At 36.6% G+C, this 54,829-nt stretch carries 44 protein-coding genes, 16 tRNA genes, 1 rRNA gene and 1 pseudogene (2 of these 62 running past the window's edge); 8 read left to right on the forward strand and 54 right to left on the reverse strand.

The genetic code is table 11. From position 1 onward, the window contains the following. From Ana3638_RS02905 to Ana3638_RS02920, 4 genes are all read right to left on the reverse strand, one after another. Positions 1 to 1,411: the 5' portion of an LTA synthase family protein gene (locus Ana3638_RS02905; protein ID WP_161836710.1), read on the reverse strand. The gene continues 464 nt to the left of window position 1, outside the view; the window shows 1,411 of its 1,875 coding nt (coding positions 1-1,411); its start codon is at positions 1,409 to 1,411; its stop codon lies beyond the left edge, outside the window. Positions 1,412 to 1,743: 332 nt separating this feature from the next. Further along, positions 1,744 to 2,691, reverse strand: a complete 948-nt coding sequence (locus tag Ana3638_RS02910; RefSeq protein ID WP_161836711.1) for an SPFH domain-containing protein — start codon at positions 2,689 to 2,691, stop codon at positions 1,744 to 1,746. Positions 2,692 to 2,693: 2 nt separating this feature from the next. Beyond that, positions 2,694 to 3,131: an NfeD family protein gene (locus Ana3638_RS02915; protein ID WP_161836712.1), complete on the reverse strand. Its 438-nt coding sequence runs from the start codon at positions 3,129 to 3,131 to the stop codon at positions 2,694 to 2,696. Positions 3,132 to 3,544: 413 nt separating this feature from the next. Further along, positions 3,545 to 4,354: a TrmH family RNA methyltransferase gene (locus tag Ana3638_RS02920; protein ID WP_161836713.1), complete on the reverse strand. Its 810-nt coding sequence runs from the start codon at positions 4,352 to 4,354 to the stop codon at positions 3,545 to 3,547. Positions 4,355 to 4,733: 379 nt separating this feature from the next. On the opposite strand from Ana3638_RS02920, the gene Ana3638_RS02925 reads away from it, so the two are divergent. Continuing rightward, a complete protein-coding gene (locus Ana3638_RS02925; protein WP_161836714.1) occupies positions 4,734 to 5,684 on the forward strand; it encodes a GlsB/YeaQ/YmgE family stress response membrane protein in 951 nt (316 codons plus the stop codon). Between the two features lie 82 nt (positions 5,685 to 5,766). On the opposite strand, the gene Ana3638_RS02930 is transcribed toward Ana3638_RS02925, so the two are convergent. The 10 genes and pseudogenes from Ana3638_RS02930 to rho all read right to left on the reverse strand — a co-directional run bounded on the left by Ana3638_RS02930 (position 5,767) and on the right by rho (position 15,322). Continuing rightward, a complete protein-coding gene (locus Ana3638_RS02930) occupies positions 5,767 to 6,831 on the reverse strand; it encodes an acyltransferase family protein (protein WP_161836715.1) in 1,065 nt (354 codons plus the stop codon). Between the two features lie 48 nt (positions 6,832 to 6,879). Beyond that, positions 6,880 to 7,116 (reverse strand): AbrB/MazE/SpoVT family DNA-binding domain-containing protein, encoded by a 237-nt coding sequence (locus Ana3638_RS02935; protein WP_161836716.1) that lies wholly within the window; start codon positions 7,114 to 7,116, stop codon positions 6,880 to 6,882. Between the two features lie 357 nt (positions 7,117 to 7,473). Beyond that, positions 7,474 to 8,341: pseudogene (locus tag Ana3638_RS02940) on the reverse strand (methionyl aminopeptidase). Between the two features lie 56 nt (positions 8,342 to 8,397). After that, positions 8,398 to 8,721, reverse strand: a complete 324-nt coding sequence (locus Ana3638_RS02945) for a helix-turn-helix domain-containing protein (RefSeq protein ID WP_161836717.1) — start codon at positions 8,719 to 8,721, stop codon at positions 8,398 to 8,400. Positions 8,722 to 8,816: 95 nt separating this feature from the next. Beyond that, entirely contained in the window at positions 8,817 to 9,281 is a 465-nt protein-coding gene (locus Ana3638_RS02950; RefSeq protein ID WP_161836718.1) for a GNAT family N-acetyltransferase, read from the reverse strand. A gap of 371 nt (positions 9,282 to 9,652) precedes the next feature. Continuing rightward, the gene (gene prfA, locus Ana3638_RS02955) at positions 9,653 to 10,726 is read right to left on the reverse strand and encodes a peptide chain release factor 1 (RefSeq protein WP_161836719.1); all 1,074 of its coding nucleotides are present in this window, start codon (positions 10,724 to 10,726) and stop codon (positions 9,653 to 9,655) included. Between the two features lie 142 nt (positions 10,727 to 10,868). Then, the gene (gene prmC, locus Ana3638_RS02960) at positions 10,869 to 11,717 is read right to left on the reverse strand and encodes a peptide chain release factor N(5)-glutamine methyltransferase (protein WP_408609515.1); all 849 of its coding nucleotides are present in this window, start codon (positions 11,715 to 11,717) and stop codon (positions 10,869 to 10,871) included. 101 nt (positions 11,718 to 11,818) lie between these two features. Then, positions 11,819 to 13,168: a DUF1385 domain-containing protein gene (locus Ana3638_RS02965; RefSeq protein WP_161836721.1), complete on the reverse strand. Its 1,350-nt coding sequence runs from the start codon at positions 13,166 to 13,168 to the stop codon at positions 11,819 to 11,821. Positions 13,169 to 13,356: 188 nt separating this feature from the next. Then, positions 13,357 to 13,566, reverse strand: a complete 210-nt coding sequence (gene rpmE, locus Ana3638_RS02970; protein ID WP_161836722.1) for a 50S ribosomal protein L31 — start codon at positions 13,564 to 13,566, stop codon at positions 13,357 to 13,359. A gap of 115 nt (positions 13,567 to 13,681) precedes the next feature. Beyond that, the gene (gene rho / locus Ana3638_RS02975; protein ID WP_161836723.1) at positions 13,682 to 15,322 is read right to left on the reverse strand and encodes a transcription termination factor Rho; all 1,641 of its coding nucleotides are present in this window, start codon (positions 15,320 to 15,322) and stop codon (positions 13,682 to 13,684) included. 278 nt (positions 15,323 to 15,600) lie between these two features. On the opposite strand from rho, the gene Ana3638_RS02980 reads away from it, so the two are divergent. The 3 genes from Ana3638_RS02980 to Ana3638_RS02990 all read left to right on the forward strand — a co-directional run bounded on the left by Ana3638_RS02980 (position 15,601) and on the right by Ana3638_RS02990 (position 18,395). Next, positions 15,601 to 16,752: an NAD(P)-dependent malic enzyme gene (locus tag Ana3638_RS02980; protein ID WP_161836724.1), complete on the forward strand. Its 1,152-nt coding sequence runs from the start codon at positions 15,601 to 15,603 to the stop codon at positions 16,750 to 16,752. A gap of 4 nt (positions 16,753 to 16,756) precedes the next feature. After that, positions 16,757 to 17,782, forward strand: a complete 1,026-nt coding sequence (locus Ana3638_RS02985; RefSeq protein ID WP_161836725.1) for a TIGR01212 family radical SAM protein — start codon at positions 16,757 to 16,759, stop codon at positions 17,780 to 17,782. An 85-nt stretch (positions 17,783 to 17,867) separates the two neighbouring features. Then, positions 17,868 to 18,395 carry a DUF4364 family protein gene (locus tag Ana3638_RS02990; protein WP_161836726.1) on the forward strand — a complete coding sequence of 176 codons (528 nt, stop codon included), beginning with the start codon at positions 17,868 to 17,870 and terminating at the stop codon, positions 18,393 to 18,395. Positions 18,396 to 18,727: 332 nt separating this feature from the next. Here Ana3638_RS02990 and yihA read toward each other — a convergent pair whose 3' ends face one another. The 7 genes from yihA to Ana3638_RS03025 form a co-directional block, all read right to left on the reverse strand. Beyond that, positions 18,728 to 19,357 (reverse strand): ribosome biogenesis GTP-binding protein YihA/YsxC, encoded by a 630-nt coding sequence (gene yihA / locus Ana3638_RS02995; RefSeq protein WP_161836727.1) that lies wholly within the window; start codon positions 19,355 to 19,357, stop codon positions 18,728 to 18,730. Positions 19,358 to 19,578: 221 nt separating this feature from the next. Next, a complete protein-coding gene (gene lon, locus Ana3638_RS03000) occupies positions 19,579 to 21,897 on the reverse strand; it encodes an endopeptidase La (protein WP_161836728.1) in 2,319 nt (772 codons plus the stop codon). Positions 21,898 to 22,069: 172 nt separating this feature from the next. After that, entirely contained in the window at positions 22,070 to 23,365 is a 1,296-nt protein-coding gene (gene clpX, locus Ana3638_RS03005) for an ATP-dependent Clp protease ATP-binding subunit ClpX (RefSeq protein WP_161840416.1), read from the reverse strand. 217 nt (positions 23,366 to 23,582) lie between these two features. After that, complete coding sequence (gene clpP, locus Ana3638_RS03010) at positions 23,583 to 24,164, reverse strand: ATP-dependent Clp endopeptidase proteolytic subunit ClpP (RefSeq protein ID WP_161836729.1); 582 nt, start codon at positions 24,162 to 24,164, stop codon at positions 23,583 to 23,585. A gap of 54 nt (positions 24,165 to 24,218) precedes the next feature. Next, positions 24,219 to 25,505, reverse strand: coding sequence for a trigger factor (gene tig / locus Ana3638_RS03015; protein ID WP_161836730.1), 1,287 nt, complete (start codon positions 25,503 to 25,505; stop codon positions 24,219 to 24,221). A gap of 281 nt (positions 25,506 to 25,786) precedes the next feature. Further along, complete coding sequence (gene glmM, locus Ana3638_RS03020; RefSeq protein WP_161836731.1) at positions 25,787 to 27,136, reverse strand: phosphoglucosamine mutase; 1,350 nt, start codon at positions 27,134 to 27,136, stop codon at positions 25,787 to 25,789. 464 nt (positions 27,137 to 27,600) lie between these two features. Continuing rightward, a complete protein-coding gene (locus Ana3638_RS03025) occupies positions 27,601 to 27,843 on the reverse strand; it encodes an alpha/beta-type small acid-soluble spore protein (protein ID WP_161836732.1) in 243 nt (80 codons plus the stop codon). Positions 27,844 to 28,202: 359 nt separating this feature from the next. Between Ana3638_RS03025 and Ana3638_RS03030 the strand changes: the two genes are divergently transcribed. Further along, positions 28,203 to 29,456, forward strand: a complete 1,254-nt coding sequence (locus tag Ana3638_RS03030; protein WP_246240741.1) for an alanine/glycine:cation symporter family protein — start codon at positions 28,203 to 28,205, stop codon at positions 29,454 to 29,456. Here the strand turns inward: Ana3638_RS03030 and Ana3638_RS03035 are convergent. Next, a complete protein-coding gene (locus Ana3638_RS03035; RefSeq protein WP_161836734.1) occupies positions 29,440 to 29,982 on the reverse strand; it encodes a DJ-1 family glyoxalase III in 543 nt (180 codons plus the stop codon). The genes Ana3638_RS03030 and Ana3638_RS03035 overlap by 17 nt on opposite strands. A gap of 391 nt (positions 29,983 to 30,373) precedes the next feature. Between Ana3638_RS03035 and Ana3638_RS03040 the strand changes: the two genes are divergently transcribed. Further along, on the forward strand, positions 30,374 to 31,417 hold the full coding sequence (locus Ana3638_RS03040; RefSeq protein WP_161836735.1) for a D-alanine--D-alanine ligase family protein: 1,044 nt from the start codon (positions 30,374 to 30,376) through the stop codon (positions 31,415 to 31,417). A 147-nt stretch (positions 31,418 to 31,564) separates the two neighbouring features. Here the strand turns inward: Ana3638_RS03040 and Ana3638_RS03045 are convergent, their stop codons facing one another. From Ana3638_RS03045 to Ana3638_RS03075, 7 genes are all read right to left on the reverse strand, one after another. After that, positions 31,565 to 33,352, reverse strand: coding sequence for a fibronectin type III domain-containing protein (locus Ana3638_RS03045; RefSeq protein ID WP_161836736.1), 1,788 nt, complete (start codon positions 33,350 to 33,352; stop codon positions 31,565 to 31,567). A 405-nt stretch (positions 33,353 to 33,757) separates the two neighbouring features. Beyond that, entirely contained in the window at positions 33,758 to 34,738 is a 981-nt protein-coding gene (locus Ana3638_RS03050) for an ABC transporter permease (RefSeq protein ID WP_161836737.1), read from the reverse strand. 1 nt (position 34,739) lies between these two features. Then, positions 34,740 to 35,846, reverse strand: a complete 1,107-nt coding sequence (locus Ana3638_RS03055; RefSeq protein WP_161836738.1) for an ABC transporter permease — start codon at positions 35,844 to 35,846, stop codon at positions 34,740 to 34,742. Continuing rightward, entirely contained in the window at positions 35,843 to 37,375 is a 1,533-nt protein-coding gene (locus tag Ana3638_RS03060; protein WP_161836739.1) for an ABC transporter ATP-binding protein, read from the reverse strand. The genes Ana3638_RS03055 and Ana3638_RS03060 overlap by 4 nt, the downstream gene beginning before the upstream one ends. Positions 37,376 to 37,480: 105 nt before the next feature. Then, positions 37,481 to 38,770: a BMP family ABC transporter substrate-binding protein gene (locus tag Ana3638_RS03065; protein ID WP_161836740.1), complete on the reverse strand. Its 1,290-nt coding sequence runs from the start codon at positions 38,768 to 38,770 to the stop codon at positions 37,481 to 37,483. A 548-nt stretch (positions 38,771 to 39,318) separates the two neighbouring features. Further along, positions 39,319 to 40,035 carry a M48 family metallopeptidase gene (locus Ana3638_RS03070; RefSeq protein ID WP_161836741.1) on the reverse strand — a complete coding sequence of 239 codons (717 nt, stop codon included), beginning with the start codon at positions 40,033 to 40,035 and terminating at the stop codon, positions 39,319 to 39,321. Between the two features lie 41 nt (positions 40,036 to 40,076). Continuing rightward, positions 40,077 to 40,418, reverse strand: a complete 342-nt coding sequence (locus Ana3638_RS03075) for a winged helix-turn-helix transcriptional regulator (RefSeq protein ID WP_161836742.1) — start codon at positions 40,416 to 40,418, stop codon at positions 40,077 to 40,079. A gap of 205 nt (positions 40,419 to 40,623) precedes the next feature. Here Ana3638_RS03075 and Ana3638_RS03080 point away from each other — a divergent pair, with 205 nt between their 5' ends. Further along, entirely contained in the window at positions 40,624 to 41,019 is a 396-nt protein-coding gene (locus Ana3638_RS03080) for a pyridoxamine 5'-phosphate oxidase family protein (RefSeq protein ID WP_161836743.1), read from the forward strand. Between the two features lie 122 nt (positions 41,020 to 41,141). Here Ana3638_RS03080 and Ana3638_RS03085 read toward each other — a convergent pair whose 3' ends face one another. The 11 genes from Ana3638_RS03085 to Ana3638_RS03135 form a co-directional block, all read right to left on the reverse strand. After that, the gene (locus Ana3638_RS03085; RefSeq protein ID WP_161836744.1) at positions 41,142 to 41,990 is read right to left on the reverse strand and encodes a DegV family protein; all 849 of its coding nucleotides are present in this window, start codon (positions 41,988 to 41,990) and stop codon (positions 41,142 to 41,144) included. Between the two features lie 336 nt (positions 41,991 to 42,326). Continuing rightward, positions 42,327 to 42,406: transfer RNA gene (locus Ana3638_RS03090), tRNA-Leu, on the reverse strand. A gap of 24 nt (positions 42,407 to 42,430) precedes the next feature. Continuing rightward, a tRNA-Lys gene (locus Ana3638_RS03095) sits at positions 42,431 to 42,503 on the reverse strand. 48 nt (positions 42,504 to 42,551) lie between these two features. Next, positions 42,552 to 42,623: transfer RNA gene (locus Ana3638_RS03100), tRNA-Gln, on the reverse strand. A 17-nt stretch (positions 42,624 to 42,640) separates the two neighbouring features. After that, positions 42,641 to 42,714: transfer RNA gene (locus Ana3638_RS03105), tRNA-His, on the reverse strand. A gap of 102 nt (positions 42,715 to 42,816) precedes the next feature. Beyond that, positions 42,817 to 42,890, reverse strand: a tRNA-Arg gene (locus Ana3638_RS03110). 25 nt (positions 42,891 to 42,915) lie between these two features. Next, a tRNA-Gly gene (locus tag Ana3638_RS03115) sits at positions 42,916 to 42,986 on the reverse strand. 71 nt (positions 42,987 to 43,057) lie between these two features. Then, positions 43,058 to 43,132: transfer RNA gene (locus tag Ana3638_RS03120), tRNA-Pro, on the reverse strand. A gap of 228 nt (positions 43,133 to 43,360) precedes the next feature. Then, positions 43,361 to 43,840 (reverse strand): metallophosphoesterase family protein, encoded by a 480-nt coding sequence (locus tag Ana3638_RS03125; protein ID WP_161836745.1) that lies wholly within the window; start codon positions 43,838 to 43,840, stop codon positions 43,361 to 43,363. A 131-nt stretch (positions 43,841 to 43,971) separates the two neighbouring features. Then, on the reverse strand, positions 43,972 to 44,571 hold the full coding sequence (locus tag Ana3638_RS03130) for an XTP/dITP diphosphatase (protein WP_161836746.1): 600 nt from the start codon (positions 44,569 to 44,571) through the stop codon (positions 43,972 to 43,974). Positions 44,572 to 44,581: 10 nt separating this feature from the next. Continuing rightward, positions 44,582 to 45,913: an N-acetylmuramoyl-L-alanine amidase family protein gene (locus Ana3638_RS03135; protein ID WP_161836747.1), complete on the reverse strand. Its 1,332-nt coding sequence runs from the start codon at positions 45,911 to 45,913 to the stop codon at positions 44,582 to 44,584. A 468-nt stretch (positions 45,914 to 46,381) separates the two neighbouring features. Here Ana3638_RS03135 and Ana3638_RS03140 point away from each other — a divergent pair, with 468 nt between their 5' ends. After that, entirely contained in the window at positions 46,382 to 47,299 is a 918-nt protein-coding gene (locus tag Ana3638_RS03140) for an alpha/beta fold hydrolase (protein WP_161836748.1), read from the forward strand. Between the two features lie 206 nt (positions 47,300 to 47,505). Here Ana3638_RS03140 and Ana3638_RS03145 read toward each other — a convergent pair whose 3' ends face one another. From Ana3638_RS03145 to Ana3638_RS03210, 14 genes are all read right to left on the reverse strand, one after another. Beyond that, positions 47,506 to 48,669, reverse strand: coding sequence for a THUMP domain-containing class I SAM-dependent RNA methyltransferase (locus Ana3638_RS03145; RefSeq protein ID WP_161836749.1), 1,164 nt, complete (start codon positions 48,667 to 48,669; stop codon positions 47,506 to 47,508). A gap of 381 nt (positions 48,670 to 49,050) precedes the next feature. Next, a complete protein-coding gene (locus Ana3638_RS03150; RefSeq protein ID WP_161836750.1) occupies positions 49,051 to 49,395 on the reverse strand; it encodes a rhodanese-like domain-containing protein in 345 nt (114 codons plus the stop codon). A gap of 243 nt (positions 49,396 to 49,638) precedes the next feature. Further along, the gene (locus tag Ana3638_RS03155) at positions 49,639 to 49,893 is read right to left on the reverse strand and encodes a hypothetical protein (RefSeq protein WP_161836751.1); all 255 of its coding nucleotides are present in this window, start codon (positions 49,891 to 49,893) and stop codon (positions 49,639 to 49,641) included. Between the two features lie 598 nt (positions 49,894 to 50,491). Next, positions 50,492 to 51,007 carry a DUF1700 domain-containing protein gene (locus Ana3638_RS03160; RefSeq protein WP_161836752.1) on the reverse strand — a complete coding sequence of 172 codons (516 nt, stop codon included), beginning with the start codon at positions 51,005 to 51,007 and terminating at the stop codon, positions 50,492 to 50,494. A gap of 358 nt (positions 51,008 to 51,365) precedes the next feature. Continuing rightward, positions 51,366 to 51,437: transfer RNA gene (locus tag Ana3638_RS03165), tRNA-Glu, on the reverse strand. A 225-nt stretch (positions 51,438 to 51,662) separates the two neighbouring features. Then, positions 51,663 to 51,736, reverse strand: a tRNA-Arg gene (locus Ana3638_RS03170). Between the two features lie 41 nt (positions 51,737 to 51,777). Then, a tRNA-Leu gene (locus Ana3638_RS03175) sits at positions 51,778 to 51,863 on the reverse strand. Positions 51,864 to 51,901: 38 nt separating this feature from the next. Then, positions 51,902 to 51,974 (reverse strand) — tRNA-Val (locus Ana3638_RS03180). A 40-nt stretch (positions 51,975 to 52,014) separates the two neighbouring features. Then, positions 52,015 to 52,088 (reverse strand) — tRNA-Asp (locus Ana3638_RS03185). Positions 52,089 to 52,104: 16 nt separating this feature from the next. Beyond that, a tRNA-Ile gene (locus tag Ana3638_RS03190) sits at positions 52,105 to 52,178 on the reverse strand. 3 nt (positions 52,179 to 52,181) lie between these two features. After that, positions 52,182 to 52,254: transfer RNA gene (locus Ana3638_RS03195), tRNA-Thr, on the reverse strand. A 34-nt stretch (positions 52,255 to 52,288) separates the two neighbouring features. After that, a tRNA-Glu gene (locus tag Ana3638_RS03200) sits at positions 52,289 to 52,360 on the reverse strand. An 89-nt stretch (positions 52,361 to 52,449) separates the two neighbouring features. Beyond that, positions 52,450 to 52,521: transfer RNA gene (locus tag Ana3638_RS03205), tRNA-Asn, on the reverse strand. Between the two features lie 80 nt (positions 52,522 to 52,601). After that, a 23S ribosomal RNA gene (locus Ana3638_RS03210) occupies positions 52,602 to 54,829 on the reverse strand (it continues 732 nt past the right edge of the window).

A 54,829-nucleotide genomic window follows, 5' to 3' on the forward strand; every position in this document is an offset into this window, starting at 1 on the left:
TACTCATAATTTCCGCATTATTATCCATACCTACATTTAATCCGTGATGGTCACCGTATAAAGCTATTACGGTATTATCATAAAGTCCGGTATCTTTTAATTCCTGAATGAACTGTCCAAAAGCTTCATCCATATAATGAATGGTTTGCAAATAAGCACCGAATTTGGTATCCGTATCTTCTTCCTTAAGTTTTAAAGTTGCATCCTCCGGGTCTATCAGAAACGGATGGTGGCTGGAAAGGGTTATGATGAAACTAAAGAAAGGTGCTTTCTCTCCTTTAAAGATATCAACCGCCTGTTTAAACATGGATTTATCCGATATACCAAGTCCAATGATATCCCTGGCATCCAGATCCTCCATACTATAAAAATCTTCAAAACCCTGTCCTGGATATGCTGCTTCCCTGTTCCAGAATTCACCTTTGTATCCATGTATTGCAAAAGAGTGATAACCTAAATCCCTCATAAGCCAGGGTAATCCATTAAAAGTATTATCCTGATATAAAGTATAACATTCCCTGTCAATTACCGGATATAAACTGTTTAAAGTTGAAAATTCGGCATCTGCCGTATTCCCTTTTCCGATATTACTGTAATAACGATCAAAATATACGGTATCTTTTTTAATAAAGGCATTTAGATTGGGAGTTAAAACCTGGCCGTTATATTCGGCATTAATTACAAAATTCTGCAGTGCTTCTACCTGGATTACAACCAGATTTTTACCTTGGCCGATTCCATGCAACTGATTACCCGGATTTTGAACCGCCACGTCTTCCACAGCATCCAATACATCCTCTGCAGGAACTTCATCCGTAACGATATTTTCTGTGATAGCATTAAACACATCATTTACGTGATTTGTAAAAAATTCTACACTGTTTACTTTGTCTATGGCAACACTGTCCAATGGATTAATAACCAGTAATGCAAAAATAGCACATAAGCCCGCTACTATATATTTAATTTCTTTCTTAAAACTCCATCCATTTTTTCCCTGATCTTCCTGAATATGTTTCTTAAAAAAATAATAAACAAACGGTATGTCTAAATACAGTAAAAAACTGGCGGGTATTAAAGTCGCCACAAAGCTGTCTGGAACCGCTGCAACATTAGCTGCCTGCCATAACTGTTTTATGGAAACTGTCTGGTTATAATAATTATAATACATGGAATCTGCAAACATTAAAAGACTTAACAGACTGTAAACAATCAGAAACAGTCCCTTTTTTCTTTTTAATTTACTTCTGCTGAAACATACAAATATAATGCCCATAGCTATGACACTTAATAGGATAAAAGTTATATCCTTTAAGTTCACATTGATTAAACTATAATATATCATAAGCTTTACAGCAAAAAGTAAAAGAATCATATAGGGTGATTTAATAATTTTTTTCACATGGTTCATTTACATTCTCTCCTTTAATGAAAAACAAATAACGTTCTTCTCCCCATTTCTAACTCTTATATATAATAGCTCATAGTTATTTTATTATCAAGGCAAGAATTCTTAAGTTTATCTTAAAATAAAACTGGGATGCAAATCCCAAATATTATCAAAGGCTGCTGCAAAATAAAGCACCATCAACTGCGAAATGCAAAAGATATCTTCGCGAGTCATATAGTATTTGTATTTTGCAGCAGCCTCATGCTTAATAAACTGCTTTTTTAAAAATTTTATTCAACGCTGTATTTATCAAAGCTATTTTTATTCAGCGATATTTTTATTCAACAATATTTCTATTCAGCGATATTTTTATCCACGATATTCTTATCGTTTCCTACTTCCGTTAAGGACTTTACCAATCCTGCAATACCCTGAATTTCGGAAGGGATAATAATTTTGGTAGCCTTGCCATCAGCCGCTTTTGCAAATGCTTCCAGGCTCTTTAATTGAAGAACAGCATTTCCCGGATTGGAATCATTCAAGAACCGGATACCGTCTGCATTGGCTTTTTGCACAGCAAGAATTGCTTCTGCCTGGCCTTCTGCTTCTCTTATGGTGGCTTCTTTTTTTGCTTCTGCACGTAAGATAGCTGCTTCTTTATCCGCTTCAGCTTGCAGAATAGCAGACTGTTTTTTTCCTTCTGCTACAAGGATGGCAGATGTTTTTTCACCTTCCGCACGTAAAATAGCTTCACGCCTCTCACGTTCTGCTTTCATCTGCTTTTCCATTGCGTCCTGAATTGCTGCAGGTGGTATAATATTTTTTAATTCAACCCGGTTAACCTTAATACCCCAGGGATCCGTTGCCACGTCAAGAGCTACCCGCATTTTAGTGTTAATAATCTCTCTTGAGGTTAGTGTCTGGTCCAGTTCCAGATCACCGATAATGTTTCTTAATGTGGTTGCGGTTAAATTCTCTATTGCCATGATGGGACGTTCTACACCGTATGCAAATAATTTAGGGTCAGTAATCTGAAAAAATACTACCGTATCTATTTTCATGGTTACATTATCTTTTGTAATAACAGGCTGAGGAGCAAAATCTACAACCTGTTCTTTCAGCAATACTTTTCTTGCCACTTTATCAATAAAAGGAACTTTTACATGGATACCTACATTCCAGGTAGCCTGATAACCACCGAGCCTTTCAACTACATAGGCATGGGCCTGAGGTACAATTTTAATACAAGATGCCAATACCACCAGTACAAGTACCACAAATACTATTAATACTGTTTCCATAATTATAAATCCTCCGCTTCTTCAACTATTAATTTAACACCTGCTATATCTCTTATTATGATCCGTTTACCCGGTTCAATAATATCCTGGTTATTTAATGCTCTCGCTGTCCATTCCTGACCATTTAAAGTTACCTGCCCGGAATTATTAAAATTATCGATCTTCTCAATTACTTTACCATGCCGCCCAATCAGGCTTTCGTAATTCGTTTTTATCCGCTGCTTATTAAAATACCTTTGTGCAATGGGTCTGGTAAAAAATAAAAGTACAAACGAAACTATTATAAATGCCAAAAATTCTAGAATAAAGCTATCCGCTACCAGGGACAATATAAATGCAATTAATGCACCACCGGCAAACCAAATTGTAGTAAGCCCTAATGTTATAATCTCTATCACTAAAAAAACCGCCAGTGCAATTAACCAATAACTTGAATTCATACTTTACCCCCCTTCCGTTATTATTCTGATACTATGATTTTACTGCAATTTTATTGAATTTACAAGGACATTTCCTGGATTTTACTTTATTTAATCTAATTCTAATATGGTTTTAATGTTATAGAAAAATTCATTTGATTATTTAAGTAATCAATATTCGTGGAAGAACAAACCTGTTCCATTAATTGGCTGTACTGCGGAAAAAGCAGCCTTTATCATAAAACCGGCATGTAATTTATAGTAAGTTATATTTAATATCGGGTAAAATCTGTTTATTCTTAATAATTTCCAATCACGCTTTTTTTATGCTTTATTGCTTATTATAGTTAAATTTAGTTTTAGGCTGTATAGCAGAGAAAGGACGGATTAAAATTGATAATTTCGCTAATTTAATCCCATGGACTGCCTCATATTTATTTCTTTGTTTTTATTACTTTATTTTTTCTTCTTTGGCGATATACCTCATACATTAGGATTGCCGCAGCAATGGCTGCATTTAAAGATTCCACACTGCCCTCCATTGGAATTTTTATATATTGATCAGACATACCTGCTATTTCGTCACTTAACCCATTGGCTTCATTTCCTATTAATATCGCACATTTCTCCGGATAGTTAACATCATCGTAAGCAAAGTCCGTATTTAAATGCGCTGCATAGATGGATATATCATTCCTTTTTATCTGAATTAAAGTATTTTTAAAATCTTCCGCATAAATAAATGGCATCCTGTATATAGCGCCCATGGTTGAACGAATGACTTTAGGATTGTACATATCAACAGAAGTTTTACTTAAAATAATTCCGGTTATACCTGCACCTTCCGCAGTCCGGATGATGGTCCCCAGATTACCGGGATCACGGATGTCTTCCAGCAGCAGCAGATTAACCTGTTGACCAGTAATGATTTTATCCAAATCATAAACCGGCTTTTTGACAATTGCCATAACCCCCTGAGGAGTTAAAGTATCCGAAGCTTCTTTCAGTACTCCGTCAGCCACAACCTCATAAGGAAATCCTTTAAAATAATCCGGAGTCTCTGTCAGCTGCTCATTATAAAAACTTTCCGAAACATAGGCTTTAATAAGGTAACCGCCGTCTTTTGATTCTTCAAACATTTTGGTTCCTTCCGTTACAAAAGCTCCCTGTTCCGTTCTTGCCCTAGATTTTTTTTGTAATTGTATTATATTTTTGATCTGTGAATTGGATGAACTGGTAATCATACTGGCTCCTTCTTTTTATCATATAAAAAACCTTCCTGTTTACCGACTAAGTTTTGGAAGGTTTTTCGTTTCTATTCAGGTTATATCAAGCTATTAAAAGTCTTATCTACATTATTATAGGCCAATTTAGCCAACCTGTCAATTTTTCTATTTAGGGTATATTTTTTTAATAGACTCTCTAACATTTTACAATATTTTATCTCATTATATTACCGAAAAATTCAGGCTATAATTTCAAACCCCAGGATTTCGCTATCATTAATAACTGTATTTTTTTACAATTAAATAGCAAATTATTCCTATTATGACACGATTCGATTGAAATCTTCCTGTTTTTCTTCTATACTTGAATGTGTATAATAGGGAGGTAAAGATAAATATGAAAACAGAATTAGCACGAGTGTCAGAACAACTGGGCTTAGCCTATGATAAACAGGTAAAAGTGATGTGGGGACCTTATAAAGGTTGCAAGACTGCCGTAAATGAGGATTTACATAATCAGCGTTACTATATCAGTTTTCCCATAAAAGCATCTGACTATACTCAGGGTAATAAACTGGATGAATTTATTCAAATACTACTAAATGATAAGAAGCTGATTAAAAAAGCATTCTATGAAGGGTATTGTCTTAATTTAGAAGTTTATATGTCCAGAAAGGCAAAAAGCAATCAAAGTAATATAATTTCTGTATTGGATAAGGTGACTGAATTTGTAAGGGATAATGCATATGACACCTGTTGTGAGATTTGCGGTGAGACAGCAGAAATCTCCGTATATACCATAAATGGAAAAATCTTATGTGCATGTGAGGATTGTTATAATAAAACAATAGACAGTTTAGATGAGTTAAAAGAAACCATAAAAAGAAAGAAAGGAAATGTAATTACCGGTCTGGTAGGCGCTTTCATTGGCTCTTTAATCGGTGTTGCGCTTTGGGTTGCCATATATGCCCTTGGTTATATTGCCACCATATGTGGAATCGTTTTAGGGGTATGTATCATAAAGGGTTTTGAATTGTTTGGCGGTAAGCTGAATCTATTTGGTATTATTTCCACCATTATAATTACTGTAATTATGGTTTATGCAGCAACTTATATATCCTATGGATATTCCGTATATGATGCTTTTAAAGATACAGATAATATTGATCTATTTACAGCTATCCGATCTGTAAAAAGCTTTCTGAAAGAATATTCAGAAATCAGAGCATCTTTTTATAAAGACCTTGTAACGGGCTATATTTTTACTGCTGTTGGTACTGTATCCACATTCATTTCGGCTTATCAGAACAGTAACGGGAAATATCTCACCAAGAAATTAATTGGCTAATACCAGGGGGCTGCTGGGAATTCAACTCCAATCTTCCTTTTGAAGATATGAATTATCTTCACCGCAGCCTCTCTTTCACTTTTCACTTATCCTTTGTTATCCCTAAAGTTAAGAACCGGATCACCGGTAACCGAATTATTATTTCACAGATACAAGGCACGATTAATGTTACACTTATGAATACCAGTAAATAATTAATTATTGTGGGCAAATGCAAATATGCAGTAATAAGATAAGTAATTAAAACCATAAATGGATAATGCACTACATAAATAGCAAAACTCCGGCTGGTCATATATTTTGTAAAAGAATTACTGAAATTAAACCAGGATCCGGCGCCACCCAATACAGCCAATATCATTAACCAGGCATATAAATTGGTAAGCGGATGCTGTAAACAGGCAGATGAGGTGTAATTCTGCCCATAAAAGTTTTTGACAAATAGAATACCGCTAACTATTGCAGCTATCAATAACTGTACTTTCCACTTCTTTAAAATCTCCAATACTTCCATGTGTGAAAACACATAATATCCTAATAAAAACATAAATATATATATTCCATTTCTATAAACAATTACGACCGGTGTATTCAATACATAGGAAGATCCCCAAACACCAAAAAATAATAAAAGGATAAGGAATATATTACATTTTCTGCAAAACTTCCATATTCTGTCATTTCTATCTATCTTGCGTATCACAACCAGAATTAAAGAAGCTAAAAACAGTTCGTGGGCAAACCACAATGGTCCGATTCCCATCATTGAATAAAGCAGGTATTTTGCAAAAGCCGGAATATCTGCTCCTGCAAATATACCAGCTAGTCTTGAGGTAATATAGCCGCTGATCCATCCGAATACAAATATTCCTGCGACAGATGGAATCAACAGTTTTATGATACGTTCTTTTATAAATTCTTTGTCGCTGCGTTTTTGCAGTGAATACCTGGCGCTAATTCCGGCAACAACAAACAGGCATGTCATAAACCAGGGATATACTATATATAAGAATGTATCCATAACCGGAATTCCCTCAGCATTAATATTAGAAATAACTCCGACACTGTTAAAAAGATATAAAATATGATAAAGGACCACCAGAACAACGATTCCCCATCGTATATTATCCAAATAATTTTTCCGCATTGTCAATCTCACTTTCTATTGCCACAATGGTAAACCTCAAGTTTTATATTATTCTTCCTCATTATTATCCGGTAAATTACCATCAAATATAGTTTGCGATAAATGTGTAAACATTTCTTGCGGTGGTATTGCTATACCCCGTTTTTCATCTGCCAAAACAATCAAAGTATCTCCGGGTTTAATATTAAAAATATCTCTGGCCTCCTTCGGAATGACAAATTGTCCTTTTTCTCCCACTTTAACCGTCCATGCATATTTTCCTTTTGGTCCTTTGGATAATGCCATATTTAATTCCTCCTCTTAAGCAATGTATGAAAAGTATGATTTGTATAACTCATATACTTTATTATATCCTATTCTTTAACAAAGTCAATACTAAAATATCTACCTGCTATGGATATTATTTCTCATTATTTTAAATTTCTGTTATGTATTATAAAAGGCTGCTGTAAAATCTTTAGATTGCTTAACCTGCGTCTAAAATTAGTGGTTATATTTTCTTGAAACTTATACTTAAGTAAGCTGATAAACTGGTTTTGTCTTGCTTGCCACTACCGGGTTTACTTCGTAAAGAATACTTGGAAATATATCTACCTATTCTGTTGCTTGTTAATACTCTAAGAATTTTACAACAGCCCTGATTTAATGGGCTAAAATTTCATATCCCTTATCCGTAATCAGCACCATTACTTCCCACTGCGCTGAATCCAAACCGTCCTCCGTATATACTGTCCAGCCGTTTTTATCATCTAAAATAACTTCTGCTCTGCCCCTGTTTATCATAGGCTCTATTGTAAATACCATACCAGGAACAAGCAGCATTTCTGTATTTCTCTTAGTCACATAACTCACATGAGGATCTTCATGGAATTCTAATCCTATGCCATGCCCCCTACTTGATATACTACGGAATATCCTTTCGATTTGATAAAATCATTGACAGCCTGACCCATATCCCTAATGTCTTCCAGGGACCGACTTCCTCTAAGCCAACATCTATGGCATTTTTTGCAGCCTCTACCAAATTATTTCTCTCAGAAGATATTTCTCCAATACAAAACATTCTTGAGGAATCGCCATAATACCCATTATAAATCGTAGATACATCTATGTTTACTATATCGCCATCTTTTAAATATCTGGTTGATGAGGGTATACCGTGACAAACTTCATTATTAATGGAAACACATACACTTTTCGGGTATCCTTCAAATCCAAGTGTAGCCGGAATACCGCCTAACCGTATCGTTAATTCATATATATAACTGTTAATATCTTCTGTGGATATTCCTGACGTTATTTTCTCATTAACCTCATCCAGAATCAAAGTGTTTATTCTGCCGCTTTCCCTGATTCCTTGGATTTGTTCCGTATTCTTAATCAGTTTCCTATTTGGAACAATATATCCCATACGACTAAACTCTTCCACTTTTTCATCTAAAGTAAGATGACAGTATTTATATTTTTTACCGCTATGGCACCAACAATTATCATTTCGATTCATTCTCATAACAAGAGCTCCTTTCCTATTTGGAGCATTTGACATTAGAATATCATCCATTAGCTTTAATTGCTTTGTTTCCGATATTCATTGGGAGAACAACCATATAATTTGGAAAATGCCCTTGTAAAAGCTTCATTGGATGAAAACCCATATTGAACCGCTATGTCTAAGATTCGTTTATTCGTATTCATTAATTGACTTACTGCCAATGCAAGCTTACGTTGCTGAACATATTCCTTAAATGATATTCCCACAGCTTCGTGGAATTTGGAAGAACAATAATAAGAAGAATAACCCACATATTTCGCCATCGCTTCCAATGTAGGAGTCTCTTCTATATTATTCTCTACCCAATCAATCATAGTTTCAATTGTTTTAACCGACAATGCTAATCACTCCTTCTTTTGAGAGTAACATAGAAACTTATATCATACTTGATATTTGTTGCAATTTATATATCTCAAATAAGACTAAATCAGAGTCATTCCCTTAATTTCATCATTAATTGTTCTGTTATGCCCTCTCTGTATAAGCCGGGTATAACACCTACTTCAATATATCCGATTGATTCATACAACCTTTTGGCATCAGGATTAAAATCAGCAACTACTAAAAATACTTTCGAACAGGTTTTAAAGCAATAATCCTCAAAAAATATCAATAATTGTTTTCCAATACCCTGTCCTCGGCTTTCTTCATTAACTGCAATAACATGTAAATATGGAAATGAGTGAAATATTCCATTCATAATAAACCATATAAAGCCCAGGCATTTCTTATTTTTATCTACTGCAATAAAAATTTCATCTTTTTCGAATCCCTCTTCCAGCGCTTTTCTAGTAAATTCTTTATCAGAAAAATATTTATCTCCTAATTCAGAATGATCCAGTGCCTCTTCGCAACCCTCTAAGTAATCTAAACTGCCCTTAATAATTTCAATTTCCATACAGCACCTCACTTAATAAAGATTTTAGTTTTCCTTTCTGTTATTGATTTTAAGATTAAATTAGTTATAAAATATCAAGCTAAAAGAAGCAGATATTTTATATCATTTGTAATTTCGTAATCATCTATCATTATCTTATATTTTGATATATTTTACAATATATAACACTTATTCTTGGATACCTGACTAATAATTTTATGAATCTGAACTATTAAAAAAGTGCCCTACACCAACTATTTCAGCCACTGCAGGACACCCTATCTTTTTCTGTATATTTTTCTATATCTCTTAACCATATATCACTTTATTACTGATACTTTTTATTTATTAATTTCCTGCTTTATTGCCTTGGTCGTAAGCCGACCAGGCATTTACTCTTGCTGCATATTTGCCAGTTTTGCGGCCTGGTCGGCTGCAATCAGGCTGTCAATCACTTCATCCATGTCACCGTCTAAAATTGCATCAAGTCTGTGAAGGGTTAATTTAATTCTATGATCCGTCACACGTCCCTGAGGGAAATTATAGGTACGGATTTTTTCAGAACGGTCGCCGGTTCCTACCTGGCTTTTTCTTGCTTCTGCTTCTGCATTATGTGCTTTCTCTAATTCCAATTCATATAATTTGGAACGTAAAACCTTTAATGCCTTATCCCTGTTCTTTAACTGGGATTTTTCATCCTGACAGGAGATTACGATACCTGTAGGTATATGGGTAAGCCGCACCGCAGAGTCAGTTGTATTAACGCACTGACCACCGTTACCGGAGGAACGGAATACATCAAATTTACAATCATTTAAATCCAGTTCTACGTCAACTTCTTCCGCTTCCGGCATGATAGCAACCGTAGAAGTAGAGGTATGAATTCGCCCGCCGGATTCAGTTACCGGAATACGCTGTACACGGTGAACACCGCTTTCGTATTTCATTTTGGAATAAACACCTTTACCGTTTATCATAAAAACAACTTCCTTGAATCCGCCTAAACCGTTTTCATTTAAGTTCATCATATCGATCTTCCAGCGTTGTCTTTCTGCATATTTTGTATACATACGGAATAACTCGGCTGCAAATAACGCCGCTTCGTCACCGCCGGCACCGCCCCTGATTTCCACAATTACATTCTTTTCATCGTTAGGGTCTTTGGGTAATAAAAGAATCTTAAGCTGTTCTTCAATTACGGTAAGATTCTGTTTGCATTCATTTAATTCTTCTTTCGCCAGTTCCCGCATTTCTTCATCGCTTTCTTCTTCAAGCATGGCTAAACTGTCTTCAATACGTGCTTTTGTTGCTTTATATTCTTTATATTTTTCAACAATATCCGTTAAATCATTTTGTTCTTTCATGAGTTTACGGAATCTGTTTTGATCATTTACTACACCTGGATCATTTAATTCATCCACTAACTCCTGATATCTTATTAAAAGATCCTCTAATTTATCAAACATTTCATAGTCCTCCATTCAAATTACACATACTGTTTTTCATTTTATTTATACCAGGAAGATTCACAATAGGCGAGTGTTCCAGTTTTTATATAATACCGTCAATAAATAAGTGAATTCTCCCAAATCATTTTATGATACGCAGCTAAGTGAAGGGCTCCTGGGTTTTTTTTAATCGGCCGCTTATAACACGGTTAAGTCCTGCCAAATCTTTTTTTACTTTAATTTCCGTAATTCCCGCCTCCCGTAATAATTCACTGACAGCATCTGCCTGGTTATATCCTATTTCAAAAAAAACATAACCATCCGGCTTTAAATACAAATTAATGTCGTGAATTATATTTTTATAAAAATACAGACCGTCTGTACTTCCATCTAAAGCCAAAACCGGCTCATGATCCTTAACTTCCTCCATCAGCACAGCAATATCCTGGGTAGGTATATAAGGTGGATTTGATATTATTATATCATATTTTCCCCTTACCTGTGTATATATATCACTTTCTATAAAAGTCACATCTGCCTGTAACTTACCTGCATTTTCTCTGGCTATCTCTAATGCTTTTGGTGAGATATCAACGCCTACCCCACTTTTTATATTCCCCAACTTTGATAAACTGATAATAATACAACCGGAACCGGTACATAAATCTAATATATCTTTTCCTCCGGATACCTTTAGAACTTCTTCAACCAGTATCTCCGTATCCTGTCTGGGAATCAATACATCCTCCGTAACACGGAATTTAAGACCCATAAACTCCTGTTCTCCGGTAATGTATTGTAATGGAATGTGCTTACTGCGCTTTTGAATTAATTCAAGATAAAAATTGAGTTGTTCCTCAGTAATTTCCTTTTGGGAATGCATAATAAACTGGGTTCTGTTAACTTGAAAATAATAGGACAATAAATACCAGGCATCTAAATCCCAATCCGTTATCCCTTTTTCCTTAAGCACGGCCCTTCCCTGATTTAATGCATTCTCTAATGTTATCATAATATCATCCTTACATAATTACATACTAATTATTATTAAGTATATTTAATACTAAAATTTCTTATTCAATACCATAATTAAAATTGACCTTTACCAGATTAATCCTCTTCCTCTTTACTCACAAGATAACGGTCCAAAGCCCTTAAAATTTCATCCTCTTCCTCTTCAAAAGCCGGATGAATCGGTGCTTTTATTGCTTTTTGAGCAGTAACTGCTGTTTCTTCCACTGCTTGTTTTATTTCTTTATCCAATGACGTTTCTTTTGTCTTTGATGAATCAGCGGCATTGATTTTCTTTTTATCAGCCTTATCTGATTTCAAATCATTTTCTTCGATACTATTCCTTTTACTGCTTTGATTGTTGCTCTGATTATTCTTTTTCTTATTTATGTCACTATTAACAGTTTTATTCTGCTTTTTGCTTGAAGGAACTTTATTCTGTTTGTTATCTTGGGTTTTATTATTCTGACTATGATTCTTCCCTGAATTTTTCTTAATATTAGTTTCATCTTTCTCTTCACTTGCTGAACCCATACCTAAGAATTCTCTCCAGTCAAATACCGCTTCTACCGACTGGATTGCCACTTCTATCATAGCATCATCCGGTTCTCTGGTAGTGAGACCCTGCAGCCACATACCCGGTTTACTTAAGATATTTACAATTTTTGAATCGCTCTTGCCCGCGAAACGAATAAATTCATATGATACCCCTGCAATAATCGGAATTAATAATACTCTTATTAAGTAACGCAGCCATTCCTGTTCCACACGGATAAATATAAAAAATATAATACTTACAAACATTACGATAAACATAAAACTGGTACCGCATCTTTTATGCTCTTTTGACTGCCGTTTTACATTTTTTACAGTAAGTTCAAACCCGTGTTCCAAACAATTTATGGTTTTATGCTCCGCACCATGATACATAAACATTCGTTTAATATCTTTCATCTGGGATATTGCCGCAATATAAGCTATAAATATTAGAATACGGATAATTCCCTCGACGATAGCTATTACAGTTTCAGATTCAATCATAGTACCTAATAAATTGGCAGCAAAGGCAGGCAGTACAATAAAAATACCAACGGCTAATAATATCGCTATAAAAAAAGTAATTCCCATAATGACACTTTCGGCTTTTTCCTTAAAAATCTTTGAAAAAGCTTGGTCCATTTTACTTGGTTTAACTTCCTCTTCTTCTTCAAAAAAACTAGCTGAAAAAGTTAATGTTCTGGTACCTATAATCATAGATTCAGCAAATGCTAACATCCCACGAAAAATAGGGAATTTAAATATTTTATACTTTTCTGCAGCGCTAATGAATGTATTTTTTTCTACAACAATTTCATTATTTGGTTTTCTTACAGCTACGGCGTACTGTTCTTTATTTTTCATCATTACGCCTTCAATAACAGCCTGTCCACCAACTCCTGATGGTTTCATATACTGCACATCCTCTCTTTATTCTGCAGCGGAAAGAACTGCAAAATACCATAAATGATTCATGGTTTCCCTTAATTTGTACCTAATATATTAAAAGCAAGTTAATTTTGCATATTCCTGAAATTTAAAAATAGGTTGAGATTCTGAAACCTCAACCTGATTTTTAACATGGATATGTTACCGTTTTTCTATTTTTCGTTATTAAGGCCATATCTACGATTGAACTTATCAATAGCTCCACGTGCTGCAGCTGCTTTCTGCTGTCCAGTGTAAAATGAATGGCACTTAGAACAAATTTCTACGTGGATATCATTCTTTGTTGAACCAGTAACGAACTCGTTACCACAGTTACAAACAACTTTTGCCTGGTAATATTTAGGATGGATTCCCTCTTTCATGATTTCACCTCTTCACAATCTAACTTAAAATTTTAAAAGTTGACCGAATGTCAAACTATTATCATCTTATAAACAGCTTTTTAATTATAGCATAGGTTCCAATCTATTGCAATACCTAAAAAACAATTTTGGTTTTTTTGATAGTCTCAATAAATTCATTATTGGTTTTTGTTTTTATAAACATATCTATAATTCTTTCAACGGCATCATCTGATTTCATACTGTTAAATGCTTTCCTCATTAAGAAAGTAGCTTCTAATTCGGATTGGTTTAATAATAAATCATCTCTACGGGTACTGGATTTGGTTAAATCGATAGCCGGGAAAATTCTTTTCTCAGATAAATTACGGTCAAGAACCAACTCCATATTACCGGTTCCTTTAAATTCTTCAAATACCACATCATCCATTCTGCTGCCCGTATCTACTAATGCTGTTGCCAGTATGGTTAAACTGCCGCCCTCTCTCATGTTTCTCGCTGCGCCGAAAAAGCGTTTCGGCATGTATAGAGCTGCCGGATCAAGACCGCCGGATAAGGTTCTGCCGCTGGCTTGTACCGTTAAATTATAAGCTCTTGCCAATCTTGTGATACTATCTAATAATACAACGACGTCCTTTTTATGTTCAACAAGGCGTTTTGCACGCTCAATTACCATTTCGGAAACTCGTTTATGATTATCCGGTAATTCATCAAAAGTTGAGTAGATAACCTCAACATTTTTACCTTCTATGGATTCTTTAATATCGGTTACTTCTTCCGGACGTTCATCAATAAGCAGAATAATTAGGCTGATTCCCGGATGATTTTTTGTGATTGCTTTGGCAATCTGTTTTAAAAGAGTTGTTTTACCTGCTTTGGGCTGAGAAACAATCATTCCTCTTTGGCCCTTACCAATTGGGGAAATTAAATCGACCATACGCATAGAAACGTTCGTACCCGGTGTTTCCAAATGAATTCTTTCATTAGGGAAAATCGGGGTTAAATCTTCAAATCTTTTGCGGCGCTGTGCTTCGGAAGGATGAAAACCATTTACACTCTTTACATACAAAAGTGCACTGAATTTTTCTCCCTGATTACGAATTCTGGTATTGCCTGCTACAATATCGCCCGTTTTTAAACCAAACCTGCGGATTTGAGCCGGTGAAACGTAAACATCATTCTCCCCGGGGAGATAATTATCACATCGTATAAAACCATATCCATCCGGCATAACTTCCAGAATTCCCTCTTTGGTTTCTCCGCTGTCTAACTGTTCAGATTCCGAAGTGGACATAATTTTTTTAGTATCGGAATCCTGAGATACACTACTATTTTTTCTCGTATCGGAATCCTGGGATACATTATTATTTTTTCTCGTATCGGAATCCTGGGATACATTATTATTTTTTCTCGTATCGGAATCCTGCTGAGAATTGATTATTCTTTTGATATCCTGATCTGCCTGACTTGAATTCCTTTTTAAGTCTGCCTCATGTTTATCTGTGATATTTCTTTTTGGTTCTGCCTGTTTCGCAATACCTGATTTTCTTTTTTCCGTTTCTGTATTAATTTCTGCTTCCGCTGATTCATTTGCTGTACTAAGATTTTCCTTTTCTCTGCCTGATTGTGAATCCACCGCATTTGCATCCGCTGAATTTGTTAATACCAAGGCATCAATCAGTTCCTGTTTTCTTAATGCAGTTATACTTTTAATACCTTTGTTTTTTGCCAATGCTCTAAGCTCTGCTAAGGACATTTCATTATACTGCGCTTCCATGTAATCTTACTCCTTTACAAGTATAAAATTTTTCATTTCAATGGGGATGGATTTCGATATGATCTAGACAGTTCTTATGATTTTAGCACCCAAAATATACGTTCTCTATATTATACACCTAATGTCCAAGAAAAAAAAGCTTTTTTTTAATCTTGTTTTATTTTATAGGGTTTTATATCCCTATTTAAAAAATGGGCGGCAGTTTTTTGCTTGATTTACCATTCTTTAAGTGATATGATATTTTATTATAAAAATACGAAAGTAAGGTGGGACAGCATATGACTAACAGCGAAAAAGCTTTAATGCTGCATGAAGAATGGAATGGCAAAATTGAAACAACATCAAAATGTACGGTGAAATCAAGAGAAGATTTAGCCCTTGCCTATACACCCGGTGTAGCGGAACCTTGTAAAGTTATTGCAAAGGATAAAGAAGCAGCTTATAAATATACATTAAAAGCGAATACTGTTGCAGTAATATCGGATGGAAGCGCAGTATTAGGCCTAGGTAATATCGGTCCATACGCAGCAATGCCGGTTATGGAAGGGAAATCTGTTCTTTTTAAAGAATTCGGTGGTGTAAATGCATTTCCTATTTGCCTTGATACCCAGGATACGGAAGAAATTATAAAAACCATAGTTAATATAGCTCCCGCTTTCGGTGGAATTAACCTGGAAGATATCTCAGCTCCCCGCTGCTTTGAGATTGAAGAACGATTGAAGGAACTTCTTACAATCCCTGTTTTTCATGATGACCAGCATGGTACGGCAATCGTTGTGCTGGCAGGTGTTATTAATGCTTTAAAAGTAACAGGTAAAAATAAGGAAACCTGCGAAGTTGTTGTAAACGGTGCCGGTTCTGCCGGAATTGCTATTACAAAACTTCTATATAATTATGGTTTTAAACATATTACCCTTTGCGATAAAGTAGGTATCTTAACTAAAGCTACAGGCGGCTTAAACTGGATGCAAAAGCAAATGATGGAGATCACTAATTTAAGCGGAAAAGAGGGTTCTTTGGCCGATGCTTTAAAGGGTGCTGATATCTTCGTCGGTGTTTCCGCTCCTAATATTGTGACAACGGAAATGGTAGCTTCCATGAACAAGGATTCCATCCTGTTTGCAATGGCTAACCCGGTACCTGAAATCATGCCGGATCTTGCAAAAGCAGCCGGTGCTAAGATTGTAGGTACCGGACGTTCTGATTTCCCTAACCAGGTTAATAATGTGGTTGCTTTTCCGGGAATATTTAAAGGAGCCTTAGAGGGCAGGGCAAAACAGATTACGGAGGAAATGAAATTGGCTGCAGCGCTTGCTATCGCCGGTTTAGTTTCGGAGGAAGAATTAAATGAAGATTATATTATGCCGCAACCGTTTGATCCACGTGTATGTGAAGCGGTAAGCAACGCAGTAAAATCTCATATTCTATAATACGATGAAGAACTTTCAAACTACTTTTTGGGGCGATAAGCGTTATTATTCCCTTGATTACTATTTAAAACAAAAATTCGGACGGAAAATATATAAATTATCCTTAAATGGTGGTATGACCTGCCCTAACCGGGACGGAACAATTGATACCAGAGGATGTATTTTCTGCAGCTTGGGTGGCTCCGGCGACTTTTCAGCCTCTTCCTTGTTATCCATCACCGATCAGATAAAGGAAGCCAAAAAAATGGTAGATGGAAAGTTAAACAAGGATGCTTCCATAAAAACCTCACATAAGAGTACGGCAGACGAAAAACTTGGAAACGGGCAATACATCGCTTATTTTCAGGCCTATACCAATACTTATGGGGATCTTGATACACTGCGCAGTTTATTTACGGAAGCCATCAATAATCCGGATATTGTTGCATTATCCATTGCTACAAGGCCAGACTGTCTTGGACAAGATGTCATTTCATTACTTAGGGAATTAAATGATATTAAACCTGTATGGATTGAATTAGGACTTCAGACCTGCCATGAGTCCACTGCTGCTTTTATCAGGAGAGGTTATCCTCTGAAGGTTTTTGAAAATGCGGTTAAACAGCTTCAGGAAAACGGATTGACAATTATAGTACATGTAATCATTGGACTCCCGGGAGAAAGTGTATCTGATATGTTAGAGTCAGTCAGATATGTATCAGCTTTCCCTATACAAGGTATTAAACTTCAATTATTGCATATACTGAAAAATACTGATTTGTCAAAATACTCTTTCCCTGTTCTGACCCTTGAAGAATATATTGATATTATTATAAAATGCCTGGAAATTCTTCCGAAGAATATAGTAATCCATAGAATTACGGGAGATGGCCCTAAAAAATTATTATTAGCGCCTTTATGGAGCGGCAATAAAAAGTTAGTGTTAAACCGTATCAATCAGGAGTTGAAAACCAGAGATACCTGGCAGGGCAAAAAGATTCCATTGCAGCAGACTTGTGATATGCAACGAGTAAAATATGACAGTAAATAAACTCATTAACCATGATAGTATTATTAATTCTTATCATTTAGAATTACACCAGATAAGTAATTGATTTTAGGAAAGGAGCTGCCATATGCAATCAGATGCTTTTACATTGTATAAATTAATTATTTTGTTTTTATTGGACAAGGTGGATTTTCCGTTAACAAATGCTCAGATATCTAATTTTATCTTAGAAAAAGATTATACAAATTACTTTAATATCCAGCAGTCCATAGCAGAATTATTAGAAGCAGAGTTTGTTACCGTAGAAACCGTTGGACATAGCTCTCATTATAGAATTACCGACTCCGGAAGAGAAACCTTATCTTTCTTTGGTAACATGATATCTTCGGCGATTCAATCAGATATTTTAGATTATTTAAGAAAAAATAAATATACATTGCGGGATGAGGTATCTACTCTTTCTGAATTTTATGAGGCCAAGAAAGGGGAATATATGGTACATTTAAGGGTTGTTGAAAAGGAAGACTCCATCATAGACCTCACAATTGCCGTTCCCACCAAAGAGGACGCGTCCAAAATATGTGATAATTGGCGAACCCGTAGTCAGCAGGTTTATGCTTATGTTTTAAGTAACTTATTAAAAGAAGATGATTAAATTCCCGTAATAAGTGCTTGAAATGAGATAATAATTTTTCATTCCCAACATTTTATTATTTAGGCTGAATCAATAATTTATAAAAGGGGCTGTTGCAAAATTCAAAATATAACTTACTTGTGGGAGAATAATGCTTTATATTTCGCAGATATTTTGTTGAAAGTATGTGCGAATGGCTCCAAGAAAGAGAATGGAGCCGTTTATTCGCGCGACTTGAAACAAAATGGGGGAAATATAAAGCATATTCTAGACACAAGTTTAGTAAATTGACTATTTTGCAACAACCACTTTTTAATATCATATTCTTTTAATAGACATTAGTTATTATTCTATTATTCTAAAGTTCCAGTCTCCGAATTGGGGGCTTGCTCAGCTTCTTTTGTAATTACCGATTCAATGAGTTCCCATATTTCATCTCGTCCCTGTTTTGATAAAGAGGAAAACGGGATTATAATAGCAGATGCTCCTGCATTTAGTCCTTTCCGAATAGCTTTCATCTGTTTTTCTATCTGGCTTCGATTAATTTTATCTAATTTCGTGGCAATTATAATTGGCTGATATCCTTGGTATACAATCCACTCATACATGTTCCTGTCATTTTCAGATGGGTCGTGTCGTATATCCACCAGAAGGAATACTATTTTTAACTGTTTTGAGGTTTTTAGATATTTTTCTATCATTTTGCCCCATTTTTCTTTTAAAGCTTCCGATACTTTTGCATAACCATAACCGGGCAGGTCCACAAAATAGAGCTCGTCATTTATATTATAAAAATTAATGGTTTGTGTTTTACCAGGCTGTGCAGATGTTCTGGCATAAGCCTTACGGTTCATCAATGCATTAATCAGAGATGATTTTCCAACATTGGACTTGCCGGCAAAGGCTATTTCCATTTTATTATTTTTCGGTAATGTACTTGTTATTCCGCATACGGTTTCCAGGTTAACACTTTTTACATGCATTTTTGTGGTGTCCTTTCCTATCTATCATTTTTGGTAATTGCGAAACTATGTAGTTTTGTAAATATACCATACAATGATACGAATTTCATAGCTTCAGTTGCCCTTTGGGCAAGATTTCAGCTCTGAAATTGTATCAATTGCATGGTATATAAATCTAATTTTCTAGTTTCGCAATTACCTACTATCATTTTACTTATGTTATCTTTTGCACGGTTTCATTCTCAGCCTGCCAAGGCATGCTGTAATACTTCTTCCATCGTATTAACAAAATGAATTGTGATTCCCTCCAGGATCTCTTCGGATAATTCTTCAATATCTTTTTTATTTTGTTTTGGTACCAGAACCAATTTTATTTTAGCTGCTTTTGCCGCAAGAATTTTTTCTTTCAATCCACCGATGGGTAGAATCCGGCCGCGAAGGGTTATCTCCCCTGTCATCGCAACATCAGCCCGGACAGGTCTTTCAATAATCGCAGAAAGCATAGCGGTTGCCATGGTAATTCCTGCTGACGGACCATCTTTTGGTACTGCTCCCTCCGGAATATGAATATGAATATCATGATTTTCAAAATAATCATTCTCAATTCCATAATCCCTACTTACGGACCTGATATAACTGATACCGGTTCTTGCCGATTCTTTCATTACATCCCCTAACTGTCCGGTTAATTCAAACTTTCCTTTACCCGGCATAACATTTACTTCAATCTGCAAGGTATCCCCGCCGACGCTTGTCCAGGCAAGACCTCTTACAATGCCAATTTCATCCGTGGTATTCGCTGTCTGAAAGGTATATTTTTCATTTCCAAGATATTTTATCAGGTTTTTATCATTAATATTAATCTTCGTACTGCCTTCCATAATAATTTCTTTAGCAGCTTTTCGGCAGATTTCACCAATTTTTCTTTCCAGATTACGTACACCGGCTTCTTTGGTATATCCGGTAATGATACGGTTTAAGGCCTTATCCGATATACTTAATTGTTTACGGTTCAGTCCGTTTTTACTCAACTGTTTTGCAATTAAATGTTCTTTTGCTATATGCTGTTTTTCATTTTCCGTATAGCTGGTAACTTCAATTAATTCCATTCTATCCAGTAAAGGCCTTGGAATACTTTGTACCGAATTGGCTGTTGCTATAAACAAAACTTCCGACAGATCAACAGGTATTTCTATATAATGATCCACAAATTTATTATTCTGCTCAGAATCCAATACTTCAAGCAAGGCTGCCGAGGTATCACCTTTATAATCACTGCTTACCTTATCTATTTCATCTAATAGCATAAGAGGATTTTTTACGCCGGCGCTTTTAAGGCCGCTCACAATCCTTCCTGGTAATGCACCGATATATGTTCTTCTATGACCGCGGATTTCTGCCTCATCCCTGACTCCGCCCAGACTGATTCTGACATATTCTTTGTTCAAAGCCCTTGCCACCGAACGGGCTATGGAAGTTTTACCTGTTCCAGGAGGTCCAACCAAACATAAAATAGGACTTTCACCTTTCTGGGTTAAGATACGTACTGCAAGAAATTCCAAAATTCTTGTTTTAACCTTAAGAAGTCCGTAATGATCCTGGTTCAGTATTTTCTCTGCATTCTTAACATCGGTTTTATCGACTCCTGCTTTATCCCAAGGCAGAGAAAGCAAGGTCTCGATATAACCTCTGGCAACGGAGCTTTCCGATGAATTGCCGGATAAATTCTTAAAACGTTCTATTTCTTTAATTATTTTATCTTTTACTTCATCCGTTGCAATCAGGGCTTTTGCTGCCTCCAGGTAATTATCCGCATCCGTCTGGGTATTGGATTCTCCCAGTTCCTCTCTGATTACCTTAAGCTGTTCCCTTAACAGATATTCTTTCTGATTCTTATCTACTTTTTCTTTTATTTTATTTTGTAAGTCTTTCTTAATTCTTAAGATATCGATCTCTTCCGTAAGAATGACTGTTATTTTCTGGTATCTCTCAATTAAATCCACCGCTTCGATTAGATTTTGTTTCTCTTCCACCGAAAGTGGTATGTTTATAGCTATCTGATCAATTAATTCCTGTACATCCTCCAGTTTCATCAACTGTTTGATAACTTCTTTGCCAATCTTAGTATTCTCTATAAAATAAACTTCCAGGATATCTTTCAAGCCGCGAAGCATTGCCTTTTTTTCCGTATTGGAAATATGCTGTTCACTGGAGTCCTTTAAAAGGCCTATTTCTCCTAACAGAAACGGTTGTTCTTCAATTAAATTCTCTAATTGTGCTCTCTCCGTTCCTGAAACCAATACACGGATTACATTTCCGGGTAATTTAATAATTTGTTTCACTTCTGCTATTGTTCCTATTTGAAATAAATCATCCTGACCCGGGGTTTCTATATCGGAATCCCGTTGGGTTAGCAATAATACTAACTGGTCATTTTCCATGGCATTTTCTATTGCATCAATGGACATTTTACGATTTACGTCAAAATGAATCAACATGCCGGGGAGAACTGCCATTCCTCTTAAAGCTACTACGGGAACTCTCCTACTATATTCACTCATCTTTACCTCCACTTTAGTTTAGTTTAAGCCTGTCCGATCAAGGCATGTCTTATGTTAAAAAGGACTGCCTTAAAATGCCTTTATTAAACTTCCATAACTTCACAGTATGCGGCCCTTGAAGTTTTTTTGGAACAGTAAAGGTATTTTAAGACAGCCCCTAGTCTATCTGTTTTTAGGCAATTTCGTTACTATTTTTTTTCGGTACCCGCTTTGATATCGGTTTTCTTGGTTGATTATCCTCTGAGCTAATTAATGTAGGCAAGGTTCCACCCTCTGCAGCTTCTTTGGTAATAATACACTTCAAGATTTGTGTATCCGATGGGACTTTATACATGGAATCCATCATAACTGACTCCATAATTGCACGCAAACCTCTTGCTCCTGTCTTTCTCTCAAGGGAACGCTTTGCTATGACACGTATCGCTTCCTCTTCGAATTCCAGTTCCACTCCATCTAATTCAAACAGTTTTTTATACTGTTTTACGATTGCATTTCTTGGTTCCGTAAGAATACGAACTAACGCTTCTTCATCCAATAAGTCCAAAGCCACCGTAACAGGAACACGCCCTACAAATTCAGGTATTAAACCATATTTCACAAAATCCTGAGGCATTGCCTGTCTGAATAATTCTCCGATATTCTCTTTAACACTTTTGGTTATTTCCGCATTAAATCCGATTGATTTTTGTCCGATTCTTGCTTCAATTATTTTTTCCAATCCATCAAAAGCTCCGCCGCAGATAAATAGAATATTGGTCGTATCTATCTGTATAAATTCCTGGTGAGGATGCTTGCGGCCTCCTTGGGGAGGAACAGATGCAACAGTGCCTTCCAGAATTTTTAATAATGCCTGCTGCACTCCTTCGCCGGATACATCCCGGGTTATGGACGTATTTTCAGATTTTCTGGTTATTTTATCTATTTCATCAATATAAATAATTCCGTGTTCTGCTCTTTCTACATCAAACTCAGCTGCCTGAATCAGTTTAAGAAGTATATTTTCAACATCTTCACCTACATATCCTGCTTCTGTTAAAGCAGTAGCATCGGCGATAGCGAAAGGAACATTTATAAGTTTAGCCAGGGTCTGGGCAAGAAATGTCTTACCAGAACCGGTTGGTCCTACCATAAGTATATTACTCTTCTGTAATTCCACATCCAGATCTCTGCCTGCCAATACACGTTTATAATGATTATAAACGGATACAGAGAGAACTTTTTTAGCTTCTTCCTGACCAATAACATATTGATCTAAAAAGTTCTTGATTTCAGCAGGTTTCAATAAATTAATATCTGCATCTTGGGTTGTATCTTCAAATTCTTCTTCAACAATTTCGGAACAAATTTCAATACATTCATTGCATATATATACATTGCCCGGTCCTGCAATCAATTTTCTGACCTGATCCTGGGTTTTATTACAGAAAGAACATCTTACCTGTTTTCTTTCATCCGCTCTGTTTGCCACTAATGTTTCATCTCCTTTCTTTTTCTCTTTATTAGGCAATTGCGAAACTATTTCCATTTCATAATTTACCATACAATTAAAACGATTTCATAGCTTTAGTTGCCCTCCTGGCAGGACTCAAAACTGCTCTGACTCATGAAAGCCACTGAAGCTATGAACCAGGTATTAGCTTTATGCTATTTTTGAGAAAATTGAATTGCCCGGCAATTATCAATTTCTATCTGCTTACGATCACGCTGTCAATGATACCATAAGCCTTGGCTTCTTCGGCACTCATATAATAGTCTCTTTCCGTATCGATCTCTATTATATCTAAAGGCTTGCCTGTATTTCCAGCAAGGATCTCGTTTAATTTCTTTTTCGTTTTTAATATATTTTCGGCTACAATTTTAATATCGGTAGCCTGACCTTTTGCACCGCCGGAAGGCTGATGAATCATAACTTCAGCGTTAGGCAGAGCAAATCTCTTACCTTTGGTACCGCCGGCTAAAAGGAATGCCCCCATACTTGCAGCCATACCAATACAGGTAGTAGATACATCACATTTAATATAATGCATGGTATCATAGATAGCCATACCTGCAGTAACAGAGCCACCCGGACTGTTAATATATAAATTTATGTCTTTATTAGGGTCTTCTGACTCTAAGAATAATAACTGCGCTACTATAATACTTGCAGAAACATCAGTAACTTCTTCTCCCAGAAAGATAATTCTGTCTTTTAATAATCTGGAATAGATGTCGTAGGATCTTTCACCACGGCTTGTTTGTTCAATGACATAAGGTACTAAACTCATAGTAAATCCTCCTTTTTGTATTAGGGGTTGCCGCAAAATTAATCAGTTTGATTATTAAACTTCTACTGCTGCCTCAACAACGAAATCTACTGCTTTTTGTACTGCCATATCCATAACGATTTGTTCTTTTTCTTTTTCTCCGACTAATTCTTTTAATTTATCTAATTCCATTTTATAAGTTTCAGCCATCTGAGTAAATTCTTTTTCCACATCATCATCGGATACAGTTATATTTTCAGCTTTTACAACAGCTTCGAGAACCAGTCTGCTTTCTATTCTCTTAAGAGCCTGCGGTCTCATCTGGTCTAATAATTGTTTGCTGTTCATACCTGTAAATTGGAAATACTGTTCAACAGTAATGCCTTGAGACTGAATTCTTTGGGCAAAATCGTCGGCCATTTGTCTTACCTGGGTTTCAATCATGGCATCCGGGATCTCCATGGTAGCATTAGCAACGACCTTTTCAATCACCTTATCTTCTTTTGCAGTTTTAGCTTCTTTTTCTTTTCTCTCTATGATTGTTGCTTTAATATCTGCTTTATATTCATCTAATGTATCAAATTCAGATACGTCCTGAGCAAATTCATCATCTAATTCCGGTAATTCCTTTGCTTTGATTTCTTTTACCTTAACTTTAAACAGTGCAGGTTTTCCTGCTAATTCAGCTGCATGATATTCTGCAGGGAAAGTTACATTTACTTCTGTCTCTTCTCCAAGGGATTTTCCGATTAATTGTTCTTCAAAGGTATCAATAAAGGAATGGGATCCTATGGTTAAGGAGTAATCCTCTGCCTTGCCGCCTTCAAAAGGAGCACCGTCTACAAATCCTTCAAAATCAATTACTAACATATCCTTATCAGCAACAGGTCTGTCTTCCACGGTAATTACTCTGGAATTCTGATCTCTTACTTTATCAATTTCAGCTATAATTTCTTCATCTGTAACAGATACTTCAGTCTTTTCCACTTCAATACCTTTATAATCACCTAAGGTAACTTCCGGCTTAACTGCTACTTCAGCTGTAAAAATAAATGGCTTGCCTTTTTCAATCTGTACAACATCGATTTCAGGTCTCGAAACAATTTCTAATTTGCTTTCTTCGGCAGCTTTTTCATATGCATCCGGTATTATCAAATTAGCAGCATCTTCATAGAAAACACTTGGTCCATACATCTTTTCAATTATGGCACGAGGAGCTTTTCCTTTACGGAAGCCCTGAACATTAATTTTACCTTTATTTTTTACATAGGCTTTTTCTATTGCAGCTTCAAACTCCTCTGCAGCAGCTTCTATGGTTAGCTTCACCATATTCTTCTCTAATTTTTCTACTTGTAAACTCATTTAAAATTTCCTCCTTAATATGTGAACGTATATCCTCATACGATCCAATTATTTTTCCGTCAATGTATTTTTCCCGCTATATATATTATATATATGCACCCATGGTTTAATTTTCTTCTGGATAGTATTATCCTTTTGCGTGTTAAAACGCATCCCGCGGAGTGTTTTTTATCACATAAGACGTAATTTATTATGCGGTAAAATAAGGCAGATTCCCACTCTGACGTTTTGACATTAGTATATTATAACATAGCCATTCTGTAAATACCATAATTATTTTCTTAATCGTTTCTTACATGACCCTGCTGTTTTAATACTTCAACTACACGATCCACATGAAGTTTACATAACTCATGACTCTGAGCTTCAACCATAACCCGGATAACCGGTTCCGTACCACTTTCTCTTACAAGAATACGGCCTTCATCACCAAGTTCGCTCGTCACCTGGTTTATAATTTCTTTGACTTTATTATCTTCCCTGGCCGTTTTCTTATCCTTTACCTTAACATTGACTAAAAGCTGCGGATAGATATAAACGTCTTTAATAAGATCAGAAAGTTTCATTTTCTTTTCCAGTATTACTTCCATTATTTTTAAAGACGTCAGAATTCCGTCACCTGTAGTAGCATGTTTGCTGAAAATAATATGTCCGGATTGTTCCCCACCAATAGAATGGCCATTTTCCAACATGTTCTCATACACATATTTATCACCAACGGCTGTTTTTACATAGGAAATACCTTTTTCATCCAAGGCCTTATATAAACCGATATTCGACATGATGGTAGTCACAATCGTATTATTATTAAGTTCACCGCGTTCTTTCATATAGGAACCGCAAACATATAATATTAGATCTCCATCTATAATATTACCCTTATCATCCACTGCTAAACAACGATCTGCATCTCCGTCATATGCAAATCCTATATCCAGTTGATTTTCTACCACGTATTTCTGCAGTGTTTTAATATGGGTGGAGCCGCAGCCATCATTGATATTCGTACCGTTAGGTTCATTGTTAATCGTATAGGTTTTTGCACCCAAAGCATCAAACACACCTTTTGCAATCGTAGAAGCAGATCCGTTAGCGCAATCAAGGCCTACTCTCATGCCGGAAAAAGATCTGGTAGCAAGGGAAATTAAATATCCGATATAACGGTTTCTTCCTATGTAATAGTCTGTGGTTTTACCTATCTTTTCCCTAGTGGCATATGGTATGCTTAATCCTTCACCGTCTATGTAGTTCTCAATTAATTCCTCAACTTCTGATTCTAATTTATAACCGCTTCCGTTTAAGATTTTAATTCCATTATCATAATAAGGATTATGACTTGCCGATATCATAATTCCGCAGTCATAATTTTCACTTCTTATTAAATAGGATACACTGGGTGTACTTGTTACATGAAGCAGATAAACATCTGCACCGCTGGCCGTAAGTCCTGATACCAGGGCATACTCAAACATATAGCTGGAACGTCTTGTATCCTTTCCGATTACAACGTTAGCCTTACGATCTTTCCCATAATAATAACCTAAAAATCTACCAACTTTATAAGCATGTTCTACTGTCAAATCAATATTAGCTTCACCGCGAAAGCCGTCTGTACCAAAATATTTACCCATTTGAAGAACTCCTTTATAATCAATAATTTTTGTTTAAAATACTCTATTCATACATAACTTTTTTATAAATGATTAAAAAAATTCATTTATAAAACCGGAAGAAACACGCTTTGCGAGTTTCTTCGGTTCGCGTGCGCGTTCGAATTATTGCAAACAAGCTTGCTAATTCTTACTTTGCTTTCGCGGAAATCATATAACCGATTGTAACATAACCATTTAATTATGGCAACTGTTCTGCCCTCTTTCCATCTTCGTTTTTCTCTATCATATGTCTGATTAACCGTCTTTGCTCCATATCAGTATAAAAAAAACATCATCTGTTATATACAGCTGGTGTTTATGTTCCCATAAAAACCAACCGTATATAAAGATGATGTTTCAAATGATTAACTCATGAAGCAATTATACAGCATTTGTTATATAATTTAAGCTAATCGTTTAATTCAAATCTTTTTCGCTTTAGTTTAGAATGAACCTAAACCGGAAGAAGAACCCTGACCAGACATAGATTCTTCTTGTCTTCTAATCATTCGTCTTACCATTTCACCGCCAACAGAACCATTCTGCGCACTTGTTAAATCTCCGTTGTAACCTTGTTTTAAAGGTACACCAATTTCAGATGCAACTTCCATTTTGAATCTGTCAAGTGCCTCTCTAGCTTGAGGTACTTCTGATCTGTTAGAACCGCTGTTATTGTTACTTGCCATAATAATTCACCTCCACGATAAGATTGTTTGTATCAACTAATGCTTGTTTGAAACAAGAAACCAATTGATTAAGATAAATGATTTGTTTTATGAATCAGTTATCTTAGTAATATTGTTAACAGAAGAGGGAAATTTTATTATGGTAAGTTGTGGAACTTATTTTTATTTTTAAATCTTTTTAACAGGCCAATTTATGTTAAACCTATGTTTTCTTTCAACTTAAATATTTACTTAGTATTTATTTTCATATATTGTCCCACCTGTTTCATATATTATATAGACAATAGTAATAAAGGTATATTATGAATGAGATTCTTTCTATAATAAAGGATATAAATAAACTTCTTTGGAATGGCCCAATGATTATTATTCTTCTGGCAACTCACTTTTTCCTGACTTTCCGTTTAAAATTCATACAAAAAAAAATTGGCAAAGGTATCCGCCTGTCTGTAAAATCCTCATCCAATTCAGAAGGGGAAACCAGCAGTTTTGGTGCACTTACCACTACTTTGGCAGCCACATTGGGCATCGGGAATATTATAGGTGTATCTACAGCCGTAGCTATGGGCGGTCCAGGCGCTATCCTATGGATTTGGCTTACCGGTGTTCTTGGAATGGCTACAACCTATGCGGAATGTTACCTTGGTATCCACTACCGCCGTATTGGAAAAGACGGTACTTTTTCCGGCGGTCCGATGTATGTTCTGGAATATGGCCTTCATTCCAAACCGCTGGCGATTCTTTACTGTTTCCTGACCCTGGCTGCGTCCTACGGTGTCGGTTGTTCTACCCAGTCTAATTCAATAACAGACGTTACAACTAATTTATGGGGCCTTCCGCCTTATATTGTTGGTTTTGTTACCGCTCTTATAACCGGTTTAGTTATTATTGGAGGAATTAAATCTATTGGCAATATCTGTACAAAACTGGTTCCTGCCATGGGAATCTTTTATATGGCGGCCTGTATCATTTTATTGGTATTAAATATAAACTTTCTTCTTCCTGCCATAAAATTAATCATTCGTTCCGCTTTTCTTCCCAGCGCAATGATAGGCGGTTTTATCGGAAGTACGATTAAAACTGCTGCAAGATATGGTATTGCAAGAGGCCTGTTTTCTAATGAGGCAGGTATTGGTACCGCTGCTATCGCAGCTTCAAGCGCAAAAACAGATAATCCTTATAATCAGGCTTTGGTATCCATGAGTGCAACCTTTTGGGATACTGTGGTTATGTGCGGGATTACCGGCCTTGTAATCGTTTCCCACATATTAAAATATCCTGCTTCGGTAAAAGGCGCTTCTGCCTCGGAATTAACTACTGTTGCCTTTGAACAGATTCCATTCGGCGGTTATATATTAGGACTCTCTATTATTGCTTTTGCTACCGCTACTTTAATCGGTTGGTCTTATTTCGGTGAAAAAGCGGTAGTCTATCTCTTCGGAAAAGAGGGAATAGGTACCTACCGCATTTGTTACCTTGTTATGATATTTATAGGTGCCATCCTATCATTGGAATTTGTATGGGAACTTTCCGATTTAATCAATGCCTTTATGATTATTCCAAATGTATTATCCATCTGGTTATTATACCGGGATATTAAATGTACTGAATAGCTGCCGCAATTTTCTCAGCAGTTTTCTTATCCTTTAATGTTTCAATAATCCGCAGGGAGAAATCAATGGATACCCCCATTCCTTTACCGGTTATGATATTTAGATCTGCTTCCGATTTATTTCCGGTAACCACGCCTCCCTGTAATTTATCCTCATATCCGGGATAGCAGGTAACTCTCTTTCCCTGCAAAATTCCGTTCATTCCCAGCACACTCGGTGCGGCGCATATTGCCGCAATTCTTCTTCCTTCTTTATTAAATAGCTTTAGCAAGGTAACCAACTCCTGGTGTTCCGCCAGGTGTTTGGTGCCGGGCATTCCGCCTGGCAAGATAAGCATGTCAGCATTACTATAATCCGATTCACCATATAATTCGTCTGCTTCGATTTTTATATTATGGGAACCCAAAACCTGTTTTGAACCGGTAATGGAAACCATACAAATTTGTATCTCTGCTCTTCTTAACAAATCTACTACCGTTAATCCTTCAATTTCTTCAAATCCATCCGCTAAGAATATATATACCATGAGTTAGCTCCTTTTTATTATATTAGCTAATTGCGAAACTATTTAGTTTTCAGAATATACCGTACAATTGATATGAATTTCATAGCTTCAGTTGCCCTTTGGGCAAGATTCAGCTCTGAAATTCATATCAATTGCATGGTATATAGATACAATAGTGGTGTTTCGTAATTACCAATTTTATTATACCATCATTTCTATATATAACAAGGGTATCACACAGCACTATTTGCAAAATTCTAAGCATTAATTTGATATTTTTATAAACATCAGGCAGATATAATAAAATCAGAAGTAACACAACTATAGTTTTCAGAAAGCTTGGCGATTGCCAGCTTGTGCTTGGAGCAATAAAAATATTAAATAATTAATATGTGACAGAAAGGAATCAGATATGAAAATTGTTGTATTAGCCGGAGGTTTAAGTCCTGAACGGGATGTATCCTTATCTTCCGGAAGCCTTATAGCGAATTCTTTAATGGAATCAGGTCATGAAGTATTGTTGTTGGATGTATATGAAGGATTAGAAATAGATGCAAAAGATTACGGTATCTTATTTTCAAAAGCAGATGACGGGAGAAAATACTCTTACCAGGTTACGGAAAAAGAACCGGATTTAAATGAAATAAAATTACGGAACAACGGACAAGAGGCTTTCATTGGCAAGAATGTGCTGGAAATATGTAAATATGCCGATGTGGTTTTTATCGCTTTACACGGTTCCATGGGTGAAAACGGGCAAATACAGGCAACCTTTGATAATTTTAATATAAAATATACAGGCACCGGTTATATTGGAAGCTTATTAGCCATGGATAAGGATATTTCAAAAAGATTACTTGTTCAGGCAGGAATTCCTACGGCTGACTGGATTTTATATCATACTTCCAATAATAGTTTTAACACAATAATAGAAAAGATTGGCTTTCCCTGTGTTATTAAGCCCTGCAGTAACGGGTCCAGTATTGGTGTCTCAATCGCAGGTACAAAAGATGAGTTAAATAGAGCTCTCCAATATGCAACAACATATGAAGATAACGTCCTAATAGAGAAACTGGTAAAGGGAAGAGAATTTTCAGTCGGTATATTAAAAGAGGAAGCTTTACCGGTAATTGAGATCATACCTCTGAAAGGATTTTATGATTATAAAAACAAATACCAGGGAGGTATGACAAAAGAAGTTTGTCCGGCAGAACTATCCGCAGAATTAACTAAAACGATTCAGGAAAGAGCTTTACTTGTACATAAGATATTAAGGCTGGGTGATTACTCCAGAATTGATTTTATTTTAAATGATGATAATGAATTTATCTGTCTGGAGGCAAATACCCTTCCGGGAATGACCCCCACCAGTTTAATTCCCCAGGAGGCAAAACAGAAAGGCATCTCCTATCAAAGCCTTTGTGAGATAATTGCTAAAATGCCATTGGAAAATTAAATTATTAATAAACACTTACCTTTTGAAGTGAGTTAAATAAGGCAGCCTTTACTATGATTCAGTAAATGGCTGCCTTACTTGTGCTAAATATTTATTTACTCTCAAATTTTTCAATAATCATAAAATACAGGTATCCTAATATTAATCTTAATCGGTAGTTCCGGAAACGATTTCTGAATAATCACTGGATTTACTTCCGTCAAAGGCTTTTACTTTATAATAATAGGTTTTATCAGATTTTAAATCGTCATCCGTATATTCATTGTCCGTAACTTTTGCAACTTTACTGTAAGTTCCTGATTTTGAAGTTGCTCTGTATACATAATAGTAATCTGCATCATCAACTTCATCCCATTCCAGAGTAATCTCATCATCTGTTTCATTCGTTACATCAAGATTATCCGGTTCATCCAAATCATCATCTCCGGCGGTAGCATAAACAATAGAGGAAAAACTACTGGTTTTTTTACCGTCATATGCTTTTACCTTATAATAATAAGTTTTTCCTTCTGTTACATCAAAATCATAATAAGAAGTATCGGTTACCTCATCAAGTTTAGTATAGGTTCCGGATTTAGAGGTTGCCCTGTAGACATAATAGGATTCCGCATCATTAACATCATCCCACTCCAAGGCTATTCCATCTTCATCTGATTCGATAATATCAAGGTCATCCGGTGCATCAAAATCATTGTCTGAATCATCACCGGTAGTTGCATGGGCAACAGAGGAATAAGCACTGGTAGCGGAACCGTCAACGGATTTAACTTTGTAATAATAGGTTTTATCTTCACTTAAATTATCATCCGTATAGTAGGTGTCATCTACATTATCAATCAGTGTATAAGTTCCGGAGGATGAGGTTGCCCTGTAAATATTGTAGGAATCCGCATCATCTACTTCTTCCCATTCCAAGGTTATTTCATCATCACCATCGGAATCTGCTGTAAGGTCATCCGGAGCATCCAAATCGCTATCGGAATCATCACCTGTGGAAGCATATTTTACAGCTGAATAATCGCTTTCAATTGAACTGTTGGCAGCTTTTATTTTATAATAATAAGTTGTATCTTCATTCAGATTTTTATCCGTATAATTTGTAACTATGGAAGTTGCTATTTTATTGTATGTTCCGGAAGAAGAAGTTGCCCTATAGACATAATAATAAGATGCATTTGTTACCGAACTCCACTTCAGCGATATCTGAGTATCACTATCAACCTTAGCCGTAAGACCGCCAGGAGCACTTAAACTGCTGGATTTACTGCCCACGGTAGCTTTAATTACAGAAGAGAATGGACTTGTACCTGAGCTGTTAACCGCTTTTACTTTATAATAATAGGTTGTTCCATTCTTTAAACCGGTATTTGTATAACTGGTTGTTGCACTGGTGGTGATTTTGGTATAAGGCCCTGTTAACGATGGAGCTCTATACACATAATAAGAGGTTGCTTTTGACACGGGACCCCAGCTTAATGTTATACTGGTTGTATTTTTCGAGGTTGCTGAAAGGCTTCCCGGAGCTGACATCAAGTTACTGGAACTGATATATTTATTTTCAACAAGGAGTTTTAGCATCCCGATATAGTAGCTTTTCAAATTGGATGCCTGTGTCTGAGTCATTGTACCGTCAGCTAAAGCATCATTAATACTATCTACTATTCTGTCTTCCAATTCCTCTAACAAAGTAGTCTCACTGAAATTATAACTCTCCGCGATTTCACCTAAAGTACTTCCGCTTGCAATTTTATTAACTATCGTTTGTTCATCTACACCTAAAATATCTGCCGTTTCTGAAAAAATATTAAAGACAGTCTGCTGTTCCTGACTGGAGCTGGATGCTTTTGCTACGATAGGGCTCGAAACAAAACTTGTACCGACCAAACTTATCGAAGCCAAAGTAATGATAAATGTTTTTGTAAATTTTCTAAACATAATTTCCTCCTTTTAATTATTAATACGTGTTTAGCTGATCCATGATATTGGAAATATCATATCATATTCTGGATTCTACCACCCGGTTATATTATTAATTTAAACCGTAAATGTGTAATATATATGTCAAAATTGTTAAATATTGATAAATATCCCTTACATTTCCTTAAATTTATAAAATATACCAGGCTTAACTCCGAAAATTAACGTTCTTTGAATTTTTCCCATCGGTATAATTTTCCTTCATTCACTCAAAAGCCAGATATAACAAAAAAGCTGTTACAAAACGCAAAACCTGTCTTGCTTGGGAAAGAATATAGTTTATATTTCGCAGATCTAAACTATATTTAGGCCCAGTCCGATAAGTTAATTATTTTGTAACAGCCCCTAAATGACAGGCAATATTTACCGCTCTTCCCTGAAATATGCCTCACCCAGACTTGCAGGCGGCTGATTTTCCAGTTTGTTTCGTTTACTGCTTAATATTAGTACGATGATTGTGACTACATACGGCAGCATTTTACATAGCTCCTGTGTAGCCCTTGTAAGACCCGGCAGATAAATATACAGAATATATAATCCGCCGAAAAGGAAAGAACCCCATATGGCATTCACCGGTTTCCATAAGGCCAGGATAACCAGGGCAATCGCAAGCCACCCTCTGTCTCCGAAACCGTTATTGTTCCAGGTGCCGCCCAGATACTCCATTACAAAATATAAACCGCCAAGTCCTGCAATTGCCGCACCGGATACCGTAGAAATATATTTATATTTTGATACATTAATCCCTGCTGCATCCGCAGCCCCCGGATCTTCCCCTATAGCCCTTAAGTTTAAGCCTTTTCTGGTATTTCTTAGAAAATAAGTAAGTAAAACAGCAAGTATGACAGAAAGATACGTTAGAAATCCATATGAAAATAACAAATCCCCGATTACCGGAATATCCGAAAGTCCCGGTATGCTGGCACGGTAAGCCGCTGCTGTTGTTTTAACGGAAATCTGTCCGACACCGCCGGCAAGCTTTGAGATAGAACCTCCGAAAAAGTTACCAAAACCCACACCGAACGTAGTGAGTGCAAGACCTACAACATTCTGGTTTGCACGCAGGGTTATGGTTAAAATACTGTAAATAAGTCCACCTAATGCGGAAGCAAGAAGGGTTATTACAAGTGAGATTAATAAACCGACAAAGGCATTGGGATTTTTAATTGCCTTTTCGTAAAAGAAAGCTCCCATTAGTCCTGAAATTCCCCCCATATACATAATTCCCGGTATTCCAAGATTTAAGTTACCTGATTTTTCTGTTAAGATTTCACCGGAGGCACCAAAAAGGATACTGATACCCTGTCCGATTGCATTCTGGATAAATGTTAATAACAATGACATGTTATTGTACCTCCTTAGTCTTTTTACGGAATTCCACTTTGTAATTTATAAAGAATTCACATCCGATCAGAAAAAATAATAAAATCCCCGTAATGATATCCGAAGCATTTTCATTAAGGCCATACTGGGTAGCAATCTGTATGGACCCCTGCTGCATAAATACTAAGAAAGCTGAGACTGCGATCATGGCTAATGGATTGAATTTTGACATCCAGGCAACAATAATTGCCGTAAATCCTCTTCCTCCTGCAGTACTGGTGGAGATGGTATGGCTGGCACCGCTTACTATAATACTCCCGGCAAGGCCGCAGATAGCACCGGAGATCATCATCGTCCGTATAATGACTTTCTTTACATTGATTCCCGCATATTTAGCGGTATTCTGGCTCTCACCTACCACGGCAATTTCATATCCCTGTTTACTATACTTCATATAAAGATAAACTCCTAATGTCATCACCAGTACAATAATAATATTCAGTCCGTATTGCAAGCCGAATATTTTATCAAACCACCCCTTGCCGGATGCAGCATTAATAATTCCCACCGTATTGGACCCCTCCGGATTCTCCCAGAAAACGATACAGAATGTTACAATCTGCATGGCGACATAATTAAGCATAAGGGTAAACAAAGTTTCATTGGTATTGTAATAAGCTTTAAAAATTCCCGGAAGCAGTCCCCATAACATTCCGGCAAGACTGCTAACGACAAATATTACAAGAAGCAGCAACCAGTTAGGCAAAGCATCTCCAAGGTAAATCATTATAGCTGCCGTCGCCGCACCGCCCATTAATATCTGGCCTTCCGCCCCGATATTCCAAAATTTCATTTTGAAAGCAGGGGTTAATCCGATTGCAATAATCAGTAAAGTTAAAGCTTCCCGGATAGTGACCCATAAGCGGCGGTTTTTGCCGATGGCACCATTGATAATTCCCATATAGACCTGAATGGGATTCTCGTGAATAAATGCTACTATAACAAGAGCACATACAATCAGGGAAAGAACTATGGCAAGGAGCCGAATACCCCAGGCTTTCTTTTTGGAGATTGATTCCCGTTTTGTCATTCTGATAAATACTTCATTATTTATTGCTTCTCTGCTCATTTATGTGCCCCCTTTCCGGATGCGGTCATTAACAGACCCAGCTCCTCTTTCGTCGTTTTACGTGCATCTACGATTCCGGTTATTTTACCGCTGTTTAATACAAGGATACGATCACATAGTTCCAGTAAAACGTCCAGATCTTCTCCAACACAGATAACCGCTACCCCTTTTTTCTTCTGATCGTTTAATAGGTTATAAATCGTATAGGAGGAATTAATATCAAGCCCTCTTACGGGATAGGCTACCATAAGTACGGTAGGATTTGACGCAATCTCCCGACCCACCAAGACTTTTTGAACATTTCCTCCGGAAAGCCTTCTGACAGGAGTATCAACACCCGGCGTTACCACATCTAATTTATCTACGATATCCATAGCCAGATCCTTAGGTCTCTTACGGTCTACAAAGAAATGTTTTCCCTCTTTGTAACTTCTTAGCATCATATTATCCGTTAGATCCATAGAGCCTACAAGACCCATTCCCAGCCGGTCCTCCGGAACAAATGACAGTTGAATCTTAAGATCTCTGATTTGAGCAGGTTTCATTTCCGAAATTTTCTCCGTGGTACCATCCGGAGCATTATAGAGTATTTCCCCGCTTTCGATCGGGATAAGTCCTGCTATGGATTCCAGCAATTCTTTTTGCCCGCTTCCTGCTATCCCTGCAACACCTAATATTTCACCACTGTAAGCTGAAAAAGATGCCTGTTTTAATAGGGTCAGCCCCTCTTTACTTTTACAGGTAATGCCTCTCATTTCAATGCGCTTTTCAGGTTCCACTGGTTCCGTGCGGTCAATATCCAGTTTTACCTTTTCACCTACCATCATTTCCGTTAAAGAAGTAACTGTAGCCTCAGAGGTATTCACGGTTCCGATATATCTGCCTTTTCTAAGGACAGCTACACGGTCTGATAATTCAAGAACTTCATTTAATTTATGTGTAATGATAATAATGGATTTTCCTGCTTTACGCATGTTACGAAGAACATCAAACAGTTTTTTGGTTTCCTGGGGTGTAAGTACGGCTGTTGGTTCATCCAATATAAGAATATCCGCACCACGGTATAAAACCTTTACAATCTCCACTGTCTGTTTTTGGGATACGGACATATCATATATTTTCTGAGACGGATTCAAATCAAACCCATATTGGCTTGTCAGTTTATTAATTTCCTGGGTTACCTGATTCATCTTTAGCTGTTCGCCGCCGGGCAGACCTAAAATAATATTTTCTGCAGCGGTTAATATATTAATCAGTTTAAAATGCTGATGGATCATTCCAATACCCAGGGAAAAGGAATCTTTTGGGGAACGGATGGTTACCTCATTTCCATTTATAATAATCTGTCCTTCATCGGGAAAGTAAATTCCCGAAAGCATATTCATCAGCGTAGTTTTTCCGCTGCCATTCTCTCCCAGGATTGAAAGAATTTCACCTCTTTTGACTGATAAATTGACGTTGTCATTTGCTATAACTTCGCCAAAAGACTTGGTAACATTTTTAAGCTCAATTGCATTAATCTGTTCCACAAAATGACCTCCTGTAAAGTAAATTTGCGGAACTGCTATACACAGTTCCGCATTGTGTACGGCTCTCAAACACCGTACTTGTTAAAAGTAAAACGCTGTAAAATACTACTGAGTTAATTCTGTAATACCGTCAATTCTTATGTCAAATGCCGGAGCAGAAATTAATTCTGATTCATGGAAGTATCCATCGGATACATAAGCGGAATACTTAGAGAAATCTGCATCTGATTTAATTAAGTCTTCAACTTTGGAGCCTTTTACGGTAAATGTGCTTGTATCAAACACTTTTAAGGAGCCATCTTTCAGAGCCGCTTCTACTTCTGCTACTTTGTCTGCAGTTCCTGCAGCGACAGTTTTTTCATTTAATGTTGAAATACCTACGGCTCCGTCTTTGAATCCCTGGCACCAGTCAGTGTCAATCGGAGTTCCGTCAATTACATTCTTTACTGCATAAGTATAATAGGGTCCCCAGTTAATTGTTGCGGAAGTTAATGCTGAATCAGGTGCTACGGAAGTCATGTCCACATTATATCCAACAACGGGTACTTTTGCTTCTTCCGCTGCGGTAGGAGCACCGGTTGTATCTGCGTGCTGGCTGATTAATACGGCACCGTTTGCAATCAACTGTTTTGCTACTTCATTTTCGCCGGCCATATCAGCCCAGCTGTTGGTATACTGTACTTCCATAGTTACCGTAGGACATACACTTTTTGCTCCAAGATAAAATGATGTATAACCGGATACAACTTCTGCATAAGGATAAGCGCCTACATAACCCATTTTGGCTTTATCCGCTGTAATTGTTCCTTTTTCTATCATTTCATTTAATTTTAAACCTGCTACAACACCGGATACATAACGGGATTCATAAACAGCTGTAAAATAGTTATGTACATTAGGTAAACCGGAGGAAGCTGCCTTGTAACCAGTTGCATGGCAGAACTGAACCTCAGGATATTCCTTTGCTGCCTGAAGCATAAAATCTTCATGGCCAAAGCTGTTTGCAAAGATAATATTACATCCCTGATCTGCTAAATCAACTGCTGCGTCATAACAGGATTCATCTTCTGCAATATTGGTTTTTTCAATAACCTGGTCTTCAGATAAACCAAGATTTTTTATCATTTCATCAATACCTGCCATATGAGCTGAGGTATAACCTTCATTTTCGTCACCTACATAAATAATACCTACTTTAATACCGGATATATCCGCACTTTCTGCTCCGGTATTGTCTGCTGCCACTGACTCAGATTCCGAAGCGGTATTTTCTTTCGTTGCTATGCTATCTGGTGCAGTGTTTTCACTGGTTTCTTTTGTAGCCGAAGAACTGCACCCGGTTACCAATCCTACTGTCATTGCAAGTACTAATAATAATGTTAAAATCTTCTTCATAAATAGCTTCCTCCTAATAAAATTGTGTGTAAGGTAACATCTATCACATTATGCTCTTAGTTTCCGTAATCCATTATCAAAGGATCGGCCTCTAAAGCAATATGAGCAAAAATAAAAAATCTAAAATATTGAAGGAGCTGTATGTACTATGTATACATGCAACTCCCGTCCTTGGGTTCGATTGGGACAAAACGTTTAACTGGAATAAAATTAAGTATAACATATTGTTGCAATCAAAGTATATTTAGCATTTTTAATCAAATTAATTAGAGCAGGTTATAGTTGATTATTATTTTATTAGTAATTCTAATTTTAAAGGGCAATATCTGCCGATCAAAATATAATATCATTGCTTGGTCACTGCTTGGGAGTTTCCACCCCACCGGTCTGCCAGCGGCAAGTTTTCCGGTGTAAAAAAAATACCGTAAATAATTGTCTTTTCTCCCTTGAAAGATTAAGAAGACCGTTATTTATGGTATGATTTGTTTCATCTGATATTATTTTTCATATCTAATTATTATTTGTTTCATTTCTATTATTATTTGCTTCTAATAATAAATTGGTTGATTTTCCAGGAGCTTTTTCCGTATCTTATAATCCGGTTGGATAATCTCAAGCATCTGATAAAACTTTCTGCTGTGATTTGGCTGCAAGAAATGGGTAAGCTCATGGGCAGCTACATATTGAATACATTCTAACGGTGTATGAATCAGAGCGGTATTTAATGTAATCATACCTCCATATACCGAGCAGGAACCCCACCTGGTTTTCATTTTCCTTGTCTTAATAACAGGCATATCTATCTGGTACACACGGAATTTCGGATACAGTTCCATAACAACCTGATGAAATACTTCCTTTATAAATGCAGCATACCATCTATCCCACAAGGCTTTCATTTTTTTCTCATCTTCCATATGTTTGGTATATATAATTATGGAATTATCCTCTATCCCGATTGCCTTCTTTTCGGAAGGTTTAATAGAAATCGTATATTCCTCTCCCAGAAGTATGATATGTTTCCCGTCTTCCAGCTTAAAACCCTCATTATAATTCATTTCACGGTTTTCGAATCGCTTCCTGGCTTTTTCAATCCAATCTGCTTTTCTTATAATAAATTCTTCAATATACTTTTTACTAACCCTGTTATTAGCAGTAATTAAGATTCTGCCATCTGCCTTCACATGTAAGTTAATATTTTTTACCTTTTTTCTAATAATCTCGTAATTAATACTTATATTCCCTACGGTGATAGTTTCTGTCATGCATTTATTCCCCCCGGTTTGGTGGCTGCTATCCTTCTAGTCTATACTTCCTTGCTTTTTAAATAAGTAATGTACTTATTACCGAAATTATTGAACTGTTCTAAAACCGGAATAAATTCCTTTCCGATAGCTGTTAGGGAATATTCTACTTTAGGAGGAACTTCCGGGTAAACATAACGGTGAATTAAACCGTAATCCTCCAGAGTCCGTAACTGTTTCGTCAAGGCAGCCTGGGTAATTCCAGGAATTTTTCTTTGCAATTCCCCGAATCGAAGTGTTTGTTCGCATAAATGATAGATAATCAGTATTGCCCATTTTCCTGAAAATATTTTTTGTGCTGTAGTATATGGACATTTTCCGTAAAGATTAATCTCGTGTTCCATTCTTTCACCTTCCCCTTTTATTCCATGCTTTTAGTTATCCATTGTTTCTACTTTTTGTCTCTTTTATATTTCAAATTTTTAATTCATTTTTTCAGTATATATTTTATACTAACTAACAAAACTTATCGTACTTGTTAAATCTTCTATATCTGTTATAATTAATCCGTAAATCATTATATCACATTTCATGGAAGGGGACAATATCATGAATAAAGCTGCACAATTTTTAGCAGACAATCAAACCTTTTACTTAGCAACCGTGGAAAATGACCAGCCGCGTGTACGCCCATTTGGAGCCGTAATGGAATGGGAAGGAAAAACATACATCTGTACCAACAACAAAAAAGATGTTTTCTCCCAAATATTAAAAAATCCCAAAGTTGAAATCTCTGCTATGGGCAAGGATGGAAGATGGATTAGAGTATCCGGTAAGCTTACACCAGATAACAGAAAAGAAGCAAGAGAAGCCATGCTGGCTGCCGTTCCCAGCCTTCAAAACATGTATAAAGCGGATGACGGTATCTATGAGGTACTCTATTTTACAGAAGCTACTGCAACGATATATTCCTTTACAGGTGAACCGGAAGTAATCAGCTTATAATTACTTTATACCAAGCTTGTATTCGGAGAACTTACCTATTATATAAGTAACCCTGTAAGTTTTAACTCAGCCAAACCTGAGAAGCAACTTACAGGATACCTTTTAATTTATTATTTAACCTGCTAATTTTCTACATAACATACACCGATGGTTCCGGGCCCGGAATATACACCGACGATGGCACTTATCTGTCCTATCAGATAAACATTCTTAATCCCTGGCAGCATTTTTAATGACTCATAAACTTTGGTGGCATCTTCAAGGGAATTACCATGAACGATATATGCATCACAATTTTTCATTTCGGTTCTTTCTTTTCCTATCTCTACCAGCTTTTTAAGTGATTTATTCCGGCCTCTTACCTTTGCATAGGTAAAGCATTGTCCATATTCTTCATCGAAACCAACAATGGGTTTAATATCTAAAAACTCTCCGATCGTTCCGGATATTCTTCCAATACGCCCACCCTTTTTTGCATATTCTAATGTACCAAATACAAATTGAAAATGCATGTTATTTTTCATTGAAGGAATGCAGCTTACTATCTCATCAAAGCTTTTCCCGGCTGTTATACATTCACCGCATTTTTTCAATATGATTCCTTCACATACTGAAGTCGATTTTGTATCATATACATAGGATCTAATATCAGGAAATTGTTCACTCACCAGTTTAAAAGCATTATAAGTACCGGATAGACCGCTGGAAATAACAACTGCAATAACATGCGTGTATTTTTCTTCCACCAAGGAATTATATACGGCCTCAATATCCTCTATGGCTGGTAAGGAAGACTTAGGAATTTCATTTATCATATTATCATAAATCTCTTCCGGCGTAATATCTATCTTATCCGTATATTCCCTGTCACTGTATATGATCTTAAAGGGTAAAATACGAATGTTGTATTTTATGACTGTTTCATTGTCTATGTCACAAGCCGAATCCGTAATTAATGCAATCTTTTCCATGAAATATAATTCTCCTTCTATATATATGCTTCCCATAATATTCTTCACCGTTGGATTCCGCTTATGCATTCTGAAAACAGATGATTTATTATGATTCTAAAAAGCCTAAGCTTTATATTGCGGCATTAAAATTACATATAGTAGTGTTCAAAACCATATTATCACGTTATTATAAACTTTTCAATAATTAAGTTTATTTGCCGGTCTACCAAAGGATATTATCCTTTTGCATGTGCTTGCATATCCCGCCCGATTTTATTGCACAGGAAATTCAAATGAATTTCTATATGCAAAAAAAGGTTTCAAAGCTTGTTAAAGCCTTGAAACCTAACTTAATGCGGATGAAGGGACTCGAACCCCCACGGTATCCCACTAGATCCTAAGTCTAGCGCGTCTGCCAGTTCCGCCACATCCGCTTGTTTTATTATGAAATAATAAAATGAGACATCCGGGATTCGAACCCGGGACACCTTGATTAAAAGTCAAGTGCTCTACCGACTGAGCTAATATCCCATGATGCTTTGCATCAATGTTCTCCGCTGAACTTAAGTTAAGCGGAAACTGGGCTAGCTGGATTCGAACCAGCGACTGCAGGAGTCAAAGTCCTGTGCCTTACCGCTTGGCGACAGCCCAATGGTAAACTACCATAAGGTGGATAAAGGGATTCGAACCCTTGGCCTCCAGAGCCACAATCTGGCGCGCTAACCAACTGCGCTATACCCACCATATTTAATTACGCTTATTTTATCTTGTCCACAAAGAAATTATTCTTAGAATTTCCTAACTGTAATACTTCGCAATAAAATTAAGAGCCAAGATAAAAAAACGTGCCAGAAGGGATTCGAACCCCCGACACATGGCTTAGAAGGCCATTGCTCTATCCAACTGAGCTACTAGCACACTTTAATATGCATTACGCATATTAAGCGGGTGATGGGAATCGAACCCACGTATCTAGCTTGGAAGGCTAGTGTTCTACCATTGAACTACACCCGCATATTTGTTTGTACAAATCTTGGGAAAGCACTATTATCGATTCTAACAATCACTTATTACAGTTAACATAATCGGGGTGACAGGATTCGAACCTGCGACCTCTTGATCCCAAATCAAGCACTCTAGCCAAGCTGAGCCACACCCCGTGTTGCTGTCTTTATGCTGTCTTCCGTGACGCAAGAACTATTATATAATAGAGATACATTAATGTCAACAACTTTTTTTTATTTTTTTAGTTTTTATACTTACAAGTAAGTCCCCCGCTACTTAGCATAGCGGAACTGAGAATATCCACTCTGACTACTGTTTTCTTTTTAAACAAAGAATGCTGTAAAAACCCAGCATTTACTCCATATATATTGTTAACCAATATATCAAATATAATTCAAAGTAAAATGAGCTTGTCCGTTTGAATCAATGTCCATTATGAGAAAGGACGGTTTTCCGCCTTCCTGTCTCGGCTGTGTAATACTCCCGGGATTAATAACCCATACATTACTGCTTAAATCAATCAAAGGCCGATGGGTATGTCCAAATAAAGCAATATTTGCTCCATACTGCGTGGCAATATCCCTCAACCTCTCTGTACCAAAATTAACTCCATACCGGTGCCCGTGAGTTAAAAACATTGTATAAATACCTATATTAATTATCTTATCCTTTTCAAGGCCTGTAAAATAATCATTATTTCCAGGAACCATTACAATCTCGCAGGATACTATAGACCTGATATATTCTTCACTGCCCTCAAAATCACCAAGATGCAGAAATAAATCGATTGGTTTTACCTTTTCTAATGCTTTCTCTAAATTAGTATTTCTGCCGTGTGAATCACTTACTATCATTATTTTCATATTAACCCCCGTGAATTAATCATCGATATGATTTAATTCCTACCAATTTCTTTAGATCAGGGTTAGATCAAAATTACTAAAATCACTTCTATTATAAGCTATTTAGAAAAAAACCCAATAAATCATCTGATCTATTTTAACTTATTCTTTATAATATCTTTCATCGATTCCAATGCTTTGCCGCGATGGCTGATTTGGTTTTTTATATCTGTAGATAATTGGGCCGATGTACATCCATACTCAGGCACCCAGAATATGGGATCATATCCAAATCCGTTATTCCCTGCAATTTCGTAACTTATAGAGCCTTCAATCGTTGCACGGGTGGTTACCACTTCACCATCAGGAAAAACACAGGCTATGGCGCAGACAAATCTTGCACTTCTATTCTTTTCGGGTAAGTCTTTTAACTTGTTCAATATATAATTATTTTTCATATCATAGGACGTATCTTCTCCCAGAAAACGGGCGGAATAAATTCCCGGTGCTTTATCCATAGCATCTACCTCCAGCCCCGAATCATCTGCCAATACCATTTCTCCGGTCATTTCCATAATTGTTTTAGCTTTAATAACCGCATTTTCTTCAAATGTACTGCCATCTTCTATTATATCAACGAAAATACCCGCTTCTTTCATTGATACGATATCATAGTCTAAATCCTTTAAGATCAAACGGATTTCTTTCATTTTACCTTCATTGGATGTTGCAAAAATTATCCTCTTATTCATTCGCCTTCCTCTATTCAGTATCTTTTTCTATTTCTTTAAATGCTCTTAAAATAATCTGGTGAACTGCTTTTGCAATCTTTTTTTTATTTTCTTCTTTTAATAAGAAATCTAAATCTTCATCGTTGGACATAAAAGCTACTTCAATTAAAGCTACCGGAACTTTGGACTTACCCACTATAACCATTTCATTTGCAGGTACCAGACCACGGTTAACTCTGTGAGTCACATCTGTTATTTCTTCCAAGGCGATTTCAGCTAAATCTTTTGACTCAAAACCTTGGCCCAGCTGTTTTTCATTATATAAAATTTCAGAACCGTAAGGTTGTGCCGATTCGCTGGAATTACAATGTAAACTTATAAATAAGTCAGCTTCCACATCATTAGCAAAATTAACCCGTGGATTTAAGAATATGGTTTTATCCGTAGTTCTTGTATAATAAACTTTAATGTCTTCCTGATCCAGTATTTCTTTTATATCCGTAATTAAACTGAGATTCACGTCTTTTTCATAATACTTTTCACCCTGTGAAAAAGTACCACAGTCTTTTCCCCCATGCCCGGCATCTATTACAACGATTTTATCATATACATCTTTAGGACGTTTTAAATCGATATAAATATATTCATCATCCTGATACAGGATGGGTGCATATATAAAGTCCAGGGCTATCTCTATGGTAGCGGTAAAAAGAGAGGAGGATTTATCCTGTTCATAGTTTATATTAAAACTTTTAACCGGATCTGAGGTAACCTTTGACGGCTCCGTTCCGTAAGCTGTTACCTTACCGGTTGCCGAAATTACTTCCGGTACTAAGATATTTTTATTTTTTAAATCATTGGACAAACTGGCGTTATAAGGCCTTAGTTTCTCTTCTGCCTCATTTTTTGCTGCTTTAACCGGTACTGATGTATCTGCGGTATCCTTATTTGGTATACCATCAAATTCATACCCTTGGTTTACTCTGGCTATGGATGTTCCATTAAACTTATCTTCTTTTAAATCAGTTATAGTAAGACGAATCCTTCTATCCATATACAAATCTTCTAAATTTATATTATAGATTGTTTTATCCGGTTTTTTGATAATTAAATACTTATCCCCTAAAAGTCCCCGGATGGATGTATTAACAGCCTCTGTATCACCTGTTTTACCGGTATTTTTATTAATCGGTAGACCAGCTCCCACTTCTTTATTCTTACCCGTTATATCATCCTTTATTTGATTACTGTCTGCAAAAATCTTATACTGTTCTGAATTTGATATAATAGAAGATAAAAATATAACCAATACCATTAACGCAAGGCTATTTTTGGCCATATGTTTTAGAAGTTTTTCATCCATTTATTTTCCCCCTGATATGGAAATTATACTATGCATTTTACAATTCTACAATATAGTTTTTTATATTACAAAAATATTATCTTTGTTTTACAAATCTATTATTTGAGGATATATATGTTAAGTATTTTATATTTAATTATGACATATTATGGAATTTATTTGCTTTTTTTATCATTTTTCTGTATAATTTAATAAATAATCTTAATTAGCATGGTCATCTCTAGAGACCAGGTAATAATATACCAGAGTTAATATCGGAGAATCAAATTAACCTTTTTACCTTATATTTATGGAATAGGAATATATTACTATAATATAGCCAGGTGTTACCAGAACGTGTAATTTCAATATGACAGATTTAACCACCGGGGAAGGGGTTGTTTCTTCTGTTTATTAAATTTAGAATAAGCTGCATCTATATAATCAAATGATTGCATTGCATATATATAATGGGAAAGGGGTAAAAGTATGGATATCAATACAGAAGTGATAACACAAAAGGATGGCTATAAAACCATATTATATCATTTTTTTAGTCCGGAAGAACCAAAAGCAAGTGTTATTGTATTGCACGGAATGGCCGAACATCATAAAAGATACGAATCATTTGCCAGGTTTTTAAATACCTATGGGGTGGATGTGTATTTATATGATCATAGGGGACATGGCACTGATAAAATAATGAAAGAATTAGGTTTTATCAGTAAAACAAAAGGTTATAAAATCCTGGTGGATGATGCCATGGACGTAATACAATATGTAAAGAAAAGTAAAAGAACTACAAAACTTTTTCTAATGGGACACAGTATGGGCTCTCTCATAGCTCGAAACGTGATTCAGTTAAATGATGAATTAGATGGTACCATTTTATGCGGTACCACACACCCTTTTAAATTAAAAACAAAATTTGGGGTTGCCCTGGCTTCCCTGATAAAGTTCCTGACTAAACCGGAACACCGCTCACCTTTCTTTCATAATATGATGTTTGGAGGAAAAGCATATACTCGTCTTATTACAAGAACATCTTATGATTGGCTAACGAGAAATAAACCGGCAGTAGGAGCTTACATCCATGATCCCTACTGTGGTTTTATCTGTACCATAAGTTTTTATTATGATCTTTTAAAGCTAGCGTCAAATGCGTCCAAAACCTCCTTGATGAAACACACCCGTAATTCACTGCCTATATTGATTATTTCAGGAGACCATGATCCTGTCGGCAATTATGGAAAAGAAGTGAAACATTTGATATCTTTGTATAATAAGTGGGGATTTAAGAGAGTAACCGGTAAACTTTATCCGGAATGCAGACATGAACTGCTCCAGGAAATAAATGCGGAGGAAATAATGAAAGACATTCTTAATTGGATGATAAAAGAACTCTAAAATAAAAAGCAGTTTGAATGAAATATAAAAAAATCGGGTATATTCTTATGCAAAAAATACACAAACAAAGTGTGGATGTACTTTCCTAAAGATAAAAAAACCAGAAAAACATGGCATGCCGGTTTCTCTGGTTTTTCAGTTCTATTACAAAATACTTTATTACTGTTCTATTTTAAACTATTTTTCTGTTGCCCATAAAATTGTATCTAATGTAAATTCTCTCTATTTTCTCTTTTGGGCGGTTTTGCTCCCATAAACTGATAAAAATACGTTTTCATCATACCGTTATAGATTTTACGGTTTTTATCCGCTTGCCTGCCGATATATTTTTGTGCGTCCTCATAACTGGTTATTATAAAGTAAGACCAGGAATCCAAAGCATTAAAAGTTCTTCCTATTTCCTTATATAAGGCGGGTAAATCTGCTTTATCCTCTAATCTTTCGCCATACGGCGGATTTGTAATAATAAAACCGTACTTTTTATTATGACTTAAGTCACTTACGGATCTTTGCTGGAAATGTATATATTGATCCACTTCCGCCAACGCCGCATTTTGTCTTGCGGCCTTTATAATTTCTCCATCTATATCATAACCTTGTATGGTCATTTCAACCGAATCACGTCTTACGTCATTAGCTTCCTCAATCGCGGAATACCAGGTCTTTTTAGGAATAAGGTCTGTCCAATTTTCAGATAAAAAGGAACGGTTCATTCCCGGTGCAATATTGGCACCTATCATAGCGGCTTCAATCGGTATCGTACCGCTGCCGCAAAACGGATCTATCAGAATTCTATCCTTATTCCAAGGAGTTAACAAGATTAAAGCTGCTGCAAGAGTTTCCGTTATCGGTGCTTTACTGGTAAGTTTGCGGTATCCGCGCTTATGAAGAGATTCTCCTGAAGTATCAATTCCAATCATTATCTCATCTTTCATAAATGTAACTCTTATTGGGTATTCATTACCGTCTTCAGGAAACCATTCTATCTTATATATTTTCTTAAGGCGTTCTACAATTGCTTTTTTCATTATCGACTGGATATCGGAAGGACTGAAAATTTTACTTTTAATTGAGGTGGCCTTAGCAACCCAAAACTTTCCGTTTGCCGGTATATAATTTTCCCATGGAATCGCTTTCGTTTTCTCAAATAGTTCATCAAAGGATTCCGCCCTAAATTTATCTACTTTTAATAAAATACGTTCCGTAGTCCTTAAGAAAATATTAGCCCTGCTTACTGCTGATTCATCACCGGCAAATATTACACGTCCGTCTTCTACCTGTGTAACCTCATATCCTAAATTAACAATTTCCTTTTTTAAAACACTTTCTAAACCAAAATGGCATGGTGCTAAAAATTCAAACCGGCTCATCTTTTAGTACTCCAATCTGCATTTATAAAATAAGAGACAGTAGCATAATTTATGCTTCATCATTTAATTGAGACTATAAATTATGCAGCTGTCGTTGGTTTTAACTGACAATAGATTATAACATATGGAATTAATGTTTGTAAATGCCAATTCATCAAACAAGCTGTATACATTTATTATCTTCTCAAATGAATGCGATTTCTATGTTGGGCAATTAAGCCGAAAATCATGCCTGTTTAAATGAATTTACATAAAATGAATTACGGAAGCCACGAGTGTATATATATTCAATTTAACTGTATCTCCCTCGAACACTATACTTTTTGTTACTCATTCAATAGTATTCACCATAAAGCAAAAATTATCATTGTCTTTCACCTATTACTCGAATGGTCCTCTATAAGCAGGTATACCACCATATATATTCTGCTCTAATGGTCCTCTATACGCGCGTATACCACCATATATATTTTTAACCTGATATCCGTCCTTACTTAATTCTCTTGCTAACAATAAACTTAAATTACCTCTATCACAATATAATATTAACAATTGATCGAAAGGTAATGCATTTTTTCTATTTTCAAAATCCATATATGGAATATTAATGGCTGAGGGTATATGCGCCCTATTATATTCATTTGATTCTCTTAAATCGACGATTAGTACATTATTACTGCCTATGTAATTCTCCACATCTTTTGCTCGAATAGTTTCAAATGTCATTGTCTCACCTTCTATCTTTACTATCATATTCCATTTATTACATATTGTGCACGTGCTATTGGATTGAAACATAATAATCATTATAACTTAGCATTATCGTAATTCTTCATATATTAATATATTCAGAATATTTATTAAGTTTATACTTATTATATGATGGGGCTGGTTTCAGCAGTTTACAAAAAAAAATAATCAAAAAAAGTCTCCATCCTTTTGATGAAGACTAATTTTTCCTACTCTAAACTATCTATCTCTTTCGTTAGCATCACGGAAGTTAGAGGTATTAGCGTTTCTTGAAGTAGTATTGGATGTTGTTGCGTTTCTTGAAGTACCAGTTGTATAATTCTGTGTACTACTTGTAGAGTTTCTTTCATTGTTTCTAGAAGTACCTGTTGTGTTAGAAGTGTTGGCATTTCTAGATGTACTACTGGTTGAAGTATTAGCATTTCTTTCGTTGTTTCTAGTTGTTGTTGCATCATTAAAATTGTTGTTTTCCATTTTAATTGACCTCCTAATAATCGTTTATAATCATGTTTTTCAGATTACATAAACTATTATGAACTATTTCAATTGAAAATATTCATCACAAAATTAAAATGCATTTATGTAGGATATTAAATTAGTTGATAACTCTATTTATGATCTAATTAATATCACAGGTATAATTTACTAAATTTTACTTTCAATTAATAATAAAATTAATAATTAGCCTTTATTAGACTCTTTAACTATTAAAAACGATTACTAAATAATACTATTTAATGATATACTTTAGGAAACTTTTTATTTAGTGCTCTTATTCATTAATCCTTTATCTCCAGGTAAAATTTTTTATAAATTTTCATCTTTTTTTATTGCATTATATCTCTTAATGTATTATAATGTAATTGTGTTAAAGAGATTTCATTCGTGATTCTCCTAACACACTATATAACCCCTTATTAATTATTTATACTCCCCTCATCGAAACGACCGCCTGGCTCCCCCTCGCGGTCGTTTCACTTTGTAAAAAGAATAAATAAAAAAACCCTGAGTTCATTTAAATTAAACTGAATCTTCAGGGTTTTTAATTAATCTAAATTATTTGTCGATCAAATTACCGCCTGTTGTTATTTACTATTAATCTATAACCAAGGTAAACAATTAAAAGAGGTAAACCAACAGTAAAAAATAACTGCAATAATATCCCGCCTATAATAAAAAATAATACAATTAAGATTACGGCGATAACAATAAGAATTACTTTCTGATACCACGTCAATGATGTGCTTAAATTAAATTTAAAACCTTTTCCATAATCGTTGGAATTGTTATCATATTTGCTTTTGTAATCTTGATAGGAACTACCATCAGTAGTCTGTGCATCCTGATAAGCTTTCTCGTGTTTTGAACCGCTGTATAAAGGTCCATGACTAATCTGATAGGTTTCTATAATGGTTTTAGCTATTAATCTGGGATCACCCAGCTGTGCTAAAATTACTTCTTCACTTGTACCGATACTTTTGCTTTTTATATAATCCTCATAAAATCGAATATTACTTGTAATTTCAGAATCGGGGAGTTCTCCGGTTAAGGCAGTTCTTAAACCGTCTATAAATTCACTCTTAGTCATAAATGCCTCCTAACTATACCTGCAATCAAGATCTTTTATACCTAACAGGTTCGTATCTGTGGAATTACTATCTTCTGTATATTCCTAATTAATAAGTATTTCTATTCTAACACATCTTATATAGTGCGTAAATACTACGATTATTAACATTTAATTAAATATAAAATTCCCAATAAATATACACGGCTTTTTACCCGGACGTCATTTGAATATTAATCAGTAACTTTTTACCACATCACAACTAACTTTCAATACAATAAAAAATGACCTAAGCACAAATGCACTTAAGTCTTAACCATACCTATATTAACATTCTCTAAAAAGTTGAATCAATGAGCGAAAACTAAATATTACCAAATGACTCCAAGGGGATTTGAACCCCTGTTACCGCCGTGAAAGGGCGGTGTCTTAACCGCTTGACCATGGAGCCGAGAAATCTATTATAACATAGTATGTCTATTTTGTAAACCTATAATTACTTTTTTTATATATTATTTTACTTACTTTATTTTTATATATTTTAACTTATTTAATTTTATCTTATAGATTCATATCTATGATTATTCCAAGCAAGCTTGCTAATTCTCACTTTGCTTTCGAGGAAATAAAAAAGGCTTAAATACTCTGTATTTAAGTCTTAATCATCTCTAGACTATGTGCGTTAGAGGATTCGAACCCCCGACCTTCTGGTCCGTAGCCAGACGCTCTATCCAGCTGAGCTAAACGCACGTACAACTGACTTTTTATATTGAATCAATTGTTTATTATAATGCCGGCGACCGGAATCGAACCGGTACGGGCGATTAGGCCCGCAGGATTTTAAGTCCTGTGCGTCTGCCAGTTCCGCCACGCCGGCATTTGAACAATTTGTTCAATATTGAATCAAAGATTCAATGGGACCTATAGGGCTCGAACCTATGACCCTCTGCTTGTAAGGCAGATGCTCTCCCAGCTGAGCTAAGATCCCATGGGATTAATTTTAATACATTTCTTTATTATAAAAGAAACGACCCAGAAGGGACTCGAACCCTCGACCTCCGCCGTGACAGGGCGGCGCTCTAACCAACTGAGCCACTAGGCCATATTAATTTATTAAGTGGACCTTCAGGGACTTGAACCCCGGACCGACCGGTTATGAGCCGGTTGCTCTAACCAACTGAGCTAAAGGTCCAAAAGCCGACGATCGGACTCGAACCGATAACCTGCTGATTACAAGTCAGCTGCTCTGCCAATTGAGCCACGTCGGCAAGTTGTAATCGGACGAATCTAAGTATCAAAAAATGACTCCAAGGGGATTTGAACCCCTGTTACCGCCGTGAAAGGGCGGTGTCTTAACCGCTTGACCATGGAGCCGTAATATCAATTATAACATAGAATTAATTCTTTGTCAATCAATATTTATTTTTTATATACTCTTTAAAGTATAACTTTTGGAGTACCAACTCCCCGAGTTGGGCTCGAACCAACAACCCCACGGTTAACAGCCGTGTGCTCTACCATTGAGCTATCGAGGAATAACTACATTTGATAATATCATCCAACAATCTGAAATCTTTCGATTTTCTAGAAATTAGTATTCATGAACAAATACCTTATGGTCAAGCCCTCGACCTATTAGTATTAGTCAGCTCCATGTGTTACCACACTTCCACCTCTAACCTATCCACCTTGTCGTCTTCAAGGGGTCTTACTAGCTTATGCTATGGGATATCTTATCTTGAGGGGGGCTTCACGCTTAGATGCCTTCAGCGTTTATCCCTTCCAAACTTGGCTACTCGGCCATGCACTTGGTAGTACAACCGATCCACCAGCGGTTCGTCCAACCCGGTCCTCTCGTACTAAGGTCAGCTCCTCTCAAATATCCTACGCCCGCGCCGGATAGGGACCGAACTGTCTCACGACGTTCTGAACCCAGCTCGCGTACCGCTTTAATGGGCGAACAGCCCAACCCTTGGGACCTACTACAGCCCCAGGATGCGATGAGCCGACATCGAGGTGCCAAACCACTCCGTCGATGTGAACTCTTGGGAGTGATAAGCCTGTTATCCCCAGGGTAGCTTTTATCCGTTGAGCGATGGCAATCCCACTTTATACCACCGGATCACTAAGTCCTACTTTCGTACCTGCTCCACCCGTCGGTGTCGCAGTCAAGCCTTCTTATGCCTTTGCACTCTGCGAATGGTTTCCAACCATTCTGAGAAGACCTTTGAGCGCCTCCGATACCCTTTCGGAGGCGACCGCCCCAGTCAAACTCCCCACCTGACATTGTCCACTGCCCGGATCACGGGCACATGTTAGAAATCCAATACTGCAAGGGTGGTATCCCAACAGCGGCTCCACCACGACCGGAGTCGTAGCTTCTTTGCCTCCCACCTATCCTGTGCATGCAATACCGAATCCCAGTATCAAGCTAGAGTAAAGCTCCATGGGGTCTTTCCGTCCTGGCGCAGGTAACCAGCATCTTCACTGGTATTTCAATTTCACCGGGTGCATTGTCGAGACAGTGCCCAAATCATTACGCCTTTCGTGCGGGTCGGAACTTACCCGACAAGGAATTTCGCTACCTTAGGACCGTTATAGTTACGGCCGCCGTTTACTGGGGCTTAAGTTCAACGCTTCGGATTGCTCCTAACATCTCCCCTTAACCTTCCAGCACCGGGCAGGCGTCAGCCCATATACTTCACCTTTCGGTTTTGCATAGACCTGTGTTTTTGCTAAACAGTTGCTTGGGCCAATTCTCTGCGGCCTGTATTGCTACAGGCACCTCTTCTCCCGAAGTTACGAGGTTATTTTGCCGAGTTCCTTAACAATGCTTCTCCCGTCGGCCTTAGGATTCTCTCCTCATCCACCTGTGTCGGTTTACGGTACGGGCTTATGAAAAACAATAGCGGCTTTTCTTGGCAGTTAGCTCACCAGCTTCCCTACTTTAAGTTTCGGTCCACTTAACGTCTTCGTATTATCAGACGGATTTGCCTGTCTGACTACTACCCCGCTTGTACCGGTCTTTCCATTCCCGGCTCTGGCTTTCTCTCTGCGTCCCCACAGTTCTGTTTTCATAAGGTACAGGAATTTCAACCTGTTGTCCATCGACTACGTCTTTCGACCTCGCCTTAGGTCCCGACTTACCCAGAGCAGATCAGCTTTACTCTGGAAACCTTGGATATTCGGCCTAGAAGATTCTCACTTCTATCTCGCTACTCATTCCGGCATTCTCTCTTCTTAACACTCCACGTCTCCTTCCGGTAACGCTTCGTCGCAGTTAAGAATGCTCCTCTACCAAAACCTCTGTCCTTCAGATAACCGGAAATAATCCGTAAGGATTATTTCTCATGGCTGTCTGAAAGACAGACATTTTCCACAGCTTCGGTGTCGTGTTTTAGCCCCGGACATTTTCGGCGCAGGACCTCTCGACTAGTGAGCTATTACGCACTCTTTTAATGTATGGCTGCTTCTAAGCCAACATCCTAGTTGTTTTCGAAATCCCACATCCTTTTCCACTTAACACGCACTTTGGGACCTTAGCTGGTGGTCTGGGCTTTTTCCCTTTTGACTACCCAACTTATCTCGTGTAGTCTGACTCCTGATCATCATCTGTATGGCATTCGGAGTTTGATAATCTTCGGTAAGCTTTGACGCCCCCTAGGATATTCAGTGCTCTACCTCCATCAGACTAAATCAAGGCTAGCCCTAAAGCTATTTCGAGGAGAACCAGCTATCTCCGGGTTCGATTGGAATTTCTCCCCTACCCACACCTCATCACCACCCTTTTCAACGGATGTGTGTTCGGTCCTCCACCACCTTTTACGGCAGCTTCAACCTGGA

The organism is Anaerocolumna sedimenticola (assembly GCF_009931695.1).
Classification (GTDB): Bacteria; Bacillota; Clostridia; order Lachnospirales; family Lachnospiraceae; genus Anaerocolumna; species Anaerocolumna sedimenticola.

Coding starts and splice junctions, on each gene's coding strand:
- Ana3638_RS02910 (WP_161836711.1), bottom strand. CDS start 2,691: ATGGAAACAGTATTAATAGTATTTGTGGTACTTGTACTGGTGGTATTG.
- Ana3638_RS02915 (WP_161836712.1), bottom strand. CDS start 3,131: ATGAATTCAAGTTATTGGTTAATTGCACTGGCGGTTTTTTTAGTGATA.
- Ana3638_RS02920 (WP_161836713.1), bottom strand. CDS start 4,354: ATGATTACCAGTTCATCCAATTCACAGATCAAAAATATAATACAATTA.
- Ana3638_RS02925 (WP_161836714.1), top strand. CDS start 4,734: ATGAAAACAGAATTAGCACGAGTGTCAGAACAACTGGGCTTAGCCTAT.
- Ana3638_RS02930 (WP_161836715.1), bottom strand. CDS start 6,831: ATGCGGAAAAATTATTTGGATAATATACGATGGGGAATCGTTGTTCTG.
- Ana3638_RS02935 (WP_161836716.1), bottom strand. CDS start 7,116: ATGGCATTATCCAAAGGACCAAAAGGAAAATATGCATGGACGGTTAAA.
- Ana3638_RS02950 (WP_161836718.1), bottom strand. CDS start 9,281: ATGGAAATTGAAATTATTAAGGGCAGTTTAGATTACTTAGAGGGTTGC.
- prfA (WP_161836719.1), bottom strand. CDS start 10,726: ATGTTTGATAAATTAGAGGATCTTTTAATAAGATATCAGGAGTTAGTG.
- Ana3638_RS02965 (WP_161836721.1), bottom strand. CDS start 13,168: ATGAAACCATCAGGAGTTGGTGGACAGGCTGTTATTGAAGGCGTAATG.
- rpmE (WP_161836722.1), bottom strand. CDS start 13,566: ATGAAAGAGGGAATCCATCCTAAATATTACCAGGCAAAAGTTGTTTGT.
- rho (WP_161836723.1), bottom strand. CDS start 15,322: ATGGAAGCGCAGTATAATGAAATGTCCTTAGCAGAGCTTAGAGCATTG.
- Ana3638_RS02980 (WP_161836724.1), top strand. CDS start 15,601: ATGACTAACAGCGAAAAAGCTTTAATGCTGCATGAAGAATGGAATGGC.
- Ana3638_RS02985 (WP_161836725.1), top strand. CDS start 16,757: ATGAAGAACTTTCAAACTACTTTTTGGGGCGATAAGCGTTATTATTCC.
- Ana3638_RS02990 (WP_161836726.1), top strand. CDS start 17,868: ATGCAATCAGATGCTTTTACATTGTATAAATTAATTATTTTGTTTTTA.
- yihA (WP_161836727.1), bottom strand. CDS start 19,357: ATGCATGTAAAAAGTGTTAACCTGGAAACCGTATGCGGAATAACAAGT.
- lon (WP_161836728.1), bottom strand. CDS start 21,897: ATGAGTGAATATAGTAGGAGAGTTCCCGTAGTAGCTTTAAGAGGAATG.
- clpP (WP_161836729.1), bottom strand. CDS start 24,164: ATGAGTTTAGTACCTTATGTCATTGAACAAACAAGCCGTGGTGAAAGA.
- tig (WP_161836730.1), bottom strand. CDS start 25,505: ATGAGTTTACAAGTAGAAAAATTAGAGAAGAATATGGTGAAGCTAACC.
- glmM (WP_161836731.1), bottom strand. CDS start 27,136: ATGGGTAAATATTTTGGTACAGACGGCTTTCGCGGTGAAGCTAATATT.
- Ana3638_RS03025 (WP_161836732.1), bottom strand. CDS start 27,843: ATGGCAAGTAACAATAACAGCGGTTCTAACAGATCAGAAGTACCTCAA.
- Ana3638_RS03030 (WP_246240741.1), top strand. CDS start 28,203: ATGATTATTATTCTTCTGGCAACTCACTTTTTCCTGACTTTCCGTTTA.
- Ana3638_RS03035 (WP_161836734.1), bottom strand. CDS start 29,982: ATGGTATATATATTCTTAGCGGATGGATTTGAAGAAATTGAAGGATTA.
- Ana3638_RS03040 (WP_161836735.1), top strand. CDS start 30,374: ATGAAAATTGTTGTATTAGCCGGAGGTTTAAGTCCTGAACGGGATGTA.
- Ana3638_RS03045 (WP_161836736.1), bottom strand. CDS start 33,352: ATGTTTAGAAAATTTACAAAAACATTTATCATTACTTTGGCTTCGATA.
- Ana3638_RS03050 (WP_161836737.1), bottom strand. CDS start 34,738: ATGTCATTGTTATTAACATTTATCCAGAATGCAATCGGACAGGGTATC.
- Ana3638_RS03055 (WP_161836738.1), bottom strand. CDS start 35,846: ATGAGCAGAGAAGCAATAAATAATGAAGTATTTATCAGAATGACAAAA.
- Ana3638_RS03065 (WP_161836740.1), bottom strand. CDS start 38,770: ATGAAGAAGATTTTAACATTATTATTAGTACTTGCAATGACAGTAGGA.
- Ana3638_RS03070 (WP_161836741.1), bottom strand. CDS start 40,035: ATGACAGAAACTATCACCGTAGGGAATATAAGTATTAATTACGAGATT.
- Ana3638_RS03075 (WP_161836742.1), bottom strand. CDS start 40,418: ATGGAACACGAGATTAATCTTTACGGAAAATGTCCATATACTACAGCA.
- Ana3638_RS03080 (WP_161836743.1), top strand. CDS start 40,624: ATGAATAAAGCTGCACAATTTTTAGCAGACAATCAAACCTTTTACTTA.
- Ana3638_RS03085 (WP_161836744.1), bottom strand. CDS start 41,990: ATGGAAAAGATTGCATTAATTACGGATTCGGCTTGTGACATAGACAAT.
- Ana3638_RS03125 (WP_161836745.1), bottom strand. CDS start 43,840: ATGAAAATAATGATAGTAAGTGATTCACACGGCAGAAATACTAATTTA.
- Ana3638_RS03130 (WP_161836746.1), bottom strand. CDS start 44,571: ATGAATAAGAGGATAATTTTTGCAACATCCAATGAAGGTAAAATGAAA.
- Ana3638_RS03135 (WP_161836747.1), bottom strand. CDS start 45,913: ATGGATGAAAAACTTCTAAAACATATGGCCAAAAATAGCCTTGCGTTA.
- Ana3638_RS03140 (WP_161836748.1), top strand. CDS start 46,382: ATGGATATCAATACAGAAGTGATAACACAAAAGGATGGCTATAAAACC.
- Ana3638_RS03145 (WP_161836749.1), bottom strand. CDS start 48,669: ATGAGCCGGTTTGAATTTTTAGCACCATGCCATTTTGGTTTAGAAAGT.
- Ana3638_RS03150 (WP_161836750.1), bottom strand. CDS start 49,395: ATGACATTTGAAACTATTCGAGCAAAAGATGTGGAGAATTACATAGGC.
- Ana3638_RS03155 (WP_161836751.1), bottom strand. CDS start 49,893: ATGGAAAACAACAATTTTAATGATGCAACAACAACTAGAAACAACGAA.
- Ana3638_RS03160 (WP_161836752.1), bottom strand. CDS start 51,007: ATGACTAAGAGTGAATTTATAGACGGTTTAAGAACTGCCTTAACCGGA.